This is a genomic window from Kingella pumchi (assembly GCF_022288825.1).
GTDB lineage: Bacteria > Pseudomonadota > Gammaproteobacteria > Burkholderiales > Neisseriaceae > Kingella_D > Kingella_D pumchi.
On sequence record NZ_JAKOOW010000001.1, the window covers coordinates 73,269 to 129,237 of the forward strand.

Here is a 55,969-nt window from a genome sequence, read left to right on the forward strand (position 1 = left end):
TTCAAACCGGTTTGACGATTTCAAATCGGTTTTTCCGTTTCAGGCTGCCTGAAAGGCAATCGGCATTACTCGGCAGCCGGTGTTTTTACCTGTTTTCTCCCCACCGATAGTTTTCAGGCTGCCTTTCAAACGGAAAAGGCAGCCTGAAAACTTCTTGTGGCGGCAACTCTACGCCTGAGCCGCTGCCAGCCAGTCGGCGGGAACGATCAAACGCAAATGCTGCGCATCCAGCTGCCCGCTGCCGAACACTTCCGTCCACGCAGCCACGCATTTCTCGGCGGCATCGGTATCGGCCAGCCCCCAGATTTTTACCCCAGCCCCTTCGGCCGGCAGATGCTCTTTCAGCGCGGCAAACGGCGTGCTGCCGTCTTCCGGCAGTGCGAAGGAAACGAAATCGCAGCCGGCCGCCCAAGCGGTTTGCGCCACATGAAGCAGCTGTTCTTCGGTTTGATACTGCTTGACCATTACCGTCAGCCGCTTTTGGCCGGAGCGGCACAGCTCGGCCACCGTTGCCAGCATATGGCGGCTTTGGGCGGCGGCATCGCTGTCGAAGCCGGCGGCATCGGCCAGCACCAGCACGATGCCGTCGGCACCGAAAGCCAGCGCGGTAGCGGTATCGGCCACCGCCGACACCGGCTCGGCGCCGTCGGGATTGAGCGCGGCGGCAATGGTAACGCCTTTGCTTTTGGGCAGCGCCATCCGCGCGGCGCTCAAGCGATCGGCGGCCACCAGCACCGCGGCGGCGGGCGGCTCGGCTGCCAAGGCGGCGGTGCAGCCCTGTTTGGCAGCGGCATCGTTTTCTGCATTCAGTAGGTCGATTTCCAGCAGGTGGCGAAAATTGGTCGGGGAATCCATAACTTCGTCCTTTATTGATTGGTTTGTTGTCGCCGGTATTGTTTTCGGCTTTCAGGCTGCTTTAAAGCGTAGGAAAAACGGTTTCAGGCAGCCTGAAACCGTCTGGCGCTTATTCCTGCTCGGCTTGTTCGGCCGGCATCGGCATTTCGCTCATTTTGTCGCGGTTCAAATCCAATTCTGCTTCATAGGAAATGCCGCCGGTCCATTTTTCTTTGATGCGGATATCCATTTCCTGCGGGCCGCGGCGAAACTCCAATGTGGCTTTGCTCGGGCTGACTTTGGCTTTTACGGTGCGAAAACCGTTGTTTTCGGCATTGCTGCGCGCTTCGTCGGCCAAATCGCGGATCCGGCCGCGGCGCAGGAAGTATTCGACTTCGAATTTGTCTTCGCCGATGCGGCGCGATTTGACAATCTGACCGCCGTGCGGGCGGAGAATCAGGCGCGGCACGGGGTCGAAATCGCGTGCTTCAAGCATGGCGGGTGCTGCCAGCAGGGCGGCGGCGGAGAAAGCGGCGAGCAGTTTTTTCATTGTTTTTCCTAAAAGCGGTATGGATTGAAAACAGAGCGAATCTTAATCAAAGCGCAACCATTCGGGCAAGTTTGGCGGCGCGGCGAGCGGGGTTTTGTTGCGCCGGCCGGCACAAGGCAGCCTGAAAGCGGCGGATACGCCTTGTGATAGAATCGCACCCTTTTCCACTTGCTCGCACAGGAAAAACCAAATGCAAAAAGTGATTGCCATCGACGGCCCCAGCGCATCGGGCAAAGGCACCATTGCCGCACGGGTGGCGCAGGAATTGGGCTGGGCGTATCTTGATTCGGGCGCGCTCTACCGGCTGACCGCGCTGTATGCGCAGCGGCAGGGCGTGTCGTGGTCGGACGAAGCGGCGTTGGCCGAGCTGGCCGCCGCCTTGCCTGTACGCTTTGCCGGCGGCACCGTCTTTTTGGCGGACGAAAACGTCGGCAGCGCCATCCGCAGCGAAGAAATCGGCATGGGCGCATCCGCCGTGGCTGCCTTGCCGGCTGTCCGCGCCGCCCTGCTGCAGCGCCAGCGCGACTTTCTTACCGAGCAGGGTCTGGTGGCCGACGGCCGCGACATGGCTTCGGTGGTGTTCCCGCAGGCGCGGCTGAAAATCTTTCTGACCGCCGCCGCCGAAGTGCGCGCCTGCCGCCGCGCCAAGCAGCTCGGTTTGCCGTGCGAAGGCTTGGAATACCAGCGCATCGTTGCCGACATCCAAGCGCGCGATCTGGCCGACAGCCGCCGCACCAGCGCCCCGCTGCGCCAAGAGCCCGATGCGAAGCTGCTCGACACTTCCGATTTGAGCATAGACGAAACGGTAAAAAAAGTGCTTGATTGGTATCGCGAAAGCTGATTACACGCTATAATCGCGCATTTTTTCAGGCAGCCTGAAAAACCCAACCCCGCGCCCGCCTGCCAAGGAGGCCGGCGTTTCCAACCCCAACCCCGCATCCCTTGGCGGTGCAAAGAAAGCAAACTCATGGAAAATTTTGCCCAGTTACTGGAAGAATACTCAGCCAGCCAGGAAATGACCCACGGTGAAGTCATCACCGCAGAAGTCGTTGACATTACGGATAAATTCGTAATCGTAAACGCCGGTCTGAAATCCGAATCGCTGATTGATCTGGCCGAATTCAAAAACCCGCAAGGCGAGTTGGAAGTCAAAGTCGGCGATTTCGTTACCGTGACCATCGAATCGGTGGAAAACGGCTTTGGCGAAACCAAACTTTCCCGCGAAAAAGCCAAGCGCGCGGCCGACTGGATCACTTTGGAAGAAGCGATGGAAGACGGCCAAATCCTGTCCGGCGTGGTCGGCGGCAAAGTCAAAGGTGGCCTGACCGTAATGGTCAACAGCATCCGCGCCTTCCTGCCCGGCTCTCTCTTGGACGTGCGTCCGGTGAAAGACACTTCCTACTTTGAAGGCAAAGAAATCGAATTCAAAGTCATCAAACTGGATAAAAAACGCAATAACGTCGTGGTATCCCGCCGCGCCGTTCTGGAGGAAACCCTCGGCGAAGAGCGCAAAGCCCTGCTGGAAAACCTTAAAGAAGACAGCGTGGTTAAAGGCATCGTCAAAAACATCACCGACTACGGCGCGTTCGTGGATCTGGGCGGTATCGACGGTCTGCTGCACATCACCGACCTGGCATGGCGCCGTGTGAAACACCCCAGCGAAGTGCTGGAAGTCGGCCAAGAAGTGGAAGCCAAAGTGCTGCGCTTTGACCAAGACAAACAACGCGTATCTCTCGGCCTCAAACAGTTGGGCGAAGATCCGTGGGACGGCCTTGCCCGCCGCTACCCGACCGGCACCCGCCTGTTCGGTAAAGTTTCCAACCTGACCGACTACGGCGCATTCGTCGAAATCGAACAGGGCATCGAAGGTTTGGTACACGTTTCCGAAATGGACTGGACCAACAAAAACGTCCACCCGAGCAAAGTCGTACAGCTTGGCGACGAAACCGAAGTGATGATTCTGGACATCGACGAAAACAAACGCCGCATCTCCCTCGGCATGAAACAGTGCCGCCCCAACCCGTGGCAGGAATTTGAAGCCAACTTCAACAAAGGCGACAAAATCCAAGGCGCAGTCAAATCCATCACCGACTTCGGTATTTTCGTCGGCCTGCCCGGCAACATCGACGGCTTGGTACACCTTTCCGACCTTTCTTGGAGCGAAGCCGGCGAAGAAGCCGTACGCAAATACAAAAAAGGCGAAGAAGTCGAAGCCGTGGTACTGGCCATCGACGTCGAAAAAGAACGCATCTCCCTGGGCATCAAACAGCTCGAAGGCGATCCTTTCGGCAACTTCATCAGCGTGAACGACAAAGGCTCGCTGGTTAAAGGCGAAGTGAAATCCGTTGAAGCCAAAGGCGCCGTTGTCGCCCTGGCCGACGAAGTGGAAGGCTACCTGCCCGCATCCGAATTCGACAGCGAGCGCGTGGAAGACCTGACCACCAAACTTAACGCCGGCGACACCGTCGAAGCCGTAATTCTGACCATCGACCGCAAAAACCGCAGCATCAAACTGTCGGTTAAAGCCAAAGATGCCAAAGAAAACCGCGAAGCCCTCAACAACGTCAACGCAGCCACCGCCAACGCCGGCACCACCAGCCTGGGCGACCTGCTCAAAGCGTCTTTGGGCAAACAATAAGGCAGCAACATGACCAAATCGGAATTGATGGCCCGCCTGGCCGAAGTCTTCGTTGCCGAAAACGGCAACCAGCTGCAAAGCAAAGACATCGAATACAGCGTCAAAGTCCTGGTTGACACCATGACCCGCTCGCTGGCCAAAGGGCAACGCATCGAAATCCGCGGCTTCGGCAGTTTCGACCTGAACTACCGTCCGCCGCGCGTCGGCCGCAACCCCAAAACCGGCGAACGTGTGGACGTACCCGCCAAGTACGTTCCCCACTTCAAACCCGGCAAGGAATTGCGCGAGCGCGTAAACCAAGCCGCCGGCCAGTAAAACGGCAAGGCAACCCGGCCGCACACCGTCCCAAACGGTGTGCGGTTTTTGCTGTTCTGAAAAATCAAAAGGCAGCCTGAAAGTTAAAAAAGCAGCCTGAAAACGAAAAACCCGTTTTCAGGCTGCTTTGTGTGTATCCGCTTATTTGTCGCGCAGCTCGCGGCGCAGGATTTTGCCGACGTTGGACTTGGGCAGCTCGTCGCGGAATTCAATTTCGCGCGGGACTTTGTAGCCAGTCAGCTGGCTGCGGCAGAATTCGATTAGCTCGTCTTTGGTCAGGCTGGGGTCTTTTTTCACCACGAAAAGTTTGAGCGCTTCACCGGTTTTTTCGCTTTTGACGCCGATACAGGCCACTTCCAGCACTTTGGGGTTGTGGGCGACCACGTCTTCGATTTCGTTGGGATAGACGTTGAAGCCGGACACCACAATCAGGTCTTTTTTGCGGTCGACTATCCGCAGCCAGCCTTGTTCGTTCATCACGACAATGTCGCCGGTTTCCAGCCAGCCGTCGGCATCGAGCACTTTGGCGGTTTCTTCGGGGTGCTGCCAGTAGCCTTTCATCACCTGCGGCCCTTTGATCCACAGTTCGCCGGCTTCGCCGATGGCGGCAAAACCGCCGTTGCCGTCGCGCAGCTGCACGTCGGTGCTGGGCAGCGGCAGGCCGATGCCGCCGCTGTAGGCGGGAATGTTGAGCGGGTTGACGCACACGCCGGGGCTGGCTTCGGTCAGGCCGTAGGCTTCGACGATGGCCTGGCCGGTTTGCGCCGCCCAGCGCTCGGCCACGGCCTGCTGGGTGGCCATGCCGCCGCTGAGCGTGAGTTTCCAGCTGGAAAAATCGAGCTGTTTGAAGCTGTCTTTATTGAGCAGGGCGTTAAACAGGGTGTTGACGCCGATAAACACGGTGATGCGGTGTTTGCCCAATTCGGCGATAAAGCCGTCGATGTCGCGCGGATTGGCGATCAGCACGGCTTTGGAGCCGGCCTGGATGGTAATCATCAGGTTCACGGTGAGCGCGAAAATATGATAAAGCGGCAGCGCGGCGATAAAGACTTCGTGGCCGGGCTGCAGCTTGCATTTAATCCATTCGGCGCCCTGCATCATGTTGGCGCAGATATTGCCGTGGGTGAGCATCGCACCTTTGGCCACGCCGGTGGTGCCGCCGGTGTACTGCAAAAAGGCCAGATCTTCGCGCGCCAGCGGCACTTCCTGCAGCGTTTGGGCGCCGCCCTGCGCCAGCGCGCGTTTAAAGGGTACGGCGTGCGGGATGCGGTAGTCCGGCACTTGTTTGCGCACGCGGCGCAGCACGAAATTAACCAAAGCGCCTTTGAAAAAACCGAGCATATCGCCGACGCTGGCAACGATAACGTGTTTGACCTGGGTGCGCGGCAGCACCATTTCCAGCGTATTGGCAAAGTTTTCCAGCACCACGATGGCGGTGGCACCGCTGTCTTTGAGTTGGTGTTCGAGTTCGCGCGGGGTGTAGAGCGGGTTGGTATTGACCACCACCAGCCCGGCTTGCAGGATGCCGAATACCGCAATCGGGTATTGCAGCAGATTGGGCATCATCACCGCTACCCGCTCGCCGCGCGGCAGCTTGAGCACGTTTTGCAGATAGGATGCGAAATCGGCCGCCAGCTTGGCGGTTTGGCGGTAGCTGATTTCTACGCCCATGCTGTGAAAGGCGGGTTTGTCGGCAAATTGTTCGACGCTTTGTTTGAATACGTCCACCACCGATTGGTAGCGTTCGGTGTCGATCTCGTGTGCCACGCCGTTTTCGTAGCTGTCCAGCCAGATTTTTTCCATGGGTTGCGGTTTCCGTTGTGTGGTCGGGAAAGGGGGCGATTATAGCAAAATTAAACGTTGTTCCCCGTATCCGCGCCGAAGCGGCCACATACGCGTAAAAAGGAAGCCTGAAAACGAGCGAAGCGAGTTCCAGCGAAGCTAAAACAAGCATTGCAAATACGTTTTCAGGCTGCCTTTGGGTGTGCGGCAGACCGTTTTCAGGCTGCCCTATTCTGCCTTACAACAAACCGGGCTGACCCAATGCCGGATCGCTGGCGCGGGCGGCTTCTGCGTCGGCGACGCTCAAGCCTAGTGCTTGGGCGACGCCTGCGGCATAGTCGGGATGACAGCGGGCGCAGTTGCGGATGTGGCGGTATTTGATGAAGTCCGGCGCGTCGCCCATTGCGGCGGCGGTGTTGGCAAACAGGGTTTGTTTTTGCTCGTCGCTCATTTTCTCAAACAGCGCTCGCGGCTGGCTGAAGTAGTCGGCATCGTCTTCGCGGTAGTTCCAATGCGCGGCGTCGCCGTTGATTTTCAAAGGCGGTTCGGCGTATTGCGCCTGTTCCTGCCATTGGCCGAAGCTATTGGGTTCGTAGTGGATGGCGGAGCCGTAGTTGCCGTCGGCGCGGCCTTGACCGTCGCGGGCGTTGCTGTGCACGGGGCAGCGCGGGCGGTTTACCGGAATCTGGTGGTGGTTCACGCCCAAGCGGTAGCGCTGCGCGTCGGCGTAGTTAAACAGGCGCGCTTGCAGCATGCGGTCGGGCGAAACGCTGATGCCGGGCACGAGATTGCTCGGCGCGAAGGCGGATTGTTCGACGTCGGCGAAGAAGTTTTCCGGATTTTTGTTGAGCTCAAACTCGCCCACTTCAATCAGCGGATAGTCTTTTTTCGGCCAAACTTTGGTCAGGTCAAACGGGTGGTACGGTACTTTTTCAGCGTCCGCTTCGGGCATGATTTGCACGTACATCGTCCATTTCGGGAAGTCGCCGCGCTCGATGGCTTCATAAAGGTCGCGCTGGTGGCTTTCGCGGTCGTCGGCGATGATGGCGGCGGCCTCGGCGTTGGTCAGGTTTTTAATGCCCTGCTGGGTGCGGAAATGGAATTTCACCCAGAAACGCTCGTTTTGCGCGTTGATAAAGCTGTAAGTGTGCGAGCCGAAGCCGTGCATGTGGCGGTAGCTGGCGGGGATGCCGCGGTCGCTCATCACGATGGTGATTTGGTGGAAGGCTTCCGGCAAGAGCGTCCAGAAATCCCAGTTGTTCGTTGCCGAGCGCATATTGGTGCGCGGGTCGCGTTTTACCGCTTTGTTCAAATCGGGGAATTTGCGCGGGTCGCGCAGGAAGAAGACCGGCGTGTTATTGCCGACCATGTCCCAATTGCCTTCTTCGGTGTAAAACTTCAGCGCAAAGCCGCGGATGTCGCGCTCGGCATCGGCCGCGCCGCGCTCACCGGCAACGGTAGTAAAGCGGGCGAACATTTCGGTTTTTTTACCGATTTCGCTGAAGATTTTGGCGCGGGTGTATTTTGTGATGTCGTGGGTGACGGTAAACGTACCAAACGCGCCCGAGCCTTTGGCGTGCATGCGCCGCTCGGGGATGACTTCGCGCACGAAGTTGGCGAGTTTTTCGTTCAGCCACAAATCTTGCGCCAAGAGCGGGCCGCGCGCTCCGGCGGTCATGGAGTTTTGGTTGTCGGCAACGGGGGCGCCATTGTTCATGGTCAGGTGGGTTACAGGGCATTTGTTCATCATGGTTTCCTTTTATTGCTTGGCGGATTGCTCGATTTGGCGGAAGGCGTATTCGTAGCCGGTTTCACATTTTTCATACAGTTGCTGGATCGACATTTGTTTTCCTTTCGCTTGGGTTTATGCAGCGTGGCTGCGGTGCGGGGCGGAATATATGTTTAAACAAAAGCTATCGCAACTATGATTTCAATTTGTTTATTTTAAAACGACGACAAAAAAGCAGCCTGAAAGGGATTTTCCGCTTTCAGGCTGCCTGAAAAATAAAGAATTAAGCGCTGACCAGCTTGCCGTCTTGCATTCGCAATACGCGGTTGAAACGGGCGGCCAGATCGTCGTCGTGGGTCACGACCACCAGCGCGGTATCCAGCTCGCTTTGCAGCTCCAGCATCATATCGAGCACTTTGCGCGCATTGCCGCGGTCGAGATTACCGGTGGGCTCGTCGGCCAGCAGGCAGCGCGGGCGGCCGACCAGCGCGCGGGCGATGGCGGCACGCTGGCGCTCGCCGCCGGAAAGCTGGGCGGGGCGGTGGCGGATGCGCTCGCCCAGCCCCACGCGCTCGAGCATCGCCGCCGCGCGATCGCGGGCTTCGGCTTTGGGCGCGCCGCTGATCAGCAACGGCATCATTACGTTTTCCAGCGCCGAAAATTCGGCCAGCAGGTGGTGGAACTGGTAAACAAAACCCAGGTTGCGGTTGCGCAGCCGTCCCAGCGCTTTCTGGCCGAGCTTGGCAACGTTTTCGCCCATCAGCATCACGCTGCCGGCGCTCGGGCTGTCCAGCCCGCCGAGAATGTGCAGCAGCGTCGATTTGCCGCTGCCCGAAGCGCCGATGATGCTTACGCTCTCGCCGGCGCCGATTTGCAGGCTCAGGCCGTTGAGCACCTGCACGTTCAGGCTGCCGTCGCGGTAGTTTTTGCTCACTTCGCGGCAGTCGATTACCGCCTGCGGCTCCGCGGCGGGGTGGGGTACGGGATTATTCATAGCGCAAAGCCTCCGCCGGTTGGGTGCGCGCCGCGCTCCAGCTCGGATACAGCGTCGCCAAGAAAGAAAGCAGCAGCGAGATGCAGACCACGGTAATCACGTCGGCAGCCTGAATGTCGCTGGGCAGGTGGTTGATGAAATAGACTTTCGACGACACGAAATGCACGTTGAACACCTCTTCGATATAGGCAACGATGTCGCCCACTTTCCACGCCGCCAGCAGGCCGAGTACGGTGCCGACCAAAGTGCCGATGGTGCCGGCCACCATGCCCTGCACGATGAAAATGCGCATAATGCCGCCGGGCGACATGCCCAGCGTGCGCAAAATGGCGATATCGGCCTGTTTTTCTTTTACCGCCATCACCAGCGACGACACCAGATTAAAGGCGGCAACGACGACGATGCAGGTCAGCAAAAGCGTCAGCAGGCGTTTTTCCATTTCCACCGCGTTGAAGTAGCTGCGGTTGTTGTCCGTCCAGTTGCGCACCCAAAGCTGCTGGCTCTGCTGCAGGGCTTCGGGCACCAGCGCATCCATCACCGCCGGCGCGTTTTGCGGATCGGCCAGCCGCAGCCGCAGGCCGACGTTGCCCTCGTCCACGCGGTAGAGTTTCTGTGCGTCGGCCAAATGGGTAATCGCCATGCTGCTGTCTGCTTCATCGACGCCGGTTTTGATGATGCCGACCACCCTGAACTGCTTGAGCCGCGGCACCACGCCGGCGGGGGTAACATTGCCCTCGGGCGTGATCACGGTAACTTTGTTGCCTAATTCCGCGCCCAGCGCATCGGCCAGCTCCGAGCCGAGCACAATGCCGAAATCATCGGCCTGCAAATCTTCCAGGCGGCCGGCCACCACGTTTTTGGTGAACTCCGCCACTTTCGCTTCCTGATCAGGCAGCACGCCGCGCAGCTGCACGCCGCGCACCTCGCCGGAATTGGCCAGCAGCGCCTGTCCGGCCACATAGGGTGCGGTCGCCACCACCCCTTTGCCCGTGCCGAACTGCTTTTGTAGATCGCGCCAGGTTTTGCCGCCCTCGGCATCGAAATAGCCGATTTCAGCATGCGGGGCGATATTGAGCAGCTGGCCGCGGATTTCCTTCTGAAAGCCGTTGACCACCGACAGCACCAGAATCAACGCAATCACGCCCAGCGCAATGCCGAGCACCGAAATCACCGAGATAAACGACACAAAGCCGCTGCGTTTTTTGGCGCGCATATAACGCAGGCCGATCCAAGTTTCCAAAGCCATATTTTCAGGCTGCCTTTGCTGAAGTCAAAACGGCGGCGATTGTATCAAAACTTTGCCGCAGCGGCGTGTTGTCAGGCGCGGCAGCCTAAAAGGGGAAAGCGCCGCCCAGCCGCTGCCGGCAGCCTGAAAGCGCGGCGTTTTGCTGCCATTTTTGATGGTTCTTGGCAAAAGTCTTTTTATCCGACAAAAACATCCAGCTAGCAAAATCCGCCGCGCGGGGCAAGCGCCGGCGGCGGGAAAAGTGTGTTTATGCCATAACCTTTTCATTTGCAAATTAAAGAATTTTTGCACCCGTTTACACACTTTTCAGGCTGCCTGAAAATGGATTATCATGCGCCATACGCGCTGTTTTTCTTGGCGCGTTTTCACATGTATAAGTCTGAAAAAACGTCTGAAAACAAGCTCCAAGCCAACACCCATCCGATTTAAAACCCCAAAGCGAAGGAAAGCCCGATGAATACGACAGTCAATCTCAAAGTTACCAAACGCGACGGCCGCTTGGAGCCGATTGACTTGGACAAAATCCACCGCGTGGTAACTTGGGCGGCAATGGGCTTGGACAACGTATCGGTTTCCCAGGTCGAACTCAAATCGCATATTCAGTTTTACAACGGCATCCGCACCGACGACATCCACGAAACCATCATCAAGGCCGCGGCCGACCTAATTTCCGAAGAAACGCCGGATTACCAGTATCTCGCCGCGCGGCTAGCGATTTTCCACCTGCGCAAAATCGCCTATGGCGACTACGAGCCGCCGCATCTTTACGACCATGTGGCCAAACTCACCGAAGCCGGCCGCTACGACCGCCACATTCTCGCCGATTACAGCCGCGAAGAATTCGACGAACTCAACGCGCACATCGACCACGACCGCGACCTGACCTTCTCCTACGCCGCCGTCAAACAGCTGGAAGGCAAGTATCTGGTGCAAAACCGCGTTACCCGCCAAATCTTTGAAACGCCGCAGTTTCTTTATATCTTGGTGGCGATGTGCCTGTTTTCCAAATACCCCAAAGCCACCCGCTTGGATTATGTGAAACGCTTTTACGATGCGGTTTCCACCTTCAAAATCTCGCTGCCGACGCCGATTATGAGCGGCGTGCGCACGCCCACCCGCCAGTTCAGCTCCTGCGTATTGATCGAGTGCGACGACAGCCTGGATTCCATCAACGCCACCACCAGCTCGATTGTCAAATACGTTTCGCAGCGTGCCGGCATCGGCATCAACGGCGGCCGCATCCGCGCGCTGGGCAGCGAAATCCGCGGCGGCGAAGCGCAGCACACCGGCTGCATCCCCTTCTTCAAAATGTTTCAGGCTGCCGTCAAATCCTGCTCGCAGGGCGGCGTGCGCGGCGGTGCGGCCACGCTGTTTTACCCGCTGTGGCATCTGGAAGTGGAAAGCCTGCTGGTGCTGAAAAACAACCGCGGCGTGGAAGACAACCGCATCCGCCAGCTCGATTACGGCGTGCAAATCAACCGCCTGCTCTACACCCGCCTGATTAAAGGCGAAAACATCACCCTGTTCTCGCCCAACGAAGTGCCCGGCCTGTACGAAGCCTTTTTCGCCGACCAAGACGAATTCGAGCGCCTGTACACCCGCTACGAGCAGGACGAAAACATCCGCAAACGCAGCCTGCCGGCCACCGAACTCTTCTCCATCCTGATGCAGGAGCGCGCCGGCACCGGCCGCATCTACATCCAAAACGTCGACCACTGCAACACCCACAGCCCGTTTGACCCGCGCGTCGCCCCCGTCCACCAGTCCAACTTGTGCATGGAAATCGCCCTGCCGACCAAGCCCCTGAACGACATCAACGACGAAAACGGCGAAATCGCCCTGTGCACCCTGTCTGCCTTCAATCTGGGCGCGCTGGAAAGCCTGGGCGAACTCGAAGGCCTGTCCGACTTGGCCGTGCGCGCGCTCGACGCCCTGCTGGATTATCAGGACTACCCGATCAAAGCCGCCCGCACCTCCACCATGGGGCGCCGCTCGCTGGGCATCGGCGTGATCAACTACGGCTACTATCTGGCCAAAAACGGCATGAAATACAGCGACGGCTCGGCCAACGCCCTGACCCACCGCACCTTTGAAGCCATGCAGTACTACCTGCTCAAAGCCTCGGTGGAGCTGGCCAAAGAATACGGCGCCTGCCCGCTGTTTAATCAAACCATTTATTCGCAGGGCAAACTGCCGATCGACACCTACAAAAAAGACCTCGACACCGTCTGCGCCGAGCCGCTGCATCTCGATTGGGAAAGCCTGCGCGCCGACATCGTCAAACACGGCCTGCGCAACTCCACCCTTACCGCGCTCATGCCGTCTGAGACCAGCTCGCAGATTGCCAACGCCACCAACGGCATCGAACCCCCGCGCGGCCTGGTTACCGTCAAAGCCTCCAAAGACGGTATTCTCAAACAAGTGGTGCCCGAATTCGGCCGCCTGAAAAACCAATACGAAACCCTGTGGCAGATGGGCGGCAACGACGGCTATCTGAAACTGGTCGGCATCATGCAGAAATTCGTCGACCAGGCCATCTCCGCCAACACCAGCTACGACCCCAAACGCTTTGAAGGCGGCCGCGTGCCGATGAAGCAGATGCTCAAAGACCTGCTCACCGCCTACAAATACGGCGTCAAAACCCTTTACTACCACCACACCCGCGACGGCGCCGACGACACCCAAACCGATATTCAGGACGACGGCTGCGCCGGCGGCGCGTGCAAAATCTGATGTCTTGTTTTTCAGGCTGCCTTTAAGTGATGCGAGGCAACCTGAAAAGCATTTTTGGCTTTCAGGCTGCTTTTTCTTTCCACCAACCTAAAGGAACTCCGTATGAAACTCCGTTATTCCACTGTCCCCGCCCTACTGGCTGCGGTATTTGCCGCCGCGTCCCTGCCCGCCGCCGCCCGCAGCCAGATGCAATGCCGCTACGTTCAAAGAGAAGGCATCGAAAGCACCTACCGCTGCGAAGCCCCCGGCGCCACCATCGCCCAAGCCTATGCCGACTTCCAAGCCCGCCGCTACCGCTACGAAGCCCCCATAATCGACGGCGTGCGCGAAGAAAAAATCCGCCAAGACGGATACCTGCCGCACACCCTGCCCAAACGCAGCCTGAAACGCGAAGGCACCAAACCCAACGAATGCGGTGGTTTCCGCTACTACTACCACATCACCCGCCACAACGGCGGCGTCCGTGTCGAAAGCGGCGGCGACGACGACTGCGTGGCCGGCGACGGCACCGAAACCCGCTATGAAAAACGCGGCGGCAAAATCATCATCACCCACAAAGTATTCGCCTCCTGACCACGAAACGATACTAAAACCGGCATCCGCACCTAACAAAAGCAGCCTGAAAGCCACATCGGCTTTCAGGCTGCTTTGTGCCATTCGGAAAACATCGGAAAACGGCAGCAAGGCGGCATTTTTGCGAACATTAAAAAACGGCTTTCAGGCAGCCTGAAAGCCGTTTTTGTCATTGCCGCAGCGGTGTTTAGAACAATTCGTCGATGGCGTCGCCACCGGTGGATTTTTTCGGCGTGTTCTGCTGGGCGGGGCGGGGTGTTTTTTTCGGCGTTGGGGCGGTTTCTACCGGCTTGAGCGGGACTTCGCCGCCGCTGTCGCCGCCGCCAGCGATCGGCACCAGCGGGATTTCTTTCTCTTTTTCCTTTTCTTTCTCGACTTTTTTCGCTTTCTTGGCCGGTGCCGCGCCGGTGTTTAGCGCGGCGCGGTCGAAAGCATCATCCGGCTCGGACGCAACGCCGGGCACTTCGCGCGGGTCGGGTGCGCCGGCGGTCGGCAGGCTGGCATCGCGCACCGGTGTCGGGGAAACGGGTTTGCCGTCGGGCGAGAGCGCTTCAACCGGACGCGAAGCGGCGGGCTGCTGGCGGGTTTCGGTGTCGATAACCGTGGGTTTGGAAATCTCGCGGTACAAAACGTACATCAGACCAATGACGACAAAGGTGCCGATCACCAGCAGGGTCAGCAGGATGTTGCCGAAAGTGATTTTGGATTTTGCTTGGGGTTCGTTTGACATTGCACGGTATCCGTTTCAGGCTGCCTTGAAAGGCAGCCTGCGCCGCAGGGTTTACTGGGCGCTGCCGGTGGCGGCGTTGGTGGTGGTTTCAGGCTGGTAGGTTTCGTAAAGGGTAACGACTTCGCGCACGCCCGGGGTGGTGCGCACGCGCTCGGTTACGGCGGCCTGCTGATCGGGCGCAAGTATGCCCATTACATAGGCGGTGCCGTCGTAGGTAACGACTTTGACGTGGCCGAAATACACGCCCGGCACGTTGATCAGGTGGGTGCGCAGCTTGGTGGTGATCCAGGTGTCATTGCTGATGTGGCCGAAGGTGCGGTTGATCGGCACCACTTGGATGTGGTTGTACACGGCCAATGCGTTTTTCTCGCTGCGGGCGATGGCTTCGGCAGTTTGGCGGTCGTTTTCGGAAGCGACATGTCCCAGCAGCAGGATGCGGCGGTTGTAGCTGACGACGGCGATTTTCGGTTTGTACTGCGGATTGGTGTTGGCGCTGCGGACGGCTTGGAGCGCTTGGTATTTGACGCGCTGCTCCATCACTTCGTCGTCGGTTTGCGCGCCGGTGCTGCGACGGTCGGCAATCGACGCGCCGCCGGCGGCTGCGGCACCGCCAATCAGCGCGGCGGCACAGCCGCCCAGCGAACCGGCAAAGGCAATCGACAGCATCAGAACGGCAAGGCGGTGCTTGGGCATATTCATGGTGGACTCCTGGGATATTGGGGACGCGCCCTGATTGATTGTTGGGCAGGCAGCGCGCCGGATGCGGCGCATTTTAACGTTTTTTTACCGGATTTGGCAGTTTTTCAGGCTGCCTGAAAACGGCGGCATTCAGTCGGCGGGCATGCCTTCGGTGAGCATGGTGTCGATGCAGTCGCACAGCGCGTGCACCAGCAGGATGTGGACTTCCTGAATGCGGGCGGTGCGCGGATAGGGCACGTTCAGCAGCACATCGCCTTCTTTGAGCATGGCGGCGATTTTGCCGCCGTCGCGGCCGGTAAAGGCCACCACTTTCATGTCGCGCTCGTGGGCGGCTTTAATCGCTTCGATCACATTGGCGGAATTGCCGGAAGTGGAAATGCCCATCAGCACGTCGCCGGCACGGCCGAGCGCGCGCACCTGCTTGCTGAAGATGTGGTCGAAACCGTAGTCGTTGCCGATGGCGGTCAGGGCGGAAGTGTCGGTGGTCAGCGCCACCGCCGCCAGTTCCATGCGCTCTTTTTCGAAGCGGCCGGTGAGTTCGGCGGCGAAATGCTGGGCATCGGCCGCCGAACCGCCGTTGCCGCACACCAGAATCTTGCCGTCTTCGGCCAGCGCCTGAAACAGCAGCAGCGCTGCTTGGGCGGTGGGTTCGGCCAGCACGGCGGCGGCGGTTTGTTTGGCGCGGATGCTTTCGTCAAAATGGGCGGCAACCCGCTGTTGCAGACTGTTCATTCGGATGTTCCTTAACCGGTAATATTGTGCAGCCACACTGGCGCGGCGCGACCTTCGAGCAGCACGGCATCGATGCGGCAGGGACGGCCGGCGAGCCGTTTTTGCTGCAGATAGTGCTCGGCGCTTTTTTGCAGCTTGGCCAGTTTGGCGGGGGTGATGCTGTAGGCGGCGCCGCCGAAACGGCTGCTGCGCCGGTAGCGCACTTCGACAAACAGCACGGTATCGCCGCTTTGCATAATCAGGTCGATTTCGCCGAAGGGGCAGTGCCAGTTGCGCTCCAAGAGTGTACAGCCGGCGGTGAGCAGATAGTCCAAAGCCGCCTGCTCCGAGGCGGCGCCCTGTTCGTGGGTGAGTTTCATGCGGCAGCTCCTGCGCGGCGGGCGGCCTGCTCGGCGGCGGTGAGTGCGATTTTGTCGCGCACATACAAAAGTTCCGCCTGTGCCGCCGCAACGGCGGGATACGCGCTGTCCAGCGCCAAACGCAGAAAATCGGCGGCTTCGGGCATATCGGGGCAGCCTGAAAACGGCGGCGGCTGCTCCAAAGCAAAGGCGCTGCCGATGCCCGCTGCCGTGCCGACGGCGTTTTCAGGCTGCCGGATGGCGGCGGCGGCACCCACCTGGTAATCGCTCAGCCGACGGCGCTGCGCGGTATCGAACCAGGCGTAAAACACTTCGTTCATCCGCGCATCGGCGGCAGCCAGCACGCAAGGCTGCGGCGGCAGCAGATAGGCGGCGGCATCGAGCGTCGGCACGCCGATCAGCGGGGTGGCAAACGGCGCCGCCAGCCCCTGCGCCACGCCGATGCCGATGCGCAGGCCGGTAAACGCGCCCGGCCCTTTGGCATACACCACCGCGCCCAAATCGGCGGCGCCGATGCCGGCTTGGGCAAACATTTCGCCAATCTGCGGCAAAATCAGCTCGGACTGGCGGTTGCCGGCGTCGATGCGGCACGACAGAATTTCGCCGCCGGCGCGCAAGGCCAGCGACAGCACGCTGCTGCCTGTATCGACGGCGAGTATCGGACGGTGGAAATCAGGCTGCATAAACACGAACCAAAAACGGAGCGAAACAGGCGCGGATTATAGCCCAAAACCGCCGCCTGCCGCTGGGAATCGGGCTTTCAGGCTGCCTGCGGCAAACCTGATTGGCGGTGCCGTTTTCGCATCGGGCAGCCGATTTGCCCAATCGGATGCCGGCAATCTTTCAGGCAGCCTGAAAAACGGCAGCGGCACTTTCAGGCTGCCTGCACCGCCTAAGCGGTTTCAGCCGGCGCCGCCCTGCCCTTTTTGCGCCACGCGGCGGCGGCGGGCTTCTTTGGGGTCGGCTTTGAGCGGGCGGTAGAGTTCGACGCGGTCGCCGTTTTGCAGCACGGTATCGTCTTTAACCTGGCGGCCGAAAATGCCCAGTGGTGCGTTCAGGTCGGCATCGGGGAAATCGGCGGCCAGCGGGCTCAGGCGTACCGCTTCGCGGGCGGTGCAGCCGTCGGCGAGATTCAGGCGGTACAGCACTTGGGCATCGGCGGTGCCGTAGGCCACTTCGATTTCAGGCATAGCGGCGGTCGGCTTCCTGCACAAAGGCTTCGACCAGGCGGTTGCACACGCCGCCAAATACCGGACTGATCAGCCGGCTGAGCAGGCCGACCAGCTCGTATTGCAGCCTGAAATCGACTTTGCAGCGCCCGTCTTCCAGCGGCGTGAACTGCCAGATGCCGTGCAGGCTGCGGAAAGGGCCTTCCAGCAGCTCCATGCGGATTTCGCGCCCCGGCACGTTGGTGTTGCGGGTGGCGAAAGACTGGCGCATGCCCATGTAATCCATATGCAGGCGTGCGCGCAACTCGTTGCCCTGGCGCGACAGCACTTCGGTGCGGCCGTACCACGGCAAAAAGCGCGGGTAGTCTTCCACCTTGTCCACCAGCTCGAACATCTGCTCGGCGCTGTGGTTGGCGTAAACGGTTTTACTGATGGTATTGACTGCCATAATTCGTTCAAATGGTTTTCAGGCAGCCTGAAACGATTTTCAGGCTGCCAGTTGCGGAAACAGGCTTCTTAGGCCGGCGACGATAATCTCCACCGCCACCGCCGCCAGCAGAATGCCCATAATGCGGTTGAGCACCGCCAGGCCGGTATCGCCCAACAGGCCGCTGATGCGGTCGGCCGCCAGCAGGCTGAGATAGGAAATCAGCGACACCACCGCGCCGGCGGCGGTAATCAGCAGCAGGCCGGTATAGCTGCTGACCGACGAAGCGTAAATCACTACCGTGGAAATACCGCCGGGCCCCATAATCATCGGAATCGCCAGCGGCACCACGGCGATGGTGCCGAGCACCGGCCGGATTTCGCGTTTTTCCACCGGCATGCCGCTGCCGTCGTCGGGCGTGGTCAGATCGGGTTTGGCGTGGTTGTCGCCCTTGCTCATCATCGACATCGCAATCAGAAACACCAAAATCCCGCCGCCGACGCGGAAAGAACCGGTGCTGATGCCCAGCACTTTGAGCAGCAGGTTGCCGCTGAAGGTAAAAATCACGATGGTAACGAACACGCTGGCGGCGGTCATTTGGGCGACGCGGCGGCGCTCGCGGCGGCTGCAGGTGTGGGTCAGCTCCAAAAACAGCGGCAGCGCGCTCAAGGGATTGATCAGCACCAGAAAGGCCAGCACGATTTGGACGATTTGCGATTCCACGCTCATTTTGCTCTCCCCGTCTCACAAAACAGGCAGCCTGAAAAACGCACCGGCCGGGTTTCAGGGTTTTCAGGCTGCTTCAGACATTTCCCGCTGCAGGGCGCTTATTCGCCGGCGGCCGGCAGCGCCATCTGCAGCACGGTTTCGGTTTGGCGGCGGCGGAAGGCATCGAGCTTTTGCGCCAGCGCTTCATCGTCTGCGGCCAGCAGCGACACCGCAAACAACGCGGCATTGGCGGCGCCGGCTTCGCCGATGGCAAACGTCGCCACCGGTACGCCTTTGGGCATCTGCACGATGGACAGCAGCGAATCTTCGCCGCGCAGGTATTTACTCGGCACCGGCACACCGAGTACCGGCAGCGGCGTTTGGCTCGCCAGCATGCCCGGCAGGTGGGCGGCACCGCCGGCACCGGCGATAACCGCGCGCAGGCCGCGTTCTTTGGCGGTTTTGGCGTATTCAAACATCAGATCCGGCGTGCGGTGCGCCGACACCACCCGCGCTTCGTAGTCCACGCCGAAATCCTGCAGGATGTTGGCGGCGTACTGCATAACGGGCCAGTCGCTGTTGCTGCCCATCACAATCCCGATTTTGGCCATAAGGGCGCTCCTGCCTTATTTGAAAAAGTCGCCCATGCCCGGCGGCAGGCCCTGGGTGAATTTCGACATTTTGTCCGAAGTGGTTTGCGCCACTTTGGCGCCGGCATCGGCAAAGGCGGCCAGAAGCAGATCTTCCAGCAGTTCTTTGTCGTCGGCCGCCTGCTCGATCAGCTCGCTGCTGATGTCGAGTTTGCGCACCTGATGGCCGCAGGTCATCACCACTTTGACCAAACCGTTGCCGGCCTGGCCTTCGACTTCGGTTTCGGCCAGTTCTGCCTGCGCCTTTTTCATATTTTCCTGCATTTTCTGCGCCTGCTGCATCAGGCCGCCGAGTCCGGCTTTTCCAAACATGTTTCGCTCCGTATTGCGTTGGTTTCGGGCGCCGCGCCTTTTCAGGCTGCCGATAGGGCGCGGCGCGGCAAAGGGCGCAAGTATAGCAAAAATCGCGCCGCCTATCGCAGCGGTACACGGCGGCGTTTGCCGCACCCGGGCAGCCTGAAAAAGTTTCAGGCTGCTTGGGTGCGTTCTCGATGCTGCGGTGCCGTTGCCGGGAAGAAAGAAAAAAAGCGCACCTAGAACAAGCCGGCCGCGCACTATATAATCGCCCGCTTTTGTGCCACCGTGTTCTGCCCGCCATGAAGCGACTGATTACCCGTCTGCGCCCCGCCTGCACCGCCGACAGCGACGATATCTACAACGTCCACCGCTACGCCGTGCGCTATACCTGCCTGGAAAGCTACGATCGCGAAATCCTGGATGCCTGGCTGGCGCTGCTCTCGCCCGCGCACTATCCGGCGGCCATCCGCTCATCCAGTAAAGCGGTGTGGGTGATCGAGCTGCACGAGCGTATCCACGGCTTTTTCCAGCTCGATCTTGCCCAAGCCCAGCTCGATGCGCTGTATGTGCTGCCCTTCGTCCACCGCCGCGGGCTCGGCACCGCGCTGCTGCAGCGCGCCGAAGCGCTTGCCGCCGAAGCCGGACTGGGCATGCTCAGCCTGTATGCGTCCAATAATTCCGTTCCTTTTTACCTGCTCAACGGCTACCGCGCGCTCGGCGATGCCGCCATGCCGCTCAACCGCCGTATCAGCGCCCGCTGCCAGCTGATGCGCAAGCATTTGTGCGCCGGCTTTGCCGAAGGGTGATGCGTCTGCATTCCGCATCTCCAAACAATCCAACCCGCTGCCTGAAAGCAGCCTGAAAACCCCGACAAGGGCTTTCAGGCTGCTTTGGTTTGGGCGGCAGGCAAACATCATCAATCCGTAATCCAATAAAAAGGCAGCCTGAAAAGTTTTCAGGCTGCCTTTGGGCTGTGTTGTTCCGTAAAACGGTTTTCAGGCTGCCTACCAGCGGTAGGCGGCGCCGAGCCAGAACTGGCGGCCGGTTTCATAGCCCGACGGGCTTTGTCTGGCGGTGCCGGCAACAAAATTGCTGCCGCTGTTGGCGCTGCTGACTTTTTTGTCAAACACATTGAGCACATCGAGACTCAGCTCGAGACGGCTGCGCTTGATCGGAATGTCCCATTGCAGCTTCCAATCGAGCATCAGCGCCTGCCGGTATTCGTTCAGGCGGTAGTCGTAAACCGCGCCGTCCCAGTCGCCGCAGGCTTGGGGCTGGCTGGAGAGACGGCATTGGGAAACGCTGTAGCGCTGGTAGTTTTTAAAGCCGGGGCGGTAGCTGAAAATATGCGTCCATTTGAAATGCCATTTGGGGATGTCGGTTTTCAATTCGAGAAAGGCCGTCCACGGGGTGTTGAAATTAAAGGGCGGCATTTCGGCGATTGACTCGTAGCGCTTGCCTTCGAGCAGGTAGTAGGGCGTGCGGTTGTTGGTCAGATCGGCCACCTGCGCTTCTTCGTAATTGCCGTTGTAGTCGGTGCGGTAGCGGTGGTAGCGGGCGCCGGCGCGGTAGCCTATCCGCAGCATGCCCAGGCGCAGGGGATTTTCGTTGTGGATGTCGAAGCTGTAGAGATTGGAATTGCCGCTGCCGCCGTTGACCACAGTGTGGCTGCCGTCGGCATGGCGCTCGGGGGTGAACTGGTCACGGCTTTTGCGGTGCGTCCAATGGAAGGTCAGCATCTGGCCGGCAAAACGGCGGCGCAGGCCGAGATTGGCTTCGTCGCTGTAGGGGGTGTCGAGCGAGCCGGGCTTCCAGCTTTGGCTGTTGTTCATGTATTTGTCGAAGGTCCAGCCCGATTCGCCGTTTTTGGGGTCGTTGATGCGCTGGTAGGCTTCGTTTTTCGGGATGCCGGCGCGCAATTCGTAGGCCAGGATGTTGCCGCCGTAATAGCGGTTCAGGCCGCCGAAGAGATACAGGCGTTTGTTGCCGAGAGCGTCGTAATCGAAGGCCAGCCGCGGGGCGATATTGAGATTTTTCAGCACGCTGTCGTAGCCGATATTCAGGCCGGCATCCAGGGTCAGCCGTTTCCAGTCGATGCTGTCGCTCAGATAGAGCGTGTAGCTGTCGGCGCGGGCTTTGCTGCTGAAAGCGGGGAAATAGCTCATGTGGGTCTGGTACTGCTCGCCGGGGATGCAGTCGCGGCAGTTGGGGCTGACGTTGGTGATGTTGGCGGGATAGCCGTTGCGCGCGGTGTTGAAGTAGGCGTACATATAGCGCGAAGCCTGCGGCCGCTCGGAACGGACGCGGGCGATGTCGATGTTCCAGCCGAAGGAAATACGGTGCCGCGAAGCGCCCCAATTAAGATTGCGCAGGCGGTAGTCCTGCTTCAGCGTCCAGGTGGAATTGGCAGACTGCAAAGTACCGAAGCCGCCCTGATAGGCGCGGGCGCAGCCGCGGCGGTCGGTTTGCGAGCACCAGTCGAGCGAAGAGCCGGGCACATAGGCGCTGCCGAGCCACTGGTAGGAATCGGCGCCAAAATCGTAGCCGATGCGGTTGCGGCTGCGGGTGTAGGCCAGCACCGATTCGATGTCCGCCCACGAAGTTTCCAGCTTGGAGCCGAGCTTGAAGCGCCAGCCGCCGCCGGAAGAAACATAGCGGCCGTCCTTGGTGTTGTTGCGGTAGAACACGCTCTCGTGCGGCGAATACATCAGCGTGGCGCTCAGTGCGTGTTTTTCGTGCGGACGGTACAAACCTTTCACCATCCAGGTTTCGGCGCTGCGCCGGCCGTTCTGCCAGCGCTCGAGATAGCGGTGGTATTTGGGAATTTTCGACTCCTTGCGGCTGTAGGCCAGCAGCACCGCGCCGCGGCCGCCCAGCGGCTGGTTGAGCGACAGGTTGTAGGAATGCTTGACGAATTTGGGCTGCATATCGTTGCCCGCGTCGGCCGATTCAAACTCTTCTTCGCTCTGGTCGCCGCTTAAGTGAAAGTGCATCCATGACGAGCGCGTGGTGCGCCAGCTTACCGAGCCGCCGGCTTTTTTGATGTCGGGGTCTTTCAATTCGGCATCGATCACACCGCCAGTGAAACGACTGTATTTTGCCGGCGCGTTGGCGTCGTACACCGTCAGTTTTTTCAGCAGCGAAGTATCGACCTGAAACATCTCCGGCGCGCCCGGGGCGATATACAGCGTGGTCGGCGCGGTATCGAAGTCTTTTTCCGGCGTGCGGAAACCGCCGTTGCTGTAGCCCGGGTTCATAATGTCGTTGTTCGACAGCCCGTCGAGCACCAGCGCGTTGTTGTAATACGGCTCGCCGTGGAAACTCACCGGCTCGGGCGCGATTTCGCCGGCGCGCGTCGCCTGACGGGCGGCACCGGAAAACTGTGCCGCGCCGTGGTTGAGCAAGAGATCGCTGATGGTGCCGTTGCGCAGCGGCCGGCGTTCGATTTCGTCGGCCTTCACGATATAGGCACCCAGCCGCATGCTGCGGCCTTCTACGCGGATTTCCTGCAGCGTCGTCGCCTTGTCTTTTTCGCTCTCGGCATCGTCCGCCGCCCACAGCTGCTGCCCGGCCAGCATCAGCATCGCCGCCATTATTTTCAGTTTCATCGTTACTTACCTGAATTTACAAAATGCCGCGATTATAGCGGATTCTGTTTTGACTGATAGTGATTCGTAAAATCTTATCTGAAAAACGCCCTGCCGGCGGCAGATTCTGGCCGTTTTCCCGCCAAACCCGTGCTTCAGGCAGCCTGAAAAGTTTTCAGGCTGCCTTTTTCTGCCCCCGCATACCGGCAAAACAGTTTTCAGGCTGCCTATCGCCATTGCTGATGCCCGCCATCAGCCGCAGCCGGCGCGTTTATCGGTTTTCTTTAAAATCATTGGAATACACCACAAACCCCGCTTTCAGGCTGCCCCTGATGCTGGCTGAAGGCAGCCTGAAAACCCCGGACGCGATTGACTGCACCCCATACTTTGCTTTACCTTTCCCCACACGATTTAACATTCGCACCCGCGCCATGCCCTACCCCGCCCTGACCGCCGTCCCCATGCCCGACTGGAACCAACTGGCCGCCGTGCCGGTGGCCGAATGCGGCGCCCCGCTGCTGCCCGTGCCCGAAACCCCGCGCCTGCGCGTGCGCGCCGCCTATTTTGAAATGGGCATTGCCGGCGCCATGAAGCAGATTTTGCTGCGCGAGCCGGTAATCGAACGGCTGCTGGCGGCGCTGGACGCGCTGCCCGAATGCTGCGGCATCGAAGTGCTCGACGGCTGGCGGCCGGTATCCGTTCAGGCTGCCCTGCGCGAGCAGTTTCGCGGCGCCATCACCGCGCGCCATCCCGAATACGGTGAAGAGCAGATTCAGGCCGCGCTCGACCAGTTCGTCGCCAACCCCTACCGCAAAGACATGTCGCCGCCGCACCTGAGCGGCGGTTCGGTGGATTTGACGCTGTTCGATACCGCCGGCCGTCAGGCGCTCGACATGGGCACCGCCTTTGACGAACCCAGCCACCTTTCGTACAGCGCCGCGCTGGAAGCCGAAACCGCCCCCCGCTACACCCAAGCCCGCCACAACCGCCGCCTGCTGGTGCACGCCATGCTCGGTGCCGGTTTCACCAACCTGCCCAGCGAATGGTGGCATTTCGACTACGGCAACCAAAACTGGGCATTTTTCAGCGGCGCGCCCGAAGCGTTTTTCGGTGCGGCCGAGCATCCGCAGGCAGCCTGAAAGCCGCCGGATTCGTTTTCAGGCTGCCTGAAAGCCAAGGCAGCCTGAAAACCAAAAACCAAGAGGAGAAAAACCATGCAAACCACCCTGATTGCCGCCGACAACACCCTTTTGCTGTGGGCGTTTCTGATGCTGGCCGCGGCGGCGGCGATTGTGATCGAGCAGAATGTGCGCTGGGCGGCGAAGATTCCCGGTGCGGTGATTGCGCTGCTGATTGCGCTGGCCGCGTCCAATTTCGGGCTGGTGCCTGCCGATGCGCCGGTGTACGACGCGGTGTGGGGCTATGTGGTGCCGCTGGCGGTGCCGCTGCTCTTGTTCCAGCTCGATTTGCACGCAGTGTTTAAAGAGAGCGGACGGCTGCTGCTGCTGTTTCTGATCAGCTCGGCCGGCACCATGGCGGGCGCGGTGGCGGGCTTTTTAATGCTGCGCGACTACATTCCCGAGCTGGACAAAATCACCGGCATGATTGCCGCGTCCTACACCGGCGGCGGCGTGAACTTTGCGGCGATGGCGGCCAAGCTGCAGCCGAGCGACAGCATGAAAGCCGCCACCATCGTGGCCGACAACCTGATGATGGCCTGCTATTTCGTGATTCTGATTGCGGTGTCGTCGTCCAAACTGGTGCGCCGCATCTGGCGCAGCGGCAATGAAAACACCGGCAGCAGCGGCGCGGCGGCCTATTGGCGTCCCAAAGAAATTTCGCTGCAGAACATCGCCGTGTCGCTCGGTTTGTCGGTGCTGCTGGTGGCGCTGTCCTTCACCCTTTCAGGCTGGCTCAAAGCGCAGCTGGGCGAAGCCGGCAACATCTTCACCGATATGCTGTTCGGCCTGATTACCGACAAATACCTGCTGCTCACCACCCTGACCTTTATCGCCATCCTGCTGGTGCCGCGCCGCCGCCGCAATGTGCTCAACGGCAGCCAGGAATTGGGCACTTATGCGATTTATCTGTTTTTCGTCGTCATCGGCATCCCCGCGTCGATTCCGCTGATTATGCAGCAGGCGCCGCTGTTGTTTGTGTTTACGCTGACCGTGGCGGTGGTCAATCTGGTGATTACCATGGCGGCGGGCAAGCTGTTGCGCTACACCATCGAAGAAATCACCCTGGCCTGCAACGCCAATATCGGCGGCCCCACCACCGCCGCCGCGCTCGCCATCGGCCAGGGCTGGCGCTCTCTGGTCGGCCCGATTCTGGTGATCGGCACCGTGGGCTACATTATCGGCAACTACATCGGCTCGCTGGTTTACGCTTTGGTCAGCACAATGTAGGCAGCCTGAAAGGCAAAAAGCAGCCTGAAACGCACAAACGGCGTTTCAGGCTGCTTTTTTCAGGCTGCCTTTGGTTTTTCAGGCTGCTTGGGTTAGTGGCCGAACAGATTGACGATAAAGGCCAAAATGCCCGCGTTGATAAAATCGACAAAGAAGGCGCCCACCAGCGGCACAATCAAAAACGCCTTGTGCGAGGGGCCGAACACGGCGGTAACCGACTGCATATTGGCCACCGCGGTGGGCGTGGCGCCGAGGCCGAAGCCGCAATGGCCGGCGGCCAGTATCGACGCGTCGTAATCGCTGCCCATCACGCGGGCGGTAACGAAATAGGCGTAGAGAATCATCACCACCGTCTGCACCAGCAGAATAATAATCATCGGCCCAGCCAAATCGGCAAGCTGCCACAGCTTCATGCTCATCAGCGCGATGGCCAGGAATATGCTCAGCGAGGCATTGCCGAATACGTCGATGGCGCGGTCGAACATATCGAATTTGAAAAAGGTGGTCAGCACATTGCGCAGAATCACGCCGCAGGCAATCGCCCATACAAACTGCGGCAGCTTGAAGCTCGAATGCGCGGTCATAAAGTCGGTCATCACCGAAGACACGGTCAGGCAGGCGGCAAACAGCGCCATGGTTTCGATGGCGGAATCGGCGGTAATCAGGCGCTGGCGGTCGGCATCTTCAAAGGTACTGTCGTTAAAGGCTTCGCCAGCGGTATCGCAGTCGGCCAGCTCTTCCATAGCCGGCTTGCGTCCCATCTTGGCAATCAGGCGGCGGGCGACCGGACCGCCGATCAGGCCGCCGGACACCAGGCCGAAGGTGGCGGAAGCCAGCGCAATATCGACGGCATTATGAATCCCGTGCCCCACCAGCGTCTTGCCCCAGGCGGCGCCGGTACCGTGGCCGCCGGTCAGGGTAATCGAGCCGGTAATCAGCCCCATCAGCGGATTCTGACCGAGCGCATAGGCCATGCCCATGCCCACCATGTTCTGCAGCACGATAAACGCGCTGACCACCACCAGAAAAATCACTAGCGGCAGCCCGCCCTGTTTGAGCCGCGAAAAATCGGCCGACAGACCGATCGAGGAGAAAAACACCAGCATAAAGGCGTCTTGCAGCGAGGTCTCGAAATTGAACACGATGCCGTAGAAATTGTGCAGCACCAACACAGCCGCCGCTGCCAGCAGCCCACCGGCCACCGGCTCGGGAATACTGAAGTCGCGCAGAAACTTGATTTTCCGCACCATAAATTTGCCCACCAGCAAAACCAGTGTGGCGGCGATTAGGGTGTAATAACCGTTTAGGGTGATTTCGTGCATCTTTCTCTCTTTCTTTTTCTTGTCGTAAAACGGATGAAAAGGCAGCCTGAAACGCTGCTTTTTGCCTTTCAGGCTGCCTGCCGGCTACATCGAGCCGCTGTTTTGCAGCAGGGTAAACAGCGGCACATTGCTGGCGCGGATTTTTTCGGCGCCGGGCAAATCGGTAAATTCGAGAATCGCGCAGGCTTCGACCACGTTGCCGCCGAGCTTGCGGATCAGTTCGACGCCGGCCTGCATGGTGCCGCCGGTGGCGACCAGATCGTCCACCAGCAGCACGCGGTCGCCCGGCTTGATGGCGTCGGTATGGATTTCGACCACCGCTTCGCCGTATTCGAGCGCATAGCTTTGCGACACGGTATCAAAGGGCAACTTGCCCTTTTTGCGGATGGGCACGAAGCCGACATTGAGCTGGTACGCCAGCGCCGCGCCGATAATAAAGCCGCGCGCGTCCAGCCCGGCCACCGCGTCGATCTGCTGCTGCATGTAGCGGTAGGTCAGAAGATCGACCAGCAGCCTGAAATACTGCGGGCTCTGCAGCAGCGGGGTGATGTCGTGAAACAGGATGCCGGGTTTGGGCCAGTTGGGAATCTTGCGGATTTTCTGCGCCAGCGAGTCGATGCCCATCACATCGGGGTGGATCAGCACGGCATGCTCCTTTGGGTAAAGATATCGTGAAAACGCCGCCGCAGGCAGCCTGAATAGCGAAGCGGAGTTGCGAAGCCAAAACGGCGCCGCTGCGGCCGGCAAAACAGCGCGGCATTTTAATGAAATTTAACGCAGGCTGCCAAGACAAAGGCAGCCTGCGTAGCGAAGCGGAGTTGCGAAGCTAAAAGCCTTCAGGCTGCCTTGGGGCGTTTTGCCGCAGCGGCAGGCCGTTTACATCAAATCGATTTTCCAGCCGCTGTCGGTTTCGATTACCGGCACGTTTTCGCGGCGCGTTTCGCCTTCTTTAAACTTCACTTCCACCGCCACTCGGGCTTTTTTCTCGTTGGCCGGATTGCGCTCCGCTTCCTGGGCGGTGATTTCGTCGATGCCGCCGTGCTGCTCGGCAAATTCTTTTTGCTTGGCGACGGCGGATTTGATTTTGCCGCGCACCATGTCTTCGACGCCGGCGTCTTTTTTATCTTTCTCGTCGATATACACCATCGCCATCACCGCATCGGCGTCGCCCGCATAGCTTTTTTCAACAAAAGCCTTGGCGGCATTTTCGGGGCTGGACGACGCGCCGGAGCAGGCGGCCAGCAGCAGGCCGAGTGCGGCAGCAGCAAAAAAACGGGTGGCGGTTTTGATACGGGTATTCATCATGGGTTTTCCTTAAGGTGGGTAAAAAAACGGTTGGGGCAGCCTGAAAGGCTTCAGCTTCACAACTCCGCTTCGCAACGCAGGCTGCCGGAAACGGCCGTTCAGCGGTTCTGGTCAATCAAAGGATAGGGATTGACCGCGCCGCGCGGCAGATAAACGCCGTAGTGCAGGTGCGGCGGGGTGGTTTTGGCGTTGCCGGTTTTGCCGACGTAGCCGACGGTCTGGCCGGTGCGGACTTTATCGTAAAGCCGCAGGCCGGCGTGGCTGCGCAGATGGGCGTAATAATGCCACGCACCCGGGCCTTGGATGCCGACGAATTTGCCGCCGAGACGGTTACGGCCGATTTTGGTGACCACGCCGTCGGTGGTGCTGCGCACGGGGGTGCCGGTGGGGGCGAAGATGTCCGTGCCTTCGTGGCGGCGGCCGCCGCTGCGGGCGGCACCCCATGTGTCGGCAAAACGCTGCCCTTTAACCGGATTGATCAGGCTCTGCGCGGCGGGCGGGTTTTGCGCGCGCAGGCGGGCGATTTCGCCAACGGGCTTTTTCGGCGCGGAACAGGCGGCCAGCAGGGCGGCAGCCAAGAATAGCGGCAGGCGGCGGATGTGGATGGATTTAGGCATGGCGGTTCCGTGGTTATTATCGTTTGGCAGGCAGCCTGAAAGCAGATTGTGCGGCTTTCAGGCCGCCTGATGCTTTTCAGGCTGCTTTGTCCAGCGCTTTTTCCGCTTCTTCAAAGTCGGAAAAATGGTGTTTTTCGCCTTGCACATCCTGATAGGTTTCATGGCCTTTGCCGGCGATCAGCACGATGTCGGCGGCGGCGGCTTGGGCAACGGCGGCGGCGATGGCGGTGCGGCGGTCGGCTTCGACCAGCGCGGGATGCGGCACGGCGGGCAGGATGTCGGCAATGATGTCCTGCGGCTCTTCCAGGCGCGGGTTGTCGCTGGTGATGACCACTTGGTCGGCAAACTCGGCGGCAGCGGCGCCCATCAGCGGGCGTTTTCCGCGGTCGCGGTTGCCGCCGCAGCCGAAGACGCACCAGAGCTTGCCGCCTGCGGGCAGGATTTCACGCAGGGTGGACAGGGCTTTTTCCAGCGCGTCGGGGGTGTGGGCGTAGTCGATCACCACCAGCGGGCGGCCTTCGCGGGCGATGCAGTCCATGCGGCCGGTGGCGGGGCGGATTTGGGCGAGTGCGTCTAGGGCAGCCTGAAAGCCGTAGCCTTCGGCGCAGAGCACGCCCAGGCAGGCGGCGAGGTTTTGGGCGTTGAAGCGGCCGAGCAGGCGGGTGCGGACGCTGCCGCTGCCCCACGGGGTTTCTAGGGCGATTTCGGCGCCGCCGAAGGCAGCCTGAAAGCGGCTGATGCGGATGTCGGCGGTATCGTTAAAGCCGTAGGTGCAGGTTTGCAGCTCGGGGTTTTCGGCTTTCAGGCTGCCTGCAAGTTTGGCGCCGAAAGCGTCGTCGCTGTTAATGATGGCGTGTTTGAGACCGTGCCAGTAAAACAGGCGGGCTTTGGTTTGGCCGTAGGCGTCCATGCTGCCGTGGTAGTCGAGATGGTCGCGGGTGAGATTGGTGAAGACGGCGCTGCTGAACGGGGTGCCGTTGACGCGGTATTGGTCAAGGCCGTGGCTGGACACTTCGATGGCGGCGGCCACCGCGCCTTCGGCGGCAAAACCGTGTAGCAGGGTTTGCAGGGAAACGGGATCGGGAGTGGTGTGGGTGCTGTCGTTCAGGCTGCCCCAGTAGCCGTTGCCGACGGTGCCGACAATGGCGCAGGCGTGCGGGCGGTTTTCCAATATATCGACGGCTTGGGCAAGCCATTGGCTGACTGAGGTTTTGCCGTTGGTGCCGGTTACGCCGAAGACTTTCAGGCTGCCTGAAAGGTTGCCGTAAGCGGCGGCGGCAAGGATGCCGGCGCGGCGGCGCAAGTCGGCGACGCCCTGATTGGGCACGCGCCATTCGGGCTTCCATTTGAAGCGGCCGTCGTCGTCCCAATAAACGAAGGCGGCGCCTTTGTCGATGGCGGCGGCGATGTAGTCGCGGCCGTCGGCATATTCGCCCTGGCAGGCGATGAAAACGTCGCCCGGGCGGATTTGGCGGCTGTCGGCAGACAGGCGGGCGCTTTCGGCCAGCGGCGGATGGCTGGTGGCGGGCAGCGCGGTGTCGGCGGGCGGGGCGATGGTGCTGTACATGGTGCATTCCTTTTCAGGCTGCCGGCATCGGAGCGATTGGCCGGCGGGGGTTTCGTTTTTTCAGGCTGCTTGGGCATTGCGTTTAGGCAGCCTGAAAAAAGCCTGCCTGCACGATAAACGGTTTCGTGCAGACAGGCTGTTAGGCGCGGACATCCATTATCGGCGCACCCTAGCGTTTTTTCGCGGCGGCGGTTTGGACGGCAGCAGGCTCGGCAACGGCGTAGCTGGGCTTGACGCCGAGAATTTTCAGGCTGCCTGCCATCACTTCGCGGAACACGGGGCCGGCAACGGTGCCGCCGTAATAGCCTTTGCCGTGCGGCTCGTCGATGCTGACGGCGACAATCAGGCGCGGGTTTTCGGCGGGGGCGAAACCGACGAAGCTGGCAACGTAGCGCTCTTCATAGCCTTTGCGGCCGCTGTTTTTCTTGGCGGTGCCGGTTTTGCCGGCCACATCGTAGCCCGGAATGGCGCCGGATTGGCCGGTACCGCCTTTTTCGGTGATGCTGACCATCATCTCGCGCATCTGGCGCGCGGTGTCGGGCTTGATAATCTGCTCGCCTTCAACCTTACCGTCGCGCTTGAAAATGGTGGCGGGCAGCAGCCGGCCGTCGGTAGTGAACACGGTGTAGCCCTGCGCCAGCTGCAGCAGGTTGGCGGTTACCGCATAGCCGTAGGACATCACTGCTTTGTCAAGCTTGCTCCATTTGGCGGCAGGCTTAAGCTGGGCGGACTGCTCGCCGCTGATGCCGGAGCCGGTTTTGCGGCCGAAGCCGACCGAGCGGTAATAATCGTAAAGCTCTTCGTTGGAAAACAGCGCCGCCACGCGGCTGGTGCCGACGTTGGACGATTTTTGCAAAATGCCTTCGGTGCTCAGCGAGGGATACAGGTGGGTGTCTTTGATGGTTTTGCCGCTCAATTCGTAAGGCTGGGTGTTGAACTGGCTGTAGCGGCTGATTTTGCCTTCATCGAGCGCTTTGGCAATCACAAAGGGCTTCATCACCGAGCCGGGCTCGTTGGTTACGCCGACAGCGTAGTTGCGCAGATTGCCGGCGGGAAATTCGTTATAGAAATTGGCGTTGTAATCGGGCAGGCTGCTCATGGCGAGAATCTCGCCGGTTTGCGCATCCAGCACCACCACGCCGCCGGCTTTGGCGTTGTAGGTTTTCAGCGCTGCGGCCAATTGCTCGTGTGCGAGACGCTGGATGGTTTCGTCCACCGACAACACCAGGGTTTGGCCTTCCTGCGCGGGGCGGTTTTCCGGGTCGTCATCGAGCATTTCGATGATGTTGCCGTCTTTGTCGCGCAGCACCAGCTGCTTGCCGTCGGTGCCGGAAAGTTTTTGGTTATAGGCGTATTCCAAGCCCTCCAGCCCTTTGCCTTCGGTATTGGCCACGCCGATGATGTGCGAAAACAGGCTGCCGGTGGGGTAGCTGCGTTCGATGCGCGCTTCAAAGCGCAGGGTAGGAATGCCCAGCGCTTTGACTTTTGCCGCTTCTTCCAGCGTCAGCTCGGTGGGAAAACGCAGATAGCCGCTTTTGATGTCGGCCAGTTTTTCGCGCACTTCGCTTTCAGGCAGCTTCAGCAGCGCCGCGAGTTTGGCGATCTGATCCGCGCTGACGGCGTTCAGGTTCGGCGCGCCGCCCTTGTGTTTGGGCGCGGCGATCTGCCGTGGATTGAAAGTGGCCACCTGCTTGTGGCGGCTCACCGCCAGCGGCACGCCGTTGCGGTCGGTAATGGTGCCGCGCAGCGCCGGTTCGGTGATGCTGCGTCTGATGCGGTTAGCGCTCATACTGTTGAGCTGGTCGCTGAAATACTCCTGATAGCCGAAGCTGAAGCTGGCCAGGCCGGTAAACGCCAGCCCGATCAGCCCCAGCACGATGCTGATGCGGCTCTGCTTTTTCTGCTTGGGCGCATTTTGAGAGCCGCTGCTCTCGAGCATATAGGGTTTGAATTCGTTGTTGATCAGCATGATGGGTCGGTCTTTAAAACTCTGGATTTTTCGGATTCGGACGGCGCTGCCGTTCAATCGTTGACTTTTATCGTTTCGTCGGCGCGCGGCAGACGCATTTTCATGCGGGCGGCGGTTTCGCCCACCACTTGGGTATCGACGTCGTGGCTGTAGTTGTATTGCAGGTCGGCGTATTCGTTTTTCAGGCGGATTTCTTCTTCGCGCCCTTTGCCGACCAGATAGATTTGCTGGCGGATGTGGCTTTGCAGCTCCACCGTCCAAAGCGCCGAAGCAACGGTTGCCACGAGTAAAAGGATGTTGAGTCGGTTCATTGTGTGTGTCTCGGATACTGTGTTGCCGTTTTCAGGCTGCCGCAAACGCGCCGGTGGTGCGTTCGGCCACCCGCAGCACCGCCGAGCGGGCGCGGGGATTGGCGGCAACTTCGGCCGCCGAGGCTTTTTGCGCCTTGCCGCACAGCTTCAGCGGCGGCTCGGGCAGATCGGCCTCGCGCACGGCCGCCCATTTGGGCAAGGGCGCGTGGCTGCTGTGGGTTTTCATAAACTGCTTGACGATGCGGTCTTCCAGCGAATGAAAGGCAATCACCGCCAGCCGCCCGCCGGTTTTCAGGCTGCCTGCGGCCTGCGGCAGGACGCTTGTTATTTCTTCGAGTTCGCGGTTAATAAAGATGCGAACGGCCTGAAAGGTCCTTGTGGCCGGGTCTTGGCCGCGCTCGCGAGTACGGACGCTCTGCGCTGCGATCTGCGCCAGCTCGCCGGTTGTAAGGATGGGCTTTTCCAGGCGCCGCGACACAATGGCGCGCGCAATCTGGCGACTAAACCGCTCTTCACCATAGTTTTTGATTACCTCGTGTATTTCCTGTTCGTCGGCATGGGCGAGCCATTGGGCGGCGGTCTGGCCGCGGGTGGTATCCATGCGCATATCCAAGGGGGCGTCGAAACGGAAGCTGAAACCGCGCGAGCCGTCGTCTATCTGCGGCGACGAAATGCCCAAATCGAAAAGCGCGCCGTCGATTTTGCCGATGCCCAATTCGTCCAAAGCAGCCTGAAAACCGGCAAAGCCGCCGTGTATCACGCTGACCCGGCCATCCTGCGCTGCCAGCTCGCGGGCGGCGGCAATGGCGGCGGGGTCTTTGTCGAACACCACCAGCCGGCCGTTTGCGCCCAAACGCTGCAAAATCAGCCGCGAATGGCCGCCTCGGCCGAAAGTGCCGTCGGCATAAATGCCGTCGGGGCGCACCGCCAGCGCATCGACCGCTTCGTGCAGCAAAACGGTAACGTGGGCATACCCGGCCGCGCTCATAGGCGCAGATCCGTTTCGCTCAGGGCGGCGTTGAGCGCGTCTTTATCCATATTGATGGCATCGAGCGTGCCCTGCTGCTGGCTTTCGCGGCGCCACAGTTCCAAACGGTTGACGCGGCCGACCAGCGTTACATCCTTGTCCAAACCCACCAGCTGGCGCAGGTTGGCGGGAATCAGCACGCGACCGGCACTGTCCAGTTCCAGCGTTTCGGCATTGTGCAACAACAGGTTTTGATAGGCCTGCAATTCGGGGCGGCCGTTTACGTTCAAATCCAAAAGCTGCTGCTCAACCTTTTCCCACTCGCACTCGGGATAGATCAGCAGGCGCTCGCCGTTGTCCAGCGACACCACAAAGCGCGCTTCGTCGTCCTCGTCGGCAAATTTTTTCGACAGCACATCGCGGAACTTGGCCGGGATGGCCAAGCGTCCTTTGGGATCGATGCTTAATTCGTGTCTACCGCGGAACATAGATGAAAGGTGGTTCTTTACAAAAATTCGGATTGGGAAACCGTGAAGCGGGTGCCGGACAACTTTATTCTCCACCAAACACCACTTTGCCCCACTTCGCCCCACAAAACCCGAACTATAAGAAAAAAACGCCGCAGCGTCAAACCGCATCTGCTTTTCAGGCTGCCTGAACCGACTGATTTCAAGAGAAAAAACACCCTACTTTCCCAAGTGGGGGCAAAATTCCACACCGAACAATTGCTCGAAAAAAGCAGCCTGAAAACAAAATCACCTGCCAAAACAACCCGCAAAACGCCCTACCCCACCCCGCCGCAGCGTTTTGTGGCATATTTGCCGCCCGATACGGATTTACACAATTTAACCCCATGCACACCCTGCCCGACCCCACACCCGAAGCCCTTGCCGCCAGCCGCGCCTTAAACGACATCATCCGCCGCGAAATCGAAACCGCCGGCGGCGCCATCCCCTTTTCGCGCTATATGGAACTCGCCCTGTACCAGCCGCAATACGGTTATTACAGCGGCGGCGCCCACAAAATCGGCAGCGGCGGCGACTTCGTAACCGCCCCCGTGCTCACCCCCCTGTTTGCCCGCACCCTTGCCCGCCAAATCGAAGCGCTGCTGCCGCAGACCGGCGGCACTGTGTACGAGTTCGGCGCCGGCACCGGCGCGCTGGCTGCCGAGCTGCTAAACAGCCTTGCAGGCAGCCTGAAACGCTACTGCATCATCGAAGTCTCACCTAATCTCGCCCAACGCCAGCGCGAACACATCGCCGCGCACGCCCCCGAACACGCCGGCAAAGTCAATCATCTCAGCACCCTACCCGACCGCTTCGACGGCATCATCATCGGCAACGAAGTACTCGACGCCATGCCCGTCGAGCGCATCGTCCAAAGCGCCGAAGGCAGCCTGAAACGCGGTTTTGTCGCCATCGACGGCGCAGGCTTTGCCCATACCGAACGCGAGCTTGCCGCCGACAGCCCCCTGACCGCCGCTGCCCGCCAATACTTCCCCCCCGCCCTGCCCTACTCCAGCGAACTGCATCCTGCCCAGCACGCCTTTGTCTGCACCCTCGCCCAAAGGCTCGAACGCGGCGCCATGATTTGGATCGACTACGGCTTCGACGCCGCCCAGTACTACCACCCCCAGCGCGACGACGGCACCCTGATCGGCCACTACCGCCACCACACCGTCCACGATCCTTTCTTCCTGCCCGGCCTGACCGACCTCACCGCCCACGTCAATTTCACCGACATCGCCGAAGCCGGCTGCAGCACCGGTCTCGACTTAATCGGCTATGCCAACCAAGCCGCCTTTTTACTCAATCTCGGCATCACCGAACTGCTGGCCGAACACTATCCCAAGCCCGAATCGCCCGCCTACCTCAAAGCCGCCGGCGCCGTCCACACCCTGACCGCCGCCCACGAAATGGGCGAACTCTTTAAAGTCATCGCCTTTGGCAGACACATCGACCCCGACTGGCAGGGCTTCGTTTTCGGCGACAGCTGCCACAGGCTGTAAAACGTTTTCAGGCTGCTTTGCCATCGGAAAGCAGCCTGAAAGCCTCTCTGCCGCTTTCAGGCTGCCTGTAAAAACAGAACAAAAAACAGCCGTTCTCGAGAATTTTCGAGAACGGCTGTTTTTTTGGGGGGCGGCTGCAGACGTTGCGCTTCAAACAAGCAGCTGTCCAAACCGTTTTCGGTTTTTAAAAGGCAAACCTCAAACCTGTGCGCAAAGAGCGGCCGGGCAGCGGGGCAAGGTATTTGAGAGTGGAATTGTGCGGGCGGGCTTCGACGTTGCCGAGATTGCGGGCATCGACAAACCATTCGAGCGTGCGGTCGCCGGCTAATTTGTGGGAATAGGCGATATAGGCATCCCAGATATTGTAGCCGCCCAAATCAGCCTCCTCATAAACGGCTTTGCCGCGCCGTTTTTGCGAAGTATAACGGGTCAGGCTGCTGCCCACCTGCCAGTTTCCTTTGCTCCACTCCAGCCCGATGCCATAACGTGAGGCAGGCAGGCCGGGCATGTAGTCGCCCTGGTTGTGGATGCGGACGCATTTTTTCCATTTATCGGGATCGCGGGCGTCGGCGGCGGTGCAGGCCGGTTTGTCCACCGGGCTGTTTTTCACCAAATCGGCAAACAGGCGGGCTTCCAACGAACCGTAGCGCTTGAGATTAAAGGCTTGGGTCAGCTCCAGTTCGAAACCGCGGATTTTGGTGTCGCCCTGCTGCCAGTAGCGTATCGGCAGCCATTGGGCATACACGCCGCTGTGCCCGAGATAGATGTAGTCGTCAAAGGCGGTGTGATAGTAGGCGGCTTTGAATTTGGTGTTGCGCCAAGTGATTTCGTTGCCGATTTCCCAGGTTTTGGCCGTTTCTTTTTTCAGGTCGGTATCGCCGTTTTCGCTGGCAAAAGTAGAGAAATGCAGGTTGCCGGCGAAAAGCTCGTTAATATCGGGCGCGCGCTGCGAACGGCTGCGGCGCAGGCTGATGCGCCATGCGTCAAGCGGCTGCCAGGCAAGGGCGAGCTGGTGGCTGTGCAAGTCGAAATTGTATTTTTTGTTTTCACGCGAGCCGCCGTAGTTGCGCGAGGGCTTGAAATTGCTGAAGTCGGGCGTATGGCTGACTTTGCCGACGCGTGCGCCTACTTCGGCCTCCAAGCTGCGGTAGCGGAATTTTTCCAGCGCAAACACGCCGTAAGCGCGGGTGCGGGTATCGGGCAGGAAGCGGTCGGCACCAACGCCGTCCGTACGCCGCTGCCGCCAGTCTATCCCCGCGCTGCCCCGCAGAAAATCACCGGCTTTATGATTGAATTCGATGCGCAGATCATTGCTGCGGCTGTTGATGCTGCTGACAAAGTAATTGCCGAGAAATTCGCGGTTTTTGGCATCCGTATGGGCAAATTGGGCTTTGATATTGTTAAACCACGCGCTGCCGGGGCGGTACATGGCTTCGCCTGTCCAGCGGGTTTGCGCGGCGGAAACATTGGCGGGAAGCGCGCCGTTGAGTTTTTTGACGTGGGTGTTATACGAAGAATAGCCGGGCATGCCGTAATCATTCAGATAGCGGCTCACGCCGATGCCTACATAGCCTTGATCGCCGATATAGCTGGCGCCCGCGGAGAAACTGCGGTTATGCATATGGCTGTTGGTCAGCCGGCCTTTTTCGTCGGGTGTGATGTGGGTGATACTTTTGATGCTGCGGCCGTTGCCCTCGGTAATGCTTGGATCGTAAAGCGGGTTTTCCACCCAATTGCCGAAATTGGGTTTGGTTTCGCGGTACAGATCGGCATAGGAAAGACCCATCGCGTCGCGCCACGCTTCGCCTTTGTCGAGATAGTTTTTATCGACATACCGATAAAAACCCTTATTGAAGAAGTAATTGTAACGAACTTCAAACTGGCAGGCCGATGAAAGCGGGAAATAGAGGTTTTTGCCGACATGCTCATAGCACGCCGATGCCTTGCTGTACCCCGGGATACGGTAATGCGAGATTTTGCTGTTGAAGCCATCAATATGCCAAGCCAGTTTGCCCGCTTTGCCATCCAGCGACAGGATTTCGGTATGCGGCGTATTGTAACCGCCGCTGATTTCAACCTTACCGCCAAAAGGTTTTTCCGGCAGCGCAGCCGGAATCTGACCGGTCTCCACATTTACCGCACCGCCAATCGCGTTGCCGCCGTACAGCACGGCAACAGAAGATTTGTGTACGGTAATTTTTTCGGCCATAAATGGCTGCACCGCTGTGGGCAGGTTGCCGCTAACGGCGGCCATATCGGATACGCCCAAGCCGTTTTCCATCACTTTGACGCGCGTACCGCCCAAGCTGCGGATTTGCGGCAGCCCGTTGTTTGGGCCGAAGCTGCTGTTTTGCACGCCGCTGATTTTTTCCACCGTCTGCCCCAATGAAATGCTGCGCGTGGATTTCAGCGCCGTTTCATCCAATACATCTTTGCTGCCGCTGTCCAGACGGCTGCCTTCCTGCGGCTGCCGTTTGCCTTTCACAAGCACCTGCTCCAGCTCGGTAGCTTCGGAAGCGTTATTGCCGTCGGCAAAAATTGTCGTAGGAAAAGTTAAACAAATCAAAAACAACAAAGGTTTTATTTGAAAATGAGGACGCATGACAAAACTCTCTATAAACAAATTTAATGTTATATAGTAACTCACTCAGCGTAATAAGCACTTGACGAACGTCAAGTTGCGTTGAGTTTTGTAAAGATATTGGACAACATCAAACCCTGCAATCGCATCGCAAGATTTGACTTTCTCAAGCGTATCCATACGGCCATCGGGCTTCACCTTCGGCGACAGCTGCCACAGGCTGTAAAACGTTTTCAGGCTGCTTTGCCATCGGAAAGCAACCTGAAAAATATTCGGCGCAATGGGATAAGGATTTGCATTCGTTTTCGGTTTATAATCCACGTCTTTTTGCCGCGCCGTAACAATCCAAGGCAGCCTGAAAGCCGTTTTTGCCGTTTTCAGGCTGCCTGAAAACCTTGCCCCATCCTACCAACCCAATCCCGCAACTGTTATGTCCAAATCCCTTTCCCGTTTTTACCTGCCGCTGCTGCTGGCGATGCCGCTGCTGTTTGCCGCCAGCCTGTCGGTGGGGGTGGCGGATTTCCAATGGAGCCGCCTGTTTTCGCTGTCCGACGATATGCAGCTGATGATGATCAGCCGCCTGCCGCGTACTTTTGCCGTGGTGCTGACCGGCGCTTCGATGGCGGTGGCGGGGATGATTATGCAGATTCTGCTGAAAAACCGTTTTGTCGAGCCGTCAATGGTGGGAGCGAGCCAGAGTGCGGCGCTGGGCATGCTGCTGATGTCGCTGTATTTTCCGGCGGCGCCGCGGCTGGTGGGGATGTCGGCGGCAGCCGTGGCGGCGCTGGCGGGCATGCTGCTGTTTATGGCGCTGACCCGCCGTCTGCCGCCGACCGCGCAGCTGATGGTGCCGCTGGTGGGGATTATTTTCGGCGGCGTAATCGATTCGGTTACCACCTTTATTGCTTATGAAACCGATTTGGTGCAGCTTTTGGCGGTGTGGCGGCAGGGCGAGTTTTCCGGCGTGCTGCAGGGGCGGTACGAACTGCTGTGGATCGGCGGGCTGATGGCGGCGGCGGCCTATCTGATTGCCGACCAGCTGACCATCGCCGGCTTGGGCGACACGGTCAGCGTCAATCTGGGTTTGAGCCGCACCACGGTGCTGTGGGCGGGGCTGGTGATTGTGGCGATGATTACGTCGCTGGTGATGGTTACCGTGGGCAGCATTCCGTTTATCGGGCTGGTGGTGCCCAATATCGTCAGCCGTATGATGGGCGACAAACTACGCCGCAGCCTGCCGGCGGTGGCGCTGTTGGGCGCGTCGCTGGTGCTGGCCTGCGACATTGCCGGCCGCCTGATCCGCTATCCTTTCGAGATTCCCGTTTCCACCATTTTCGGCGTGGTCGGCACGGTGTTGTTCCTCTATCTTTTGCTGAGAAAGAATACCCATGCAGCCTGAAAATACCCTGTCCGCCCCGCGCAGCCGCACCGTGCTGTGGCTGCTGCCGCTGCTCTTGGCCGCCGCCTGCGTGCTGTTTATGACGCTGAACATCAAAGGCTCGTGGGACTACGCGCTGCCGCACCGCGCCACCAAGCTGGCGGCGCTGGTAATGGCGGCCTATGCCGTCGGCGTGTCCACACTGCTGTTTCAAACCATCACCGGCAATCCGATTCTCACGCCCTCGGTGCTCGGCTTCGACAGCATGTATATTTTTCTGCAGACGCTGCTGGTGGCGCTTCTGGGCGGCATCGGCTATACCCTGCTGCCGCTGGCGGGCAAGTTCACGCTGGAAATGGCGGCGATGCTCGGCGGATCGGTGCTGCTTTTCAGGCTGCTTTTGCGCGAAGGCGGGCAGGATCTGACGCGGATGATTCTGATCGGCGTGATTTTCGGCGTGCTGTTCCGCAGCCTGTCTTCGCTGTTGCAGCGGCTGATCGACCCCGAAGAATTCGCCACCGTGCAAACCAACCTTTTTGCCTCGTTTAACACCGTCAACGAAAAAATGCTGTGGTTCGGCGCGGTGGTGATGGTGGTGAGCGCCATCTTTATTTGGCGCGAACGCTACCGGCTCGACGTCCACCTGCTCGGCCGCGACCAGGTTACCAATCTCGGCATCCCCTACCGCCGCCACGTTCTGTGGATACTCACTTGGGTGGCGGTGCTGGTGGCCACCGCCACCGCGCTGGTGGGGCCGGTGAGCTTTTTCGGCCTGCTGGTGTGCGCGCTTACCGACCGCTTTGCCGGCAGCATGAAACACGCCGTGCGCCTGCCGGCAGCCTTTTTCATTTCCGCGCTGCTTTTGGTGGCGGGGCAGGCGCTGTTCGAGCACCTGCTGGGCATGAAAGGCGTGCTCAGCGCGGTGGTCGAATTTGCCGGCGGCTTAGTGTTTCTCTATCTGGTGATGAAACAGCGCTAGGCTTTTTTCAGGCTGCCTGTGCCCCCAAAGACAGCCTGAAAGAACGTTTTCGCCGCTTTCAGGCTGCCTTCCCGTCCGTATTCCCCTATCCGAAACCGAAAACATGATTACCATCAGAAACGTCAGCCACCACATCGGCGGCCGTCCGATTTTGGACAAAATCGACCTCGACATCCCGCAGGGCGGCATTACCGCCCTAATCGGCCCCAACGGCGCCGGCAAATCGACGCTGCTGTCGTTTATGGCGCGGCTGCGCCCGCTGGCTGCCGGCGCCAGCATCGGCTACAACGGCCGCGACCTCTCCGCCACGCCCACCGGCGAAATGGCCAAGGTGCTGTCCATCCTTACGCAGGAAAACAGCATCCACAGCCGCATCAGCGTGCGCGACCTATTATTGTTCGGCCGCTACCCCTACCATCAGGGCCAGCCCAAAGACGAAGACCGCGCCATCGTTGAAAATGCGCTGGCGCAGTTTAAGCTCGAAGACCTGGCCGGCCGCTATCTCACCGAGCTTTCCGGCGGCCAGCGCCAGCGGGCGATGATTGCGATGGTGTTCTGCCAGAGCACCGAATACGTGTTGCTTGACGAACCACTAAACAATCTCGACATGCACCACGCCAAAAACCTGATGCAGCTTCTGTGCCGCCTGACCCACGAACACCAGCGCACCACCGTCGTCGTGCTGCACGACATCAACCAGGCCGCCGCCTACGCCGATTATGTGGTGGCGATGAAAAACGGCCGCGTCGCCCTCACCGGCACGCCGAACGAAGTGTTCACCCGCGACAATATCCGCGACCTTTTCGATATGGAAGTGGACGTGCTCGACTACCAGGGCAAAAAACTGATTGTCCACCATATCTGAAACCCGCCTACCCAGCCGGACAAAGCAGCCTGAAAGCGGCAAAAGCTGTTTTGGTGCGCGGTGCGCATCCTGCCGCCGCCGTTTCAGGCTGCCGTCCCGATGCCGTTTCCGCTTGTTTCAGGCTGCCTGCCACCCCCATTGTCTGCCGTAGGGTGCGCACCGCGCACCATTTGCCGCCGCGCCAGACCCATTTAATGGACAAAGCAGCCTGAAAACGGCAGCTGCCGCCCCAAAGGCAGCCTGAAACCCCCAAACCCTGCCCCGAGCCTGTTCAGGCTGCCTTGCGCCATGTCCGATTCCGCCCCGCTTACCACCCCGCCGCTTGCCCCGTCCGTTGTTGCCGCCCTTACCGCGCTCGGCATCGGTAGCGTGGCGGCGCTGCGCCAAACCGGCGCCGACACCGCCTTTCTGCTGCTCAAGGCCGGCGGCCTGAGCGCCACCCGCAGCGTGTTTTGGCAGTTGGCGGCGCTGTGCGAAGGCTGCACGCCGGCGCAGCTGTCGCCGGCGCAGCGGCAATACTGGCAGCAGCGGCTCGACAGCCACCCGCCGGCCGCGCTGTTTCCGCCGCTGCCGGAAATGGAGCGCCTGATGTCTGCCGCGCTGGCCGAAGCGCAAAAGGCGGCGGATGCCGGCGAAATCCCCGTCGGCGCAGTGGTGGTGAAAGACGGCGAAATCATCGCCGCCGCGCACAACCGCTGCATCGCCAGCCGCGATGTCAGCCGCCACGCTGAAATCGCCGCGCTGGCCGCCGCCGGCCAAGTGCTCGGCAACTACCGGCTGGCCGAATGTGACCTTTACGTCAGCCTCGAGCCCTGCGTGATGTGCGCCGGCGCCATCCTCCAATCGCGCATCCGCCGGCTGGTGTACGCCGCCGACGAGCCGAAAACCGGCGCCCGCAGCCTGTTAAACCTATTCGCCGACAAACGGCTCAACAGCCACACCGCGGTGCGCGGCGGCATTCTCGCCGGGCAGGCACGGCAGATGCTGCAGGACTTTTTCAGGCTGCGCCGGCAAAACGGCGGCAGTTGCAGCGAATAAAGCGAAACCAAAAACGGAAAGGACGGCAATGGATCTGATTTTATGGCGCCACGCCGAAGCCGAGCCGGAAAACGGCGGCGGCGATCTGGCACGCGAACTCACCGCCAAAGGCCGACGGCAGGCGCAAAAAAGCGCGGCGGCGCTGGCGGCAAAACTGCCCGCGGGCTATCTGCTGTGGGCGTCGCAGGCCGAGCGCAGCCGGCAAACCGCCGCCGCATTGCGCGAGCCGGACAGCATCCTGCCCGCGCTCAATCCCGATGCCGACCCGCGCCTGCTGCCGCGTCTGCTGCAGCAGGCCGAAGCGCAGGGCGTGCCGGCGCTGGTCATCGTCGGTCACCAGCCGTGGATCGGCAGCCTGTGCGCCTTTTTGCTCAACCAAAACTGGCTGGGCAACAGCTATTGGTCGGTTAAAAAATCCGCTTTCTGGTGGTTTGAATGCCGCGGCGGCATTGGCAGCGACGGCGCCGCCGTGCGGCTGCGGCTGATGCTCGCGCCCGCCGATTTGTAGCCGGCCATACAAACTTTAACGCAGCCGCGCCGCGGCCGGCAGCCGATTGCCGTTATAATCGCCCGCTTGCGGCAACACCCTGCCGCGACGGCATTTTTCAGGCTGCCCGCGCAGCCGCGGAAAACAGGCCGTCCCACACAAGGAAACCAGCATGAGCGAACCCATCAACCTGCCCGTCCCCAGCGGCCACGGCAGTCTGGATCAGTACATCCACACCGTAAACAGCATCCCGATGCTCAGCCCCGAAGAAGAAACCGCGCTGGCCGAGCGCCAGCAAAACGGCGATTTGGAAGCGGCGAAAAAACTGATTCTCTCGCATCTGCGCGTGGTGGTTTCCATCGCCCGCGGCTACGACGGCTACGGCCTCAACCAGGCCGACCTGATCCAAGAAGGCAATATCGGCCTGATGAAAGCGGTCAAACGCTTCGAGCCCTCGCGCGGCGCGCGGCTGTTTTCCTTTGCCGTGCATTGGATTAAGGCCGAAATCCACGAATTTATCCTGCGCAACTGGCGCTTGGTGCGGGTGGCCACCACCAAGCCGCAGCGCAAGCTGTTTTTCAACCTGCGCAGCATGCGCAAAAGCCTGGCCGCGCTCTCGCCCAAAGAAGCGCAGGAAATCGCCGACGATTTGGGGGTGAAACTCTCCGAAGTGCTGGAAATGGAACAGCGCATGACCGGCCGCGACATCGCCCTTTTGCCCGACAACAGCGACGACGACGACGACAACGCTTTCGCCCCCATCGACTGGCTCTCCGACAACGACAGCACGCCCGACAACCAGCTGGCCAAGCAGGCGCACTACGCGCTGCAGACCGAAGGCCTGCAAAATGCCTTAAGCCGCCTGGACGACCGCAGCCGGCGCATCGTCGAAACCCGCTGGCTGCAGGACGACGGCGGCCTGACCCTGCACCAGCTTGCCGACGAATACGGCGTTTCCGCCGAACGCATCCGCCAAATCGAAGCCAAAGCCATCCAAAAGCTGCGCGGCTTTCTGGCCGACAGCGAAGACGACTACCGGCAGGAATAAATCCTGCCGCCCTGCCCTGCCACCATCTTTTTCAGGCTGCCCCAATCCGAAGGCAGCCTGAAAACTTTGCGCCCTCCAGCCTAAGTCTCCCCCGACATCATTGCCGCCGGCAGCCAACCGCCGCGCAAAGCAAAAAGCAGCCTGAAAACCGGATTTGCGGTTTTCAGGCTGCTTTTGTATGGCAGTGCTTCAGAACAATGTCAGCAGCAGGCGGCTGAGCCAGCCGAGCATGCGGTCTTGGAAATAAACCGTGCTCGCAAGCAGGGCGATCACAAACTGCAGCGAGTCCATTTCATCGCCGCGCCGCTGCCGCAGGCGGTTGTGCAGGTAAAAAAACACCATCAGGAAAATCTGCCAATAGAGCCATTTGGCAGGCTCCAGCCAGTAGGCCGCGGCGGCGCGCGCCAGCACCACCGGCATCATTTTTTCCAAACCGCTGCCGGAGAGCACCAGCCATTGCGCCAGCACCACCAGCGCGATTGCCAGATGCATGACCAGCAAGCTGAAGGCATACAGCGGCAGCAGGGTGCCGCTGCGCCGGCCGGCCAGCCCGCCGCCGCGCACTTTTTCCACGCCGCCGAGCCAGAAAAACAGGCTGCCGGCAAACAGATAGCCGTGCATGAGATACAGCGTGGACGGATGCACCAACCGCTGCAGCGCGGGCGCCAGCCACACCGGCCACGAATAATGCCCCTGATGCTTGAGATACAGGTTTTCCATAATCTGCGCCACATCGGGCAGCAGCAGCGCCGAGAGCAGCGCCGCCGCCAACCACAGCAGCAGCGACACCAGCAGCCAGCCGATGCGCCGGTAGCGCAGCGCCTGCCAGGCGAACACCAGCGCGGTCAGCAGCACCGCCGCCAGATTGGGACTGGTCAGCGCTTCCATCGGTTCGGGCTCCGTTGCGGATTCATGGGGTTTCCTTAATCGTTGTTGCCGCACGGCGGCATAAAGAAGGCAGCCTGAAAGCCGTTTTGGCGCGTTTCAGGCTGCTTTGGGCGTTCAATAAACCAGTTCGCCGGCAAAGACTTCGACGGCGGGGCCGCTCATCATCAGGTCTTGGCCGCTTTGCCAGTTGATCGACAGCGTGCCGCCGGGCAGTTCCACCGCCACGTCTTCGCCCGCCGCCAGCAGGCCGAGCCGCACGCCGGCGGCCACCGCCGCGCAGGCGCCGGTGCCGCAGGCCTGGGTTTCGCCGACGCCGCGCTCAAACACGCGCAGGCGGATGTGCCGCGGATCGACAATCTGCATAAAGCCGGCGTTTACCCGCTGCGGAAAACGCGGGTGCGACTGCAGCGCCGCGCCCCATTCGGCCACCGGCGCGGCGGCGACATCGTCCACCAGCATCACCGCGTGCGGATTGCCCATGCCGACCATCGCCACTTCGGCGCGGATGCCGGCGGCGGCCACCGCATAGCGCAGCGCTTCGTCGTCTTCCCCCGCTTCCAGCGCAAAGGGCACTTCGGCGGCGGCAAAACGCGGCTGCCCCATATTGACGCGCACGGTGCCGTCATCGTTCAGGCGCGGGCGGATAATGCCTTTGACGGTTTCGACGACGATTTCGCTTTTATCGCTCAAGCCGCTGTCGGCCACAAAGCGGGCGAAGCAGCGGGCGCCGTTGCCGCATTGTTCGACTTCGCTGCCGTCGGCATTGAAAATGCGGTAGCGGAAATCGACGTCTGCGCGGCCGCTTTTTTCCACCAGCAGCAGCTGGTCGAAGCCGACGCCGGTGTGGCGCTCGGCCCAGGCGGCCAGCGGCGCTTCTTCCGGCACAAAACGCTGGCTGATGCCGTCCACCACCATAAAATCGTTGCCCAAACCGTGCATTTTGGTAAATCGCAAACGCCGTTGTTCCATCGCTGCCCCGCAGTCGCAAAAAGGCGGCATTATAGCGGCAAACGGCAAAAAAGCAGCCTGAAAAACTTTTCAGGCTGCTTTTTGGGCAAGGGTTTACCAAATATCGGTTTTGATTTTGCGCTTGAGCACCGGATGCTCGGACAATTTGAACTCCGGCTCTTTGCCCAGCTTCACTTTGACGGTGTAGTCCTTCAGCAGCAGGCGCACCCACTTGGCCAGCAGGGTGATGGCAACCAGGTTGATCAGCGCCATCACGCCCATGGTCAGATCGCCCATGTCCCACACAATCTGCGCATGGCTGACCGAGCCGAAATACACAAAACCGAGCACCGCCAGCCGAAACAGGTTCAATACCGTTTTATTGTTGTTTAAAAACTGGATATTGGATTCGGCATAGGCGTAGTTGCCGATAATCGACGAAAAAGCAAACATAAACAGCACCACCGCCAAAAAGTGCTGCCCCCACGCGCCGACATGGCTCTCCAGCGCCGCCTGGGTCAGCTGGATGCCGTCCAGCCCTTCCTTGGCGGGCAGCTGCGCCAGCAGCACGATAAAGGCGGTGCACGAGCAGACGATAATGGTATCGACAAACACACCAAGCATCTGGATCATGCCCTGCGACACCGGATGTTTGACATCGGCCGCCGCCGCCGCGTTCGGTGCCGAACCCTGGCCGGCTTCGTTGGAATACAGGCCGCGCTTGATGCCCAGCATCATGGACTGCGACACCAAACTGCCCAGCAGCCCGCCGCCGGCCGCCTTGAAGGTAAAGGCGTCGCGGAAAATCAGCGCGAACATCTCGGGAATACGCTCGGCATGAACCGCCATCACATACAGCGCCATCAAGAGATAGAGTACCGCCATCAGCGGCACGAAACTTTCCGACACCTTGGCCACGCGGCGGATGCCGCCGAAAATAATCGGCGCCGCCATCAGCACCAGGCCGGCAGCCAGAAACTGCTGATACTGCGCCCATTGCGCTTCGGACGTGCCCTTGTCCGCCGTCCAGCCGGCAGCCGACTGCACCGCCAGCACAATAGTATTGGCCTGAATCGCGTTGTAAACCAGCCCGAAGCAGACAATCAGGCACAGCGCAAACAGCACGCCCAGCCACTTCTGCCCCAAGCCCTTGCCGATGTAATAGGCCGGGCCGCCGCGAAACTGGCCGGTTTTCTCGTCGCGCACCTTAAACAGCTGCGCCAGCGTCGATTCGGCAAAGGCCGAACTCATGCCGATTAAGGCCGTCAGCCACATCCAAAACACCGCACCCGGGCCGCCGCTGCCGATGGCAATCGCCACGCCGGCGATATTGCCGGTACCCACGCGGCTGGCCAGACCGGTTACAAAAGCCTGAAACGCGGTAATGCCCTGCTCGCCGCCGTCATGGCTGCGGCGGCTGCCGGTCATCTCGCGGATGCTGCGGCCAAGCAGGCGGAACTGCACAAAACCGGTGCTCAGGGTGAAAAACACCCCCACCCCGATTAAGACCCACACCAGCCACTCCCACAGCGAATCGCTCCGCGTCTTCACGCCGCAATGCAGGACGGACATCCAATCGACCTGCTTCAAACACTCTATCTTTGTGTCGTACATAAACTCTCCCGTTAAAAACGATGCGACTTGGGAAGCCTTTCCCAAGCAGGCGCGCCGCATTGTAGCCGAGCTTGGCGGCAGCCTGAAAGTTTTACAGCGGCCGGATAACGGGCAAACCACCCAATGCCGGCAGTTTTTCCGCTGCCCGAACACCGGTGATTTTTTCACCGTCCGTAGGGTGCGCACCGCGCACCATTACCACACCGGCTGGTATTTCGGGGTGCGGGGCGCATCCTGCGCATCGCGCTTCAAAACACCGCCAAACTTTCAGGCTGCCTTGCGACGCACGGCGTAAACCGAACGCCGTTTACCGCATCATTCGGTATTTCGGTGCGCAGTGCGCACCCTACGCATCATTGAAACCAAGCGTTTTTCAGGCTGCTGTCCGGCCACTGCCGCAAGCGCCTGTAGGGTGCGCACCGCGCACCGTCTGCCACGCTGGCCGGTGTTTTGGTGCGCGATGCGCACCTACGCAGCATCGGTCAAACTGCGCCGAAAAAAACTTTCAGGCTGCCCGGTGGCAGCCTGAAAACTATTCTTCCTCTTCCCAGCGGCGGCGGGCGGCGGCGGCGGCGGCGAAACGGCGGTAGAGCGCGTCGCCGTCAGACGCTGCCAGCGCCTGCCGCAGCGCCGCGAGTTCCTGCTGCTGGCTGTCGATCAGCGCCAGCAGCGGTTCGCGGTTTTCCAGCGCGATGTCCGCCCACATCTGCGGATGGCTGGCGGCGATGCGGGTGAAGTCGCGAAAGCCGCTGCCGGCAAAGCGGAAATACTCGGCGCAGCGCGGATCGCCCAGCAGCTGCTGCACATAGGAAAACGCCAGCAGGTGCGGCAGGTGCGACACGGCGGCAAACACCGCATCGTGGCCGGCGGCGTCCATGCGGTGGGTTTCGGCGCCGACCGCCTGCCACAGCGCTTCCACCGTTTTCAGGCTGCTTTCGTCCTGCGTTTCGTGCGGGCAGATCACCAGTTTTTTGCCTTTAAACAGCCCGAAACGCGCGGCGGCGGCACCGCTGCGGTCGGAACCGGCAATCGGGTGCGCCGCCACGCAGCGCGGCAGATGCGCGGGCAGATGGCGGCGGAAAGCCGCGAGCGCCGAGCGCTTGGTGCTGCCGACGTCGCTGACAACCGTATGCGCATCCAACAACGGCGCCAGCTCGCGGCAGATCGCCGGCAGCGTGGCCACCGGCGTGGCCACCAGCACCAGATCGGCACCGCGCACCGCCGCCGCTTCGATACGCGCAAACGCGCGGTCGATCACCTGCCGCTCCAGCGCCCGCGCCAGATTGTCGGCATGGATGTCGATGCCGACCACGGTCCGCACCCGCTGCTGCCGCTTCAAATCGAGCACCAGCGAGCCGCCGATCAGACCGACGCCGATCAGGGTGATTTGGGATAGGGAAAAAGACATGGCGGTTTGCGCTTTCAAATTCAGGCAGCCTGAAAAGGCCGCGGCGGAAGGTTTCAGGCTGCTTTTTTCATTCCGTTTAATCCTGCGCCGCCTAGGCAGCCTGAAAGGAGAAAACGGCTTTTCAGGCTGCCTGAAAACTGCTTAAGCCTGTTCCAAAACCATGCGAATGCCTTTGGCGGCCAGGTTGTCCAGGCATTCGCGCAGGTAGGCGGCGTTGTGTTCGGGGTACAGCGGGCAGGCGTCGGCGGCGGGAGCGAGCTTGTCGTGCGGCGGCAGTTTTTGGCCGCGGTAGGCGGGGTCGTTCCATACTTCGGCGGGACGGTAGCCGCGTGCGCGCATTTCGGCCATCACCAGCAGGTGGTAGCGGTAAAGCAGGTGCGGCGGATGGCGGAAAACGTAATCAACGGTGGCATGCGGCCTGCCCCAGCCGGCGCCGCGCAGGGCGGCACATTCGCGGTGCTGGCCGAGTAGCTGGGCGCGCGGCAGGTGGGGAATCAGGGTTTGGTGCCAGAGTCTCATGGTGCAGTTTCCGGTGCTTTCAGGCAGCCTGAAAGCGGTTTTGGGTGTTTTCAGGCTGCCGTTTCAGGCAGCCTGAAAGGTCAAAGCAGCCTGAAAGGGCAAAACGGCGGTTTCAGGCTGCCTGCCAGCCGGCGAGAAACTCTGCCCAGTGCGGTTTTTCGGGGGCAAGGGTTTGCAGGTAGCTGCGCAGTTTTTCGGTTTCAAAGCGGTATTGGTCGGCGTCGGCGGCGCCGCTCATCAGGCGGAAGCGCTGGTAAACGAGATAGGTGTTGGCGGCGTCGGTTTCGCAGTAGTCGCGCACGGCTTGGATTTGGTTCTCTTGAACGGCCTGCCATACTTTGCTGCCGTCCATGCCCATTTTGCCGGGGAAGCCGCAGAGTTTGGCGATGTCGTCCAGCGGCACGGCGGCGCGGGGCTGGTAGAGCGCGAGCAGGTCCATCAGGTCGCAGTGGCGCTGGTGGTAGCGGCTGATGTAGTTGTTCCATTTGAAGTCGCGGCTGTCGGCAAAATCGCCTTCGCCCATGTCCCAGTAGCGGGGGGCGGCGATGCCGTGAACCAGGGCGCGGTAGTGCAGCACGGGCAGATCGAAACCGCCGCCGTTCCAGCTCACCAGCTGCGGGGTGTATTTTTCCAGCAGCCTGAAAAATTCGGCCACCATTTCCGCTTCGCTGTCTTCGGGGCTGCCGAGCGTGCCGACGTGGATTTTGTCGCCCCAGCGCAGGCAGCAGGAAATGGCGGCGACGCGGTGCAGGTGGTGGGGCATAAAGTCGCCGCCGGTTTTGGCGCGGCGTTCGCGAAAGGCGTATTCGGCGACTTCGGCGTCGGTCAGGCTGTCGGGCAGGCCGTTGAGCAGGCGGATGCCGGCGGTGTCGGGCACGGTTTCGATGTCGAAGGCGAGGATGGGAATCATGGCAGGCAGCCTGAAAAGGGAAAGCGCGGATTGTGGCATGCGCGGGGGCGCTTTACAACGGGCGCCGCGCGGGCAGCGGCGCTTTTTTCAGGCTACCGGCGCCGGCAAAAGGTATCGGGCAGCCTGAAAGGGCGGCGCGCGGCTTTCAGGCTGCCTTTACGGGCTAATAGTCAAATTCGATTAGCAAAAGGGCATCCGATTGGGCATAATGCGCCGTTTTTTTATCACACGGAAAGCCATTACCATGAAACGCTCTTTCTCCCTGCGCATCGCCATTCCTGCCGTGATGCTGGCGCTGGCCGCCTGCGGCGAAGCACCCGCGGCCAACGGCCAGCCGGCCGCCGTCGCCCAGAAAAACGGTACCGCGCCCGCCGAGGAATCGGCTGCCGCCAAAATCGGCGCGGGCGTACCGGCCGAAGTCGGCAACACCATCCGCGCCACGCTGGAAAAAAACTATGCCGACCAGAACCTGAAAATCGAAAGCGTTGCCACCACGCCGATTAAGGGCATTTACGAAGTGGTGATTCCGAGCGCCGCCGGCAAAACCGTGGCCTACACCGACGAAACCGGCGCCTATATGCTGGTGGGCGACCTGATCGAAACCAAAGCCGGCCGCAGCCTGACCGACGAGCGCAAGGAAGTGCTCAACGCCGTCGATTTCAACAGCCTGCCTTTCGACAAAGCCATCACCGAAGTGCGCGGCAACGGCAAGTTGAAAGTGGCGGTGTTCTCCGATCCGGACTGCCCGTTCTGCAAAAAACTGGAACACGAATTCCCGAAAATCAATAACATCACCATCTACAACTTTATGATGCCGATTCCTTCGCTGCACCCCGATGCCGAACGCAAGGCGGTGCAGATTTGGTGCCAAAAAGACCGCACCGCCGCCTGGCTCAAATGGATGCGCGAAGGCAAACAGCCGGCACAGGTGGCCGACTGCCCGAATCCGGTAGCCGAAACCACCGCGCTGGGCGGCCGCTTCGGCTTCAACGGCACGCCGACGCTGGTCTTCCCCAACGGCAAAGTGCAAAGCGGCTACGCGCCGATGCCGCACCTGCAGGAAGCCATCGAAGCCAACCAGAAATAAGCAGCCTGAAAAACATTCCGGCAGTAAAACCGCCCCGAAATGCGTTCGGGGCGGTTTTGATTTGGCACGGCAAAAAGCAGCCTGAAAACGAAAAAGCAGTCTGAAAACCCGTTTGGCGGTTTTCAGGCTGCCTTTATCGGCTGACGGCGAATGCCGCCGCTTTGTAGGTTACAGATGCGGCAGGATGCGCGGGATGATGCGGTCGGGCGTGGCGCCCTGGCTGTTTTCGCCGATGGCGTGCATCTTCCATTCGCCGTTGTGGCGGTACACTTTGGCCATAATCTGCGCGGTGTGGTTGCCCTGCGCGGAAAGGTTGTAGCGCGCGATTTCTTCGCCGGTTTGGCCGTTTACCAGGCGGCAGTAGGCGTTTTCAACGCGGCTGAAGTCCTGGCCGGTGTAGTTGCTGACGGTAAACACCAGCGTTTTCACATGCTGCGGCACCGCCGGCAGAAACACGGCGATTTGTTCGTCGTCGCCGTCGCCCTCGCCGGTGCGGTTGTCGCCGCTGTGCTGCACCGAGCCGTCTTCACTGTTCAGATGGTTGAAAAACACCAGATCAACCAATTCTTTGTCTTCGTCAAACATAAAGCACGAAGCGTCCAAATCGATTTCCTCGCTGCCGCCAAACAGGCCGAACAGGCCTTTTTTCTTGGCAACGTCCCAGCCCAAACCCATCACCACGCTGCTCAGCTGGCCGCCTACTTCTTTGTCCAGAGAGATTTTCTGGCCTTTTTGCAGATTCACTGCCATCGCACACTCCTTAAAGTTGTTGCAAAAGATTTTCGCGCTCGTTAAAAGCGGCGGATTATATCAGTTTTAACCCCGCGCAGGCGCACACTTTCGCCGCCGGCGCAGGCAAATCAAACGACGGCGCAACAGCGCCCAGCCGGCGGCCGTCTTTTGCTATAATCCGCCGCTGTTTTTCAGGCAGCCTGAAACGGCAAAACGCCCGCCTACCGGCTTTCAGGCTGCCGCCACCATTCGGAAATTCCCCATGACCCAAACCCTCTTAATCGAACTCCTCACCGAAGAACTCCCGCCCAAAGCCCTCAACAATCTGGGCAACCATTTTGCCGCCGCTGTGGCCGAAAGCTTGGAAAAAGCGCAGCTGATTCAGGGTAATGCACAATACACCGCCTACGCTTCGCCGCGCCGTTTGGCCGTGCAGGTGTCAAACGTCAAAGCCGTGCAGAATGACCAGCACGTTGTCAAAAAAGGCCCAGCCGTCGCCAACGCGATGAAAGACGGTGCGCCCACCAAAGCGCTCGAAGGCTTCGCCCGCTCCTTCGGCGCCGACATCGGCAGCCTGAAAATCATCCACGACGGCAAGCAGGACGTATACGCCCACGAGTTCACCCAAGCAGGCAAGCCGCTCTCCGAATTGCTCGAAGACATCATCAATCAGGCGGTGAAAAAGCTGCCGATTCCCAAAGTAATGCGCTGGGGCAGCAGCACGCACACTTTCGTGCGCCCCGTACACGGCCTGGTGATTCTGCACGGCGCAAACGTCGTGCCCGCCAATGTATTGGGTTTGCAAAGCGGCAATACCACTTTGGGACACCGCTTCCTTTCAGACGGCCTGATTACCATTGAAAACGCCGATTCCTACGCCGAGCAAATGCGCGAGCAGGGCAAGGTCATCGCCTCATTCACTACCCGCAAAGCCGCGATTCAGACGGCCTTAAACCAACACGCAGGCCGTCTGAATGCCACAGTGGCCGCCGACGAAGCCCTACTGGACGAAGTGGCCGCGCTGGTGGAATGGCCGGTGGTACTCGAAGCCGGTTTTGAAGCGCATTTTTTGGAAGTGCCGCAAGAATGCCTGATTCTCACCATGCAGCAAAACCAAAAATACTTCCCGCTTTTGGACGCAAACGGCCGCTTGATGAACCGCTTTTTGCTGGTATCCAACCTTGAAGCCGCTGACCCTTCGCACATCATCCACGGCAACGAACGCGTTTTGCGCGCGCGCCTGTCTGACGCCGAATTTTTCTACAAACAAGACCAGAAAAACACGCTGGAAAGCCGCCTGCCCAAGCTGGCAAACGTGGTGTACCACAACAAAATCGGCTCGCAGGCCGAACGCATCGAGCGGCTGCAAAGCATCGCCGCCCACACCGCCGCCGCGCTGGGGGCAGACCGCGCCCAAGCCGAACGCGCCGCCCGCTTGGCCAAAGCCGACCTCGTTACCGAAATGGTGGGCGAGTTCCCCGAGCTGCAAGGCACGATGGGCAAATACTACGCCCGCCTCGATGGCGAAAACGCCGCCATCGCCGATGCCATCGAGCAGCACTACCGCCCGCGTTTTGCCGGCGACGCGCTGCCCGAAAGCCCTGTTGCCACCGCCGTTGCGCTGGCCGACAAACTCGAAACCCTGGTCGGCATCTGGGGCATCGGCCTGATTCCCACCGGCGACAAAGACCCCTACGCCCTGCGCCGCGCCGCGCTGGGCATTTTGCGCATGCTGATGCAGCACGGCTTGGACGTAAACGACCTGATTCAGACGGCCTTTGCGAGCTTCCCGCAAGGCTTGTTAAACGACAAAACCCCCGCCGAAGTGGCCGACTTTATGCAGGCGCGGCTGGCCGTATTGCTGCAAAACGATTATCCGCAGGATATTGTGGCCGCCGTACTGGCCAAACGCCCCGGCCGTCTGAACGATTTAGCCGCCAGGCTCGACGCCGTCGCCGCCTTCAAAGCCCTGCCCGAAGCCGCCGCGCTCGCCGCCGCCAACAAGCGCGTGCAAAACCTGCTCAAAAAGGCCGATGCCGAATTGGGCGCGGTAAACGAAGCCCTGTTGCAGCAAGACGAAGAACGCGCCCTTTATGCCGCCGCGCAGGCGATGCAGCCCAAAATCGAAGCCGCGCTGGCGCATCAGGACTTTCAGACGGCCTTGTCGGAACTGGCCGCCGTCAAACCGCAGGTCGATGCCTTCTTCGACGGCGTGATGGTGATGGCCGACGATGCCGCCGTAAAACAAAACCGCCTGAACCTGCTCAACCAGTTGTCGCAGCAGATGAACGCCGTGGCGGACATTGCGCTGCTTGGGGAGTAAACAAAAGGCAGCCTGAAAACGGCTTTTGCGGTTTTCAGGCTGCCTTTATTGCAACAGCCGCAAGTCGGATACTTGTATCCGACACCTTGCTTTCAAACGGCCTCAAAGCAGCCTGAAAACAAGCCAAGTGCCCGCCAAACAGGAAAACACGCCATGCCCCAAACCGTTACCCTTGTGCCGTACGACCCCGCACACGCCGCCGATTTGGACTACCGTCTGCACGGAGAGCAAGCACAATACTCGGTTTCGCCCCAAGAGCGGCTGCAAAACGGCCGGTTCGCCGCGCCCGACTGTTTGGCCGTAACCATTTTGTGCCAAAACCGCCCCATCGGATTTTTCATCCTTGATAAAGGCAGCGACCGCCTTACTTACAGCGCCAACCCCCGCGCCGTATTGCTGCGCTCGATGTCGGTCAACCCCGCATATCAGGGTCAAGGCTGCGCCCGCGCGACGCTGGCTGACGATAAATTGGCGCCGCTCATCCGCAGCATATTGCCCGACTGCGACGAAATCGTGTTCGGCGTACACCACGCCAACCGCGCCGCCATCGGCCTGTACCAAAGCTGCGGATTTGCCGATACGGGGCGAACCTTTATGGGCACAAAGGGGCTGCAATATATTTACAGCAAAACGATTCGGTAAAAGTCCGTCTGAAACAGTAAATCCAGCGGGTAGCGGGTAGGTTGGGTCGCGACCCAACAACATGATTAAATCTCTTGCCAAATGTTGGGTTTGGCAACCCAACCTACCTGTTGAAATGGGTATGAACGCGTTTCAGGCTGCCTTTTCAGACGGCCTCAAGACAGCCTGAAACCCCAACCGCCGTCATTCCCGCGCAGGTGGGAATCTGCTCCGAACCACGGGCAACGGCGGATAAAACCACTCGCAGCAGCCGAAAAAGATTCCCGCCTGCGCGGGAATGACGGAGTACACAGGCCGTCCACCCGAAAAAGACCCCCAAACAATGAGCGCAAAAACCCTGTTCAAAGCCATCAAAAAACGCCTGCAAACGCTGCGCATCCGTGCGGGCAAGGCGTGGCTCGACCGTGCGCCGGTGCCGTCTGAAAAGCCGCTTGCACCGGAGAATATCGGCGGTATTCTGTTTTTGCGCCAAGACGGCAAAATCGGCGACTACATCGTCAGCTCGTTTGCCTTTCGCGAAATCAAAAAAGCCGCGCCGCACATCCACATCGGCGTGGTCTGCACCGAGGCCAACCGCAGCCTGTTTGACGCCAATCCGCATATCGACGCGGTGCATATTGTCCAAGCCAAAAGCAGTCGCTCGTATCGGGAAACCGGCCGCTCGATTGCAGGGCAATATGATGTCGTTATCGATCCCACCGTATTGGTGCGCAACCGCGATTTGGTGCTCATCCGCAGCATCAATGCGCCTTACAACATCGGTTTTGACAAAGCCGGCTACAAAATCTTCAACCTGAATATCGCCAACCGCAGCCAGCATTTCAGCGAAATCTACCGCGAGGCTTTGCAGCTTTGCGGCTTTCACGATGCGGATACGCGCTACGATTTGCCCGAGCAGCCTGAAAGCGCCGCCGCCGTGGGCGCGTTTTTGCGGCAAAACGTGCTGGGCAATTATGTGGCGGTAAATTTTTTCGGCGCGGCCAACCGCCGCCGTTTCAGCGAAGCGCGTATCCGCGAAATGCTCGATTATTTTGCCGCGCATTTTCCCGATACGCGCTTTGTACTGCTTACTTATCCTGATGCCACTCCGCTGCTGTCGCGCCTGATTGAAGGGCGGGGCAACTGTTTTCTCTACGCCGACACCGCGTCGGTGCAGGATTCCGCCGAACTCATCCGCCACGCGCACACCGTGATTTCGCCCGATACCGCGCTGATTCACATCGCCGCCGGTTTGGATAAAAACATCATCGGCCTGTATCAAAACGACGCGCAGAATTTCGCCAACTGGCATCCCAA

At 60.1% G+C, this 55,969-nt stretch carries 54 protein-coding genes (1 of these 54 running past the window's edge); 20 read left to right on the forward strand and 34 right to left on the reverse strand.

The annotated features are described in order from the left end of the window. Positions 1-168: 168 nt before the first annotated feature. Together MB824_RS00355 and MB824_RS00360 are read right to left on the reverse strand one after the other, a co-directional pair. Complete coding sequence (locus tag MB824_RS00355) at positions 169-855, reverse strand: hypothetical protein (RefSeq protein ID WP_238744841.1); 687 nt, start codon at positions 853-855, stop codon at positions 169-171. A gap of 109 nt (positions 856-964) precedes the next feature. Then, the gene (locus MB824_RS00360; protein WP_238744842.1) at positions 965-1,384 is read right to left on the reverse strand and encodes a hypothetical protein; all 420 of its coding nucleotides are present in this window, start codon (positions 1,382-1,384) and stop codon (positions 965-967) included. A 190-nt stretch (positions 1,385-1,574) separates the two neighbouring features. Here MB824_RS00360 and cmk point away from each other — a divergent pair, with 190 nt between their 5' ends. From cmk to MB824_RS00375, 3 genes are all read left to right on the forward strand, one after another. Continuing rightward, the gene (gene cmk / locus MB824_RS00365) at positions 1,575-2,225 is read left to right on the forward strand and encodes a (d)CMP kinase (protein WP_238744843.1); all 651 of its coding nucleotides are present in this window, start codon (positions 1,575-1,577) and stop codon (positions 2,223-2,225) included. A 126-nt stretch (positions 2,226-2,351) separates the two neighbouring features. After that, the gene (gene rpsA / locus MB824_RS00370) at positions 2,352-4,022 is read left to right on the forward strand and encodes a 30S ribosomal protein S1 (RefSeq protein WP_238744844.1); all 1,671 of its coding nucleotides are present in this window, start codon (positions 2,352-2,354) and stop codon (positions 4,020-4,022) included. A 9-nt stretch (positions 4,023-4,031) separates the two neighbouring features. After that, positions 4,032-4,337, forward strand: coding sequence for an integration host factor subunit beta (locus MB824_RS00375; protein WP_238744846.1), 306 nt, complete (start codon positions 4,032-4,034; stop codon positions 4,335-4,337). A 141-nt stretch (positions 4,338-4,478) separates the two neighbouring features. Here MB824_RS00375 and MB824_RS00380 read toward each other — a convergent pair whose 3' ends face one another. From MB824_RS00380 to MB824_RS00395, 4 genes are all read right to left on the reverse strand, one after another. Further along, positions 4,479-6,140, reverse strand: a complete 1,662-nt coding sequence (locus tag MB824_RS00380) for an AMP-binding protein (RefSeq protein WP_238744848.1) — start codon at positions 6,138-6,140, stop codon at positions 4,479-4,481. 217 nt (positions 6,141-6,357) lie between these two features. After that, entirely contained in the window at positions 6,358-7,866 is a 1,509-nt protein-coding gene (locus MB824_RS00385; RefSeq protein ID WP_238744850.1) for a catalase, read from the reverse strand. Positions 7,867-8,131: 265 nt separating this feature from the next. Further along, complete coding sequence (gene lolD, locus MB824_RS00390; RefSeq protein WP_238744852.1) at positions 8,132-8,842, reverse strand: lipoprotein-releasing ABC transporter ATP-binding protein LolD; 711 nt, start codon at positions 8,840-8,842, stop codon at positions 8,132-8,134. Further along, positions 8,835-10,088, reverse strand: coding sequence for a lipoprotein-releasing ABC transporter permease subunit (locus MB824_RS00395; RefSeq protein WP_238744854.1), 1,254 nt, complete (start codon positions 10,086-10,088; stop codon positions 8,835-8,837). Before MB824_RS00395 ends, lolD begins: the two co-directional genes overlap by 8 nt. Before the next feature lie 453 nt (positions 10,089-10,541). Between MB824_RS00395 and nrdA the strand changes: the two genes are divergently transcribed. Beyond that, a complete protein-coding gene (gene nrdA, locus MB824_RS00400; RefSeq protein WP_238744856.1) occupies positions 10,542-12,821 on the forward strand; it encodes a class 1a ribonucleoside-diphosphate reductase subunit alpha in 2,280 nt (759 codons plus the stop codon). A gap of 102 nt (positions 12,822-12,923) precedes the next feature. Then, positions 12,924-13,394, forward strand: coding sequence for a hypothetical protein (locus MB824_RS00405; protein WP_238744858.1), 471 nt, complete (start codon positions 12,924-12,926; stop codon positions 13,392-13,394). A 187-nt stretch (positions 13,395-13,581) separates the two neighbouring features. Here the strand turns inward: MB824_RS00405 and MB824_RS00410 are convergent, their stop codons facing one another. The 10 genes from MB824_RS00410 to MB824_RS00455 form a co-directional block, all read right to left on the reverse strand. Then, positions 13,582-14,124, reverse strand: a complete 543-nt coding sequence (locus MB824_RS00410; RefSeq protein ID WP_238744860.1) for a hypothetical protein — start codon at positions 14,122-14,124, stop codon at positions 13,582-13,584. A gap of 51 nt (positions 14,125-14,175) precedes the next feature. Then, entirely contained in the window at positions 14,176-14,823 is a 648-nt protein-coding gene (locus MB824_RS00415; RefSeq protein ID WP_238744862.1) for a BON domain-containing protein, read from the reverse strand. A 129-nt stretch (positions 14,824-14,952) separates the two neighbouring features. Then, positions 14,953-15,555 (reverse strand): phosphoheptose isomerase, encoded by a 603-nt coding sequence (locus MB824_RS00420; protein WP_238744864.1) that lies wholly within the window; start codon positions 15,553-15,555, stop codon positions 14,953-14,955. A gap of 11 nt (positions 15,556-15,566) precedes the next feature. Continuing rightward, entirely contained in the window at positions 15,567-15,914 is a 348-nt protein-coding gene (locus tag MB824_RS00425) for a YraN family protein (protein ID WP_238744865.1), read from the reverse strand. Continuing rightward, on the reverse strand, positions 15,911-16,597 hold the full coding sequence (gene tsaB, locus MB824_RS00430) for a tRNA (adenosine(37)-N6)-threonylcarbamoyltransferase complex dimerization subunit type 1 TsaB (protein ID WP_238744866.1): 687 nt from the start codon (positions 16,595-16,597) through the stop codon (positions 15,911-15,913). The genes MB824_RS00425 and tsaB overlap by 4 nt, the downstream gene beginning before the upstream one ends. Positions 16,598-16,816: 219 nt before the next feature. Continuing rightward, positions 16,817-17,104 carry an RnfH family protein gene (locus MB824_RS00435; protein WP_238744867.1) on the reverse strand — a complete coding sequence of 96 codons (288 nt, stop codon included), beginning with the start codon at positions 17,102-17,104 and terminating at the stop codon, positions 16,817-16,819. Further along, positions 17,097-17,531, reverse strand: coding sequence for a type II toxin-antitoxin system RatA family toxin (locus MB824_RS00440; protein WP_238744868.1), 435 nt, complete (start codon positions 17,529-17,531; stop codon positions 17,097-17,099). Before MB824_RS00440 ends, MB824_RS00435 begins: the two co-directional genes overlap by 8 nt. Before the next feature lie 39 nt (positions 17,532-17,570). Further along, a complete protein-coding gene (locus MB824_RS00445) occupies positions 17,571-18,239 on the reverse strand; it encodes a MarC family protein (protein WP_238744869.1) in 669 nt (222 codons plus the stop codon). Between the two features lie 98 nt (positions 18,240-18,337). After that, a complete protein-coding gene (purE, locus tag MB824_RS00450; protein ID WP_238744871.1) occupies positions 18,338-18,829 on the reverse strand; it encodes a 5-(carboxyamino)imidazole ribonucleotide mutase in 492 nt (163 codons plus the stop codon). A gap of 15 nt (positions 18,830-18,844) precedes the next feature. After that, on the reverse strand, positions 18,845-19,180 hold the full coding sequence (locus MB824_RS00455) for a YbaB/EbfC family nucleoid-associated protein (RefSeq protein ID WP_238744873.1): 336 nt from the start codon (positions 19,178-19,180) through the stop codon (positions 18,845-18,847). A gap of 284 nt (positions 19,181-19,464) precedes the next feature. Here MB824_RS00455 and MB824_RS00460 point away from each other — a divergent pair, with 284 nt between their 5' ends. Beyond that, the gene (locus MB824_RS00460; protein WP_238744875.1) at positions 19,465-19,971 is read left to right on the forward strand and encodes a GNAT family N-acetyltransferase; all 507 of its coding nucleotides are present in this window, start codon (positions 19,465-19,467) and stop codon (positions 19,969-19,971) included. 198 nt (positions 19,972-20,169) lie between these two features. Here the strand turns inward: MB824_RS00460 and MB824_RS00465 are convergent, their stop codons facing one another. Beyond that, the gene (locus tag MB824_RS00465) at positions 20,170-22,773 is read right to left on the reverse strand and encodes a TonB-dependent receptor (RefSeq protein ID WP_238744877.1); all 2,604 of its coding nucleotides are present in this window, start codon (positions 22,771-22,773) and stop codon (positions 20,170-20,172) included. A gap of 410 nt (positions 22,774-23,183) precedes the next feature. Here MB824_RS00465 and MB824_RS00470 point away from each other — a divergent pair, with 410 nt between their 5' ends. After that, complete coding sequence (locus MB824_RS00470) at positions 23,184-23,891, forward strand: M15 family metallopeptidase (protein ID WP_238744879.1); 708 nt, start codon at positions 23,184-23,186, stop codon at positions 23,889-23,891. Between the two features lie 75 nt (positions 23,892-23,966). After that, a complete protein-coding gene (locus MB824_RS00475; RefSeq protein ID WP_238744880.1) occupies positions 23,967-25,160 on the forward strand; it encodes a DUF819 family protein in 1,194 nt (397 codons plus the stop codon). Positions 25,161-25,252: 92 nt separating this feature from the next. Here the strand turns inward: MB824_RS00475 and gltS are convergent, their stop codons facing one another. The 9 genes from gltS to mraZ all read right to left on the reverse strand — a co-directional run bounded on the left by gltS (position 25,253) and on the right by mraZ (position 33,706). After that, positions 25,253-26,482, reverse strand: a complete 1,230-nt coding sequence (gene gltS, locus MB824_RS00480; protein ID WP_238744881.1) for a sodium/glutamate symporter — start codon at positions 26,480-26,482, stop codon at positions 25,253-25,255. A gap of 84 nt (positions 26,483-26,566) precedes the next feature. Further along, entirely contained in the window at positions 26,567-27,106 is a 540-nt protein-coding gene (locus MB824_RS00485; RefSeq protein ID WP_238744990.1) for an adenine phosphoribosyltransferase, read from the reverse strand. A gap of 252 nt (positions 27,107-27,358) precedes the next feature. Next, complete coding sequence (locus tag MB824_RS00490) at positions 27,359-27,787, reverse strand: DUF4878 domain-containing protein (RefSeq protein ID WP_238744882.1); 429 nt, start codon at positions 27,785-27,787, stop codon at positions 27,359-27,361. Between the two features lie 98 nt (positions 27,788-27,885). Next, a complete protein-coding gene (locus tag MB824_RS00495) occupies positions 27,886-28,404 on the reverse strand; it encodes a M23 family metallopeptidase (protein WP_255778134.1) in 519 nt (172 codons plus the stop codon). A gap of 76 nt (positions 28,405-28,480) precedes the next feature. Next, positions 28,481-29,971 (reverse strand): UDP-N-acetylmuramoyl-L-alanyl-D-glutamate--2,6-diaminopimelate ligase, encoded by a 1,491-nt coding sequence (locus MB824_RS00500; protein WP_238744884.1) that lies wholly within the window; start codon positions 29,969-29,971, stop codon positions 28,481-28,483. A gap of 169 nt (positions 29,972-30,140) precedes the next feature. Next, entirely contained in the window at positions 30,141-31,940 is a 1,800-nt protein-coding gene (locus tag MB824_RS00505) for a peptidoglycan D,D-transpeptidase FtsI family protein (RefSeq protein WP_238744885.1), read from the reverse strand. 53 nt (positions 31,941-31,993) lie between these two features. Then, complete coding sequence (locus tag MB824_RS00510) at positions 31,994-32,251, reverse strand: cell division protein FtsL (RefSeq protein ID WP_238744886.1); 258 nt, start codon at positions 32,249-32,251, stop codon at positions 31,994-31,996. A 31-nt stretch (positions 32,252-32,282) separates the two neighbouring features. Next, positions 32,283-33,239 carry a 16S rRNA (cytosine(1402)-N(4))-methyltransferase RsmH gene (gene rsmH / locus MB824_RS00515; RefSeq protein ID WP_238744887.1) on the reverse strand — a complete coding sequence of 319 codons (957 nt, stop codon included), beginning with the start codon at positions 33,237-33,239 and terminating at the stop codon, positions 32,283-32,285. After that, positions 33,236-33,706 (reverse strand): division/cell wall cluster transcriptional repressor MraZ, encoded by a 471-nt coding sequence (gene mraZ / locus MB824_RS00520; RefSeq protein ID WP_238744888.1) that lies wholly within the window; start codon positions 33,704-33,706, stop codon positions 33,236-33,238. The genes rsmH and mraZ overlap by 4 nt, the downstream gene beginning before the upstream one ends. Before the next feature lie 365 nt (positions 33,707-34,071). Here mraZ and MB824_RS00525 point away from each other — a divergent pair, with 365 nt between their 5' ends. Beyond that, positions 34,072-35,226 (forward strand): class I SAM-dependent methyltransferase, encoded by a 1,155-nt coding sequence (locus MB824_RS00525; protein ID WP_238744890.1) that lies wholly within the window; start codon positions 34,072-34,074, stop codon positions 35,224-35,226. A 184-nt stretch (positions 35,227-35,410) separates the two neighbouring features. Here the strand turns inward: MB824_RS00525 and MB824_RS00530 are convergent, their stop codons facing one another. After that, positions 35,411-37,711, reverse strand: a complete 2,301-nt coding sequence (locus MB824_RS00530) for a TonB-dependent receptor (protein ID WP_238744892.1) — start codon at positions 37,709-37,711, stop codon at positions 35,411-35,413. Positions 37,712-38,237: 526 nt separating this feature from the next. Here MB824_RS00530 and MB824_RS00535 point away from each other — a divergent pair. From MB824_RS00535 to rpoH, 6 genes are all read left to right on the forward strand, one after another. Beyond that, positions 38,238-39,206 carry an ABC transporter permease gene (locus MB824_RS00535; protein WP_238744897.1) on the forward strand — a complete coding sequence of 323 codons (969 nt, stop codon included), beginning with the start codon at positions 38,238-38,240 and terminating at the stop codon, positions 39,204-39,206. Next, complete coding sequence (locus MB824_RS00540) at positions 39,196-40,164, forward strand: iron chelate uptake ABC transporter family permease subunit (protein ID WP_238744899.1); 969 nt, start codon at positions 39,196-39,198, stop codon at positions 40,162-40,164. Before MB824_RS00535 ends, MB824_RS00540 begins: the two co-directional genes overlap by 11 nt. A gap of 103 nt (positions 40,165-40,267) precedes the next feature. Continuing rightward, positions 40,268-41,029, forward strand: a complete 762-nt coding sequence (locus MB824_RS00545; protein WP_238744901.1) for an iron ABC transporter ATP-binding protein — start codon at positions 40,268-40,270, stop codon at positions 41,027-41,029. Between the two features lie 288 nt (positions 41,030-41,317). Continuing rightward, positions 41,318-42,067, forward strand: coding sequence for a tRNA adenosine(34) deaminase TadA (gene tadA / locus MB824_RS00550; protein ID WP_238744903.1), 750 nt, complete (start codon positions 41,318-41,320; stop codon positions 42,065-42,067). 28 nt (positions 42,068-42,095) lie between these two features. After that, the gene (locus MB824_RS00555) at positions 42,096-42,575 is read left to right on the forward strand and encodes a SixA phosphatase family protein (RefSeq protein WP_238744906.1); all 480 of its coding nucleotides are present in this window, start codon (positions 42,096-42,098) and stop codon (positions 42,573-42,575) included. 151 nt (positions 42,576-42,726) lie between these two features. Further along, positions 42,727-43,602: an RNA polymerase sigma factor RpoH gene (rpoH, locus tag MB824_RS00560; RefSeq protein ID WP_238744908.1), complete on the forward strand. Its 876-nt coding sequence runs from the start codon at positions 42,727-42,729 to the stop codon at positions 43,600-43,602. A 189-nt stretch (positions 43,603-43,791) separates the two neighbouring features. On the opposite strand, the gene MB824_RS00565 is transcribed toward rpoH, so the two are convergent. The 3 genes from MB824_RS00565 to MB824_RS00575 all read right to left on the reverse strand — a co-directional run bounded on the left by MB824_RS00565 (position 43,792) and on the right by MB824_RS00575 (position 47,010). Continuing rightward, complete coding sequence (locus tag MB824_RS00565) at positions 43,792-44,490, reverse strand: hypothetical protein (RefSeq protein ID WP_238744910.1); 699 nt, start codon at positions 44,488-44,490, stop codon at positions 43,792-43,794. A 114-nt stretch (positions 44,491-44,604) separates the two neighbouring features. Continuing rightward, on the reverse strand, positions 44,605-45,459 hold the full coding sequence (dapF, locus tag MB824_RS00570) for a diaminopimelate epimerase (RefSeq protein WP_238744911.1): 855 nt from the start codon (positions 45,457-45,459) through the stop codon (positions 44,605-44,607). Positions 45,460-45,552: 93 nt separating this feature from the next. After that, positions 45,553-47,010: an alanine/glycine:cation symporter family protein gene (locus tag MB824_RS00575; RefSeq protein WP_238744912.1), complete on the reverse strand. Its 1,458-nt coding sequence runs from the start codon at positions 47,008-47,010 to the stop codon at positions 45,553-45,555. A 31-nt stretch (positions 47,011-47,041) separates the two neighbouring features. Between MB824_RS00575 and MB824_RS00580 the strand changes: the two genes are divergently transcribed. Beyond that, the gene (locus tag MB824_RS00580) at positions 47,042-47,347 is read left to right on the forward strand and encodes a hypothetical protein (protein ID WP_238744913.1); all 306 of its coding nucleotides are present in this window, start codon (positions 47,042-47,044) and stop codon (positions 47,345-47,347) included. 237 nt (positions 47,348-47,584) lie between these two features. Here MB824_RS00580 and MB824_RS00585 read toward each other — a convergent pair whose 3' ends face one another. The 3 genes from MB824_RS00585 to MB824_RS00595 form a co-directional block, all read right to left on the reverse strand. Continuing rightward, on the reverse strand, positions 47,585-48,460 hold the full coding sequence (locus MB824_RS00585) for a prephenate dehydrogenase (RefSeq protein WP_238744914.1): 876 nt from the start codon (positions 48,458-48,460) through the stop codon (positions 47,585-47,587). Between the two features lie 141 nt (positions 48,461-48,601). Then, a complete protein-coding gene (locus tag MB824_RS00590; protein ID WP_238744915.1) occupies positions 48,602-48,979 on the reverse strand; it encodes a TIGR02328 family protein in 378 nt (125 codons plus the stop codon). A gap of 112 nt (positions 48,980-49,091) precedes the next feature. Beyond that, positions 49,092-49,889 carry a 3'-5' exonuclease gene (locus tag MB824_RS00595; RefSeq protein WP_238744917.1) on the reverse strand — a complete coding sequence of 266 codons (798 nt, stop codon included), beginning with the start codon at positions 49,887-49,889 and terminating at the stop codon, positions 49,092-49,094. Positions 49,890-50,133: 244 nt separating this feature from the next. Between MB824_RS00595 and MB824_RS00600 the strand changes: the two genes are divergently transcribed. Beyond that, positions 50,134-50,976: a DsbC family protein gene (locus MB824_RS00600; protein ID WP_238744919.1), complete on the forward strand. Its 843-nt coding sequence runs from the start codon at positions 50,134-50,136 to the stop codon at positions 50,974-50,976. A 168-nt stretch (positions 50,977-51,144) separates the two neighbouring features. Here the strand turns inward: MB824_RS00600 and MB824_RS00605 are convergent, their stop codons facing one another. Beyond that, positions 51,145-51,726 carry a TerD family protein gene (locus MB824_RS00605; protein ID WP_238744921.1) on the reverse strand — a complete coding sequence of 194 codons (582 nt, stop codon included), beginning with the start codon at positions 51,724-51,726 and terminating at the stop codon, positions 51,145-51,147. A gap of 244 nt (positions 51,727-51,970) precedes the next feature. Here MB824_RS00605 and glyS point away from each other — a divergent pair, with 244 nt between their 5' ends. The 3 genes from glyS to MB824_RS00620 form a co-directional block, all read left to right on the forward strand. Beyond that, on the forward strand, positions 51,971-54,031 hold the full coding sequence (gene glyS / locus MB824_RS00610; protein WP_238744923.1) for a glycine--tRNA ligase subunit beta: 2,061 nt from the start codon (positions 51,971-51,973) through the stop codon (positions 54,029-54,031). Between the two features lie 153 nt (positions 54,032-54,184). Further along, positions 54,185-54,673, forward strand: a complete 489-nt coding sequence (locus tag MB824_RS00615; RefSeq protein ID WP_238744925.1) for a GNAT family N-acetyltransferase — start codon at positions 54,185-54,187, stop codon at positions 54,671-54,673. A 322-nt stretch (positions 54,674-54,995) separates the two neighbouring features. Further along, a protein-coding gene (locus tag MB824_RS00620) for a glycosyltransferase family 9 protein (protein ID WP_238744927.1) crosses the window boundary here: on the forward strand, positions 54,996-55,969 show its 5' portion. 106 nt of this gene lie beyond the right edge of the window; the window shows 974 of its 1,080 coding nt (coding positions 1-974); its start codon is at positions 54,996-54,998; the stop codon falls past the right edge of the window.

What these genes read in the sequence shown, in the direction of transcription:
- MB824_RS00355 (WP_238744841.1), bottom strand. Translation starts at nt 855, where the DNA reads ATGGATTCCCCGACCAATTTTCGCCACCTGCTGGAAATCGACCTACTG.
- MB824_RS00360 (WP_238744842.1), bottom strand. Translation starts at nt 1,384, where the DNA reads ATGAAAAAACTGCTCGCCGCTTTCTCCGCCGCCGCCCTGCTGGCAGCA.
- cmk (WP_238744843.1), top strand. Translation starts at nt 1,575, where the DNA reads ATGCAAAAAGTGATTGCCATCGACGGCCCCAGCGCATCGGGCAAAGGC.
- rpsA (WP_238744844.1), top strand. Translation starts at nt 2,352, where the DNA reads ATGGAAAATTTTGCCCAGTTACTGGAAGAATACTCAGCCAGCCAGGAA.
- MB824_RS00375 (WP_238744846.1), top strand. Translation starts at nt 4,032, where the DNA reads ATGACCAAATCGGAATTGATGGCCCGCCTGGCCGAAGTCTTCGTTGCC.
- MB824_RS00380 (WP_238744848.1), bottom strand. Translation starts at nt 6,140, where the DNA reads ATGGAAAAAATCTGGCTGGACAGCTACGAAAACGGCGTGGCACACGAG.
- MB824_RS00385 (WP_238744850.1), bottom strand. Translation starts at nt 7,866, where the DNA reads ATGAACAAATGCCCTGTAACCCACCTGACCATGAACAATGGCGCCCCC.
- lolD (WP_238744852.1), bottom strand. Translation starts at nt 8,842, where the DNA reads ATGAATAATCCCGTACCCCACCCCGCCGCGGAGCCGCAGGCGGTAATC.
- MB824_RS00395 (WP_238744854.1), bottom strand. Translation starts at nt 10,088, where the DNA reads ATGGCTTTGGAAACTTGGATCGGCCTGCGTTATATGCGCGCCAAAAAA.
- nrdA (WP_238744856.1), top strand. Translation starts at nt 10,542, where the DNA reads ATGAATACGACAGTCAATCTCAAAGTTACCAAACGCGACGGCCGCTTG.
- MB824_RS00405 (WP_238744858.1), top strand. Translation starts at nt 12,924, where the DNA reads ATGAAACTCCGTTATTCCACTGTCCCCGCCCTACTGGCTGCGGTATTT.
- MB824_RS00410 (WP_238744860.1), bottom strand. Translation starts at nt 14,124, where the DNA reads ATGTCAAACGAACCCCAAGCAAAATCCAAAATCACTTTCGGCAACATC.
- MB824_RS00415 (WP_238744862.1), bottom strand. Translation starts at nt 14,823, where the DNA reads ATGAATATGCCCAAGCACCGCCTTGCCGTTCTGATGCTGTCGATTGCC.
- MB824_RS00420 (WP_238744864.1), bottom strand. Translation starts at nt 15,555, where the DNA reads ATGAACAGTCTGCAACAGCGGGTTGCCGCCCATTTTGACGAAAGCATC.
- MB824_RS00425 (WP_238744865.1), bottom strand. Translation starts at nt 15,914, where the DNA reads ATGAAACTCACCCACGAACAGGGCGCCGCCTCGGAGCAGGCGGCTTTG.
- tsaB (WP_238744866.1), bottom strand. Translation starts at nt 16,597, where the DNA reads ATGCAGCCTGATTTCCACCGTCCGATACTCGCCGTCGATACAGGCAGC.
- MB824_RS00435 (WP_238744867.1), bottom strand. Translation starts at nt 17,104, where the DNA reads ATGCCTGAAATCGAAGTGGCCTACGGCACCGCCGATGCCCAAGTGCTG.
- MB824_RS00440 (WP_238744868.1), bottom strand. Translation starts at nt 17,531, where the DNA reads ATGGCAGTCAATACCATCAGTAAAACCGTTTACGCCAACCACAGCGCC.
- MB824_RS00445 (WP_238744869.1), bottom strand. Translation starts at nt 18,239, where the DNA reads ATGAGCGTGGAATCGCAAATCGTCCAAATCGTGCTGGCCTTTCTGGTG.
- purE (WP_238744871.1), bottom strand. Translation starts at nt 18,829, where the DNA reads ATGGCCAAAATCGGGATTGTGATGGGCAGCAACAGCGACTGGCCCGTT.
- MB824_RS00455 (WP_238744873.1), bottom strand. Translation starts at nt 19,180, where the DNA reads ATGTTTGGAAAAGCCGGACTCGGCGGCCTGATGCAGCAGGCGCAGAAA.
- MB824_RS00460 (WP_238744875.1), top strand. Translation starts at nt 19,465, where the DNA reads ATGAAGCGACTGATTACCCGTCTGCGCCCCGCCTGCACCGCCGACAGC.
- MB824_RS00465 (WP_238744877.1), bottom strand. Translation starts at nt 22,773, where the DNA reads ATGAAACTGAAAATAATGGCGGCGATGCTGATGCTGGCCGGGCAGCAG.
- MB824_RS00470 (WP_238744879.1), top strand. Translation starts at nt 23,184, where the DNA reads ATGCCCTACCCCGCCCTGACCGCCGTCCCCATGCCCGACTGGAACCAA.
- MB824_RS00475 (WP_238744880.1), top strand. Translation starts at nt 23,967, where the DNA reads ATGCAAACCACCCTGATTGCCGCCGACAACACCCTTTTGCTGTGGGCG.
- gltS (WP_238744881.1), bottom strand. Translation starts at nt 26,482, where the DNA reads ATGCACGAAATCACCCTAAACGGTTATTACACCCTAATCGCCGCCACA.
- MB824_RS00485 (WP_238744990.1), bottom strand. Translation starts at nt 27,106, where the DNA reads ATGGGCATCGACTCGCTGGCGCAGAAAATCCGCAAGATTCCCAACTGG.
- MB824_RS00490 (WP_238744882.1), bottom strand. Translation starts at nt 27,787, where the DNA reads ATGATGAATACCCGTATCAAAACCGCCACCCGTTTTTTTGCTGCTGCC.
- MB824_RS00495 (WP_255778134.1), bottom strand. Translation starts at nt 28,404, where the DNA reads ATGCCTAAATCCATCCACATCCGCCGCCTGCCGCTATTCTTGGCTGCC.
- MB824_RS00500 (WP_238744884.1), bottom strand. Translation starts at nt 29,971, where the DNA reads ATGTACAGCACCATCGCCCCGCCCGCCGACACCGCGCTGCCCGCCACC.
- MB824_RS00505 (WP_238744885.1), bottom strand. Translation starts at nt 31,940, where the DNA reads ATGCTGATCAACAACGAATTCAAACCCTATATGCTCGAGAGCAGCGGC.
- MB824_RS00510 (WP_238744886.1), bottom strand. Translation starts at nt 32,251, where the DNA reads ATGAACCGACTCAACATCCTTTTACTCGTGGCAACCGTTGCTTCGGCG.
- rsmH (WP_238744887.1), bottom strand. Translation starts at nt 33,239, where the DNA reads ATGAGCGCGGCCGGGTATGCCCACGTTACCGTTTTGCTGCACGAAGCG.
- mraZ (WP_238744888.1), bottom strand. Translation starts at nt 33,706, where the DNA reads ATGTTCCGCGGTAGACACGAATTAAGCATCGATCCCAAAGGACGCTTG.
- MB824_RS00525 (WP_238744890.1), top strand. Translation starts at nt 34,072, where the DNA reads ATGCACACCCTGCCCGACCCCACACCCGAAGCCCTTGCCGCCAGCCGC.
- MB824_RS00535 (WP_238744897.1), top strand. Translation starts at nt 38,238, where the DNA reads ATGTCCAAATCCCTTTCCCGTTTTTACCTGCCGCTGCTGCTGGCGATG.
- MB824_RS00540 (WP_238744899.1), top strand. Translation starts at nt 39,196, where the DNA reads ATGCAGCCTGAAAATACCCTGTCCGCCCCGCGCAGCCGCACCGTGCTG.
- MB824_RS00545 (WP_238744901.1), top strand. Translation starts at nt 40,268, where the DNA reads ATGATTACCATCAGAAACGTCAGCCACCACATCGGCGGCCGTCCGATT.
- tadA (WP_238744903.1), top strand. Translation starts at nt 41,318, where the DNA reads ATGTCCGATTCCGCCCCGCTTACCACCCCGCCGCTTGCCCCGTCCGTT.
- MB824_RS00555 (WP_238744906.1), top strand. Translation starts at nt 42,096, where the DNA reads ATGGATCTGATTTTATGGCGCCACGCCGAAGCCGAGCCGGAAAACGGC.
- rpoH (WP_238744908.1), top strand. Translation starts at nt 42,727, where the DNA reads ATGAGCGAACCCATCAACCTGCCCGTCCCCAGCGGCCACGGCAGTCTG.
- MB824_RS00565 (WP_238744910.1), bottom strand. Translation starts at nt 44,490, where the DNA reads ATGGAAGCGCTGACCAGTCCCAATCTGGCGGCGGTGCTGCTGACCGCG.
- dapF (WP_238744911.1), bottom strand. Translation starts at nt 45,459, where the DNA reads ATGGAACAACGGCGTTTGCGATTTACCAAAATGCACGGTTTGGGCAAC.
- MB824_RS00575 (WP_238744912.1), bottom strand. Translation starts at nt 47,010, where the DNA reads ATGTCCGTCCTGCATTGCGGCGTGAAGACGCGGAGCGATTCGCTGTGG.
- MB824_RS00585 (WP_238744914.1), bottom strand. Translation starts at nt 48,460, where the DNA reads ATGTCTTTTTCCCTATCCCAAATCACCCTGATCGGCGTCGGTCTGATC.
- MB824_RS00590 (WP_238744915.1), bottom strand. Translation starts at nt 48,979, where the DNA reads ATGAGACTCTGGCACCAAACCCTGATTCCCCACCTGCCGCGCGCCCAG.
- MB824_RS00595 (WP_238744917.1), bottom strand. Translation starts at nt 49,889, where the DNA reads ATGATTCCCATCCTCGCCTTCGACATCGAAACCGTGCCCGACACCGCC.
- MB824_RS00600 (WP_238744919.1), top strand. Translation starts at nt 50,134, where the DNA reads ATGAAACGCTCTTTCTCCCTGCGCATCGCCATTCCTGCCGTGATGCTG.
- MB824_RS00605 (WP_238744921.1), bottom strand. Translation starts at nt 51,726, where the DNA reads ATGGCAGTGAATCTGCAAAAAGGCCAGAAAATCTCTCTGGACAAAGAA.
- glyS (WP_238744923.1), top strand. Translation starts at nt 51,971, where the DNA reads ATGACCCAAACCCTCTTAATCGAACTCCTCACCGAAGAACTCCCGCCC.
- MB824_RS00615 (WP_238744925.1), top strand. Translation starts at nt 54,185, where the DNA reads ATGCCCCAAACCGTTACCCTTGTGCCGTACGACCCCGCACACGCCGCC.